This window comes from Mesorhizobium sp. M00.F.Ca.ET.216.01.1.1, assembly GCF_004010325.2.
Taxonomy (GTDB): Bacteria; Pseudomonadota; Alphaproteobacteria; order Rhizobiales; family Rhizobiaceae; genus Mesorhizobium.
On sequence record NZ_SADR02000030.1, the window covers coordinates 1 to 55017 of the forward strand.

Genomic DNA, 55017 nt, shown 5'->3' on the forward strand with positions numbered 1-55017 from the left:
CGCCATCAACCGCTTCATCCGCGAATACAATGCAGAGAACCCGCAACCATTCATCTGGAAAGCCAACCCCGATGACATCATCGCCGCCCGAAACCGCGGGTTCCAAACGTTGGAATCAATCCACTAGAGCATATGCCGGTTGCCAAACGAGACCGGCAGGGCTGACGCTCACGTCTCCTTGCCACGCTCCTTGCTGGCGACGGAGTGGGCGACGAACCAGGCAAGGACGGCCACGACGAGGCCAATGGCCAGCGCGATCAACAACCGCTCGTGGCGGACCAGCGTTTGGCCGACGATGCGTTCTGCGCCCAGTCCGAAGACATAGCCGACCATGCTGAACAATGCGGCCCAGACCAGCGACGAGACGGCGTTGAGGATGACGAAGCGCGTCACCGTTATGGTCGAGAAGCCGGCGGCAATGCCGCCGACGAGGCGCAGGCCATAGATATAGCGGTTCGACAGCACGAAAATGTTGGGATGGGAGGAGACGAGACGGTAGGCGTGGCTGAAGCCTGGCCTGGCCCTTAGCCTGAGAACGGTCGGATGATCGGCAAAGCTTCGGCCGAGGATGAAGAAGAACGTGTCGCCCAGGAAGGCGCCGATGGCCGCTGTGAGGAAGGCCTGCCACGGGACGAAGACATGCTGATGGACAAAGAACCCGCCGAGGATCGCGGCGCTTTCGCCTTCGGCGATACAACCCAGGAAAACTGCGATCAGCCCATACTGCTCGATGAGATGATGGATTGCTTCCGTCATGAGGGCGAGATCTGCGGAGCGAGCCGGTCGTCGATCCGCTTCAGCTGTCCAGCTATCTGCGCAATCTCGTCTCGCATGCCGATGATCTGGCTGTGGCGCAACTCGTCCAGCTTTTCATGCAGCGCCATGATCTCGATCTCGGCCTTGAGATTGACCTCATAGTCATGTGCGGCATCGATACGGTCGCGCGCGGCCTGACGGTTCTGCGACATCATGATCACCGGCGCTTGCAACGCGGCGATCATCGACAGGACAAGGTTGAGGAAGATGAACGGATAAGGGTCGAACGAATTGCGCCCCAGCAGCCACCAATTGGCGCCGATCCAGAGGGTCAGGAAGGCGATGAAGGACAGGATGAATGTCCATGACCCACCGACCCGCGCGATGGCATCGGCGATGCGATCGCCCGCGTTCTGAAGGCCGGCAAGACTGTCGTTGATGTTCTGAGATACCGGCTTGCGATCGACTGCGCTCTGCAGCACCCGCCGCTCAAGCTCGCTCAAATTTTCCGGTCTTAGCCTCAGCCAGCGGTTGGCCAGTTCGGGAACGGTCTTGTTCATGGATGTCTCCATACGAAAAGCAACGGCTTGGCAGTCTCGTTTCCATATAGGAAGATGCCGCTCCGTCAAAAGCGTGGCGTGAGGATGGAAGCAAATGCCTGATTTCGCCAAGATCCGCGCTCGTGCGGCAAAACGCAAAGGCGGTGAAGCGGCACTGGCGTCGCTGCTCGGGCCCATGCCCGACAATGCCGCGGTGGCCAGGATTGCAGATGACCGCATTCTGTCGACGATGGCCGAGCGCATCTTTGCCGCTGGCTTCGTCTGGCGCGTCATCGAGCAGAAATGGCCGGGCTTCGAGGAGGCGTTTCTCGGCTTCGAGCCGAAGCGGCTGTTGTTCCAGCCTGACGATTTCTGGCACGATCTGGCCTCCGACAAGCGCATCGTGCGCAATCCGCAGAAGATCAAATCCGTCCGCGACAATGCGGCTTTCGTCGAGCGGGTGTCGAAGGAGCATGGCAGCTTCGGCAAGTTCCTCGCCGACTGGCCTGCAGACGACCAGGTCGGGCTGATGGCCTATCTCGGCAAGCACGGCAGCCGGCTCGGCGGCAATACCGGCCAGTATTTCCTGAGGTGGCTGGAGTGGGACGCCTTCATCATCTCGGCCGACATGGCGGCAGCGCTACGCGACGCCGGCCTCGACGTCGCCGAAAGCCCGACCTCGAAGAAGGACCTCGACAAGGTCCAGGCCCAGATCAATGCCTGGGCGGCGGAAACCGGTCTGCCGCGCCGGCATATTTCGCGCATTCTGGCGATGTCGATCGGCGAGAACCATTCGCCGGAGGCGCTGCGCGAATATATGGGCGAATAGGACCCGGTCAGACACGATCGACGTCCGTCGATCGGTCAGGTGGTCCAAACGAACGCCATTGCCCGGCGAATTCTGCCGCGCTAAACCCGCAGGCATGATCCAGCAGACTGCTCCCGACATCCTGCGCATCGCCGTCGCCCAGCTCAACCCGACGGTCGGCGATGTTGCCGGCAATCTCGCCAAGGCGCGCGAGGCGAGGGCGGATGCCGCCCGCCAGGGCGCCGATCTCGTGCTGTTCACTGAGCTTTTCCTCGCCGGCTATCCGCCCGAGGATCTGGTGCTGAAGCCGGCGTTCCTGAAGGCCTGCGAGCGGGCGGCGGAGGACCTCGCCAGGGATACCGCCGACGGCGGACCGGGCGTCATCATCGGCACGCCGTTGAAGCGCAAGAGCGGCACGCACAACTCGATCATCTTTGCCGATGGCGGCAAAATCCTTGCCGAGCGCTACAAGCTCGACCTGCCGAATTACGGCGAGTTCGACGAGAAGCGCGTCTTCCAGGCCGGCCCTGAGATTCAGGGGCCGGTCAATTTCCGTGGCGTGCGGCTGGGAATTCCGATCTGCGAAGACATTTGGGGCGATGTCGCCGTCTGCGAGACGCTGGCCGAAAGCGGGGCAGAAATCCTGCTGGTGCCGAACGGGTCGCCCTACTATCGCGGCAAGGTCGATTTTCGCCACCAGGTCGTCATCCGCCAGGTCATCGAATGCGGATTGCCGATGATTTACGCCAACCAGCTTGGGGGCCAGGATGAGCTGGTCTTCGACGGCGCCTCGTTCGCCATCGGTGCCGACAAGACGCTTGCCTTCCAGATGAGCCAGTTCGAGGAGACGGTCAACGTCACCACCTGGAAGAGAAGCCGCGTCGCTGCAGGCGCGCAGAATGGAAATACGCCCGGAGGCTGGGTCTGTTCCGAAGGCCCGATGTCGAAAATCCCGGAAAAGGAGGAGGCCGACTATCGCGCCTGCATGCTCGGGCTGCGCGACTACGTCAACAAGAACGGCTTTAAGAATGTCGTGCTCGGCCTTTCGGGCGGCATCGATTCGGCGATCTGCGCAGCGCTTGCCGTCGATGCGCTTGGCGAGGAGCGGTTGCGCGCCGTGATGATGCCTTACCGCTACACCTCGAAGGCCTCACTCAAGGACGCCGAGGACTGCGCCCGCGCGCTCGGCTGCCGCTACGACATCGTGCCGATCTCCGAGCCGGTGGAAGGATTCCTGCATACGCTGACGCAGCTGTTCGAAGGCACCAAGGAAGGCATCACCGAGGAAAACCTGCAGAGCCGTGCGCGCGGCACCATCCTGATGGCGATCTCCAACAAGTTCGGTTCGATGGTCGTCACCACCGGCAACAAGAGCGAGATGTCGGTCGGCTACGCCACGCTCTATGGCGACATGAACGGCGGCTTCAATCCGATCAAGGACCTCTACAAGATGCAGGTCTACGCGCTGTCGCGCTGGCGCAACACGCATGTGCCGCCGGGCGCGCTGGGTCCGTCGGGCGAGGTGATCCCGAGCAACATCATCGACAAGGCACCGTCGGCGGAGCTGCGCGAGAACCAGACGGACCAGGATTCGCTGCCGCCCTATCCGGTGCTGGACGATATACTGGAGTGCCTGGTCGAGCACGAGATGGGCGTCGACGACATCGTCGCGCGCGGCCACGACCGGGCAACGGTGACGCGCGTCGAGCACCTGCTCTACGTCGCCGAATACAAGCGCCGGCAGGCGGCGCCAGGTGTCAAGATTACCAGGAAGAATTTCGGCCGCGACCGCCGCTATCCCATCACCAACCGGTTTAGGGATCGCAGCTAAACCCCGAACCGAACAGCCAGAAAATGCAACGGTTCAGCCATGCCCGACTGTGAAATCAGTTTCGACATATCACGTATCGATTTCCGGTCGACCTCCGACCTTTTGACGGCGAGCTACTGGGGCAGCGGGCGCAGCGACGAACTCCATCGCCGCGCCTTCGCCCACTCGCTTTGCGTCGGCGCCTATATTGACGGCAACCAGGTCGGTTTTGGCCGGGTGATCACCGACCGCACGGTTTTCGCTTATCTCGCCGATATCATCATTTGGCCGGCGTATCGCGGGCAAGGGATCGGCCTTCGTCTTGTCCGGGCGCTGATCGACCATCCCGATCTCAGAACGGTCATTCACTGGAGTCTGTCGACCAACGACGCCCATGGGCTTTACGAGAAGCTAGGCTTTAGGCGCGACGGTCGCTACATGCGGCTGGAGCGTGTCCCAGCAGCTTGAGCGAGCGCGATGGCGCACAACCAGCCGTTGTTGCAAAATCGTCTCAGTGGTTGGACCAGATGCGTTTTCGGCGCCTGTCTGCCTTGGCGACATCTTGAGGCATCTCTATAAGGACATCTCCGCGATTCTCACGCATCGGCCCGAAAATCGGAAACGATTTTTCGGAAAGCACGACGCGCAGATTCAAAGTGTTAGAGCGTACTTTGTGCGTCCAAATGGACGCACGTCGCTCTAATGGGAGGACCGAATGGCAGGATTTGACATCGTTATGCGAGGCCGCGAAGCCTAGGTCTCAGACAGCACGCCGCGAGGTTTTGCCTTCGCGACAAAAGCTGAACTAAGAACAGGCGTCCGTCGATGCCGGTCGCCGCCCGTTTCGGGCGAGCCGCCAAATGTGCCGAACCTCCGCATTCCTGGGCGCCAACTGGCCCTGACGCGGGTTTTTCCAATTTCGACCTTACTGGGACCGGGCTCGTTTGCGCCCGAATGACATCATGGCTCGTTTTCAAATCGATCTGCGCGCCGACGCTTTTCGCAGCGTTCTCGGCTTCACGCTCGGCCATTGGCGGCGTCAGCCGTGGCGGCTTTCGCTCATCATGGGCACCTTTCTGTTGTCGACCTTGGCCGACGTGCTGACGCCGCTCTATTCCGGACGGCTGGTCGACGCCGTTGCCAGCAGTGCTGCGGCAGACGATGTGGCGTGGAACACGGCGATGGCGGCCTTTTCGATGCTGGTGGCCCTTGCGCTTGCCGGCGTCGTGCTGCGCAATCTCGCTTTCATGGCCATCGTGGAACTGACGCTGAAGATGATGGCGGATATCGCCGCCGACGCCTTCCACCGCGTTCAGCGCTTTTCCACCGACTGGCACGCCAACAGCTTTGCCGGCTCGACCGTGCGCAAGATAACGCGTGGCATGTGGGCGCTCGACCTGCTCAATGACACGATCCTGATCGCGCTGCTACCGTCCGTCGTCATGCTGATCGGTTCGACACTGCTGCTCGGCTGGTTCTGGCCGATGATGGGCGCGGTCGTTGCCGCCGGTTCGATGCTGTTCATCCTGGTGACGGCGACGCTGTCGCTTGGCTATGTCGCGCCCGCGGCAAGGCTCGCCAACGCCTGGGATACGCGCCTTGGCGGCTCGCTGGCCGACGCGGTGAGCTGCAATGCCGTGGTCAAGGGTTTTGGCGCCGAGGCGCGTGAGGAAACACGCTTTGCCGAGGTCGTCGCCAAATGGCGGGCGCGCACGCGGCGCACATGGGTGCGCGGAACCGTCAACGGTACCACGCAAGGGACAATGCTGCTGTTGCTCAGGACGGCTGTGATCGGGCTGGCGCTGATGCTATGGGCCTGGGGGCAGGCGAGCGCCGGCGACGTCGCTTTCGTGCTGACCTCGTTCTTCGTGCTGCAAGGCTATCTGCGCGACATCGGCACGCATATCCGCAATCTGCAGCGGTCGATCAACGACATGGAGGAACTGGTCGACTTCCAGTCCGAACCACTTGGCATCGAGGATCAGTCCGGGGCCAGGCCGATCCGGATCACGGACGGCCGCATCACCTTCGACCATGTCACCTTCCACTACGGCAATCACCGGACGCCGCTGTACCGCGACTTTTCGGTGGACATCGCGCCGGGCGAACGCGTCGGCTTGGTCGGCCATTCGGGCTCGGGCAAGACGACTTTCGTTAAGCTGATCCAGCGCCTTTACGACGTGACCTCCGGAAAAATCCTGATCGACGACCAGGATATTGCCACGGTGGCGCAGGCGTCGCTGCGTGGGCAGATCGCCATCGTCCAGCAGGAGCCGATCCTGTTCCACAGGTCATTGGCCGAAAACATCGCCTATGCCCGGCCGAGCGCCACCCAGGCTGAGATCGAGCACGCCGCGCGGCTGGCAAGCGCACACGACTTTATCGCCAACCTGCCGAAGGGCTATGGCACACTGGTTGGCGAGCGCGGCGTGAAACTGTCGGGTGGCGAGCGCCAGCGGGTGGCGATCGCCCGTGCCTTCCTTGCCGATGCGCGGATCCTCATCCTGGACGAGGCGACGTCGAGCCTCGATTCGGAATCGGAGGTGCTCATCCAGCAGGCGATGGAACGGCTGATGGTCGGCCGCACGACGCTGGTCATTGCGCACCGGCTTTCGACGGTGCGGGCGCTGGACAGGCTTTTGGTGTTCGATCGCGGGCGCATTGTCGAAGAGGGTTCGCACGGTGAGCTGATCCGGCTGGGCGGCGGCATCTACCGCCGTCTGTTCGAGCGCCAGGCGCTCGAACTGACCAAGGGTCTGCTGATCTGACGCAAGAAGCATCCAGACCGAGACCGAGATACGGTCTGGATGCTTCGCCTGTCCCGTCTGGGTGAAGGCGAAGAATGTCGGGATGGTCAGCCGTGGTGCAGCTTCGGGACACCAAAGCACCCCTACCAACGCGCAGCAACGTCTGCACAGCAACATCCGAATAGGGGGCAGCGCCCTGTTGCATGAGCGTCTGGTTCCAACTCAGGCGAATCTGTGCGGGTCGGCGCAGAAATAGGCGATGATCTGGCAAAGGTCCGGCTCGTTGACCATTCGCACGGCCTCTGTGGAGCTGACCCACTTGCGGGTGCGCGCGCGCTTTTCCTTCCACCGCTCGGCGATGCGGTCAACCTGCAGCGGAAACACCAGCACTTCGCAAGGTACTTCCTCGCCGGAAGACAATGCCTTGGCATAAAAGTAGCGCCCGGCTTCAAGATGGGAGATCGTACCGCGCAATCCGGCCTCCTCGCCGGCCTCGCGCGCCGCGGCCTCGCAAAGCGGCTCCTTGGCCTCGGGCCAGCCCTTGGGAAGCACCCAGCGGCCGGTGTCGCGGCTGGTGATCAGCATGATCTCGACGCCATCTCCGGTATCACGCCAAGGCAGTGCGGCAACCTGCAGGCGGCATGGTGCCGTGCCGAAGAGCTGCCGGACCCTTTCGGCCAGATGATTGTGCGTCGTTGGCCTCGTCAACATCGGAGAAGCTAGCCCCAGCCTCCAGAATCGTTTGCCGTCTCACGAATCTTACGGCTGATTATAAGCAATAAAAGTAAAAAACTTCACATGAATCCGTTAAATCGCGCTAAGAGGCGTCGATTTCGCAGGATATTGTGCCCTGCGGCTGCTCTTGCGATAGCAAAGAGCGCCCGCTGGCCGTTTTGGATTGGAAAAGGGCTGCCGCGAATCAGCCGGCGTGGTCGTCGGCGATGGGCTTCTGGTAAGTGAAGCCCATGTCCCAAGGAAAATAGATCCAGGTGTCCTGGCTGACCTCGGTGATGAAGGTATCGACCAGCGGCCTACCTTTCGGCTTGGCGTAGACGGTGGCGAAATGTGCCTTGGGCATCATGGCGCGCACGATGCCAGCCGTCTTGCCGGTGTCGGTGAGGTCGTCGATGATCAGTACGCCGGCGCCGTCGTCGGCGAGCAGCGCGGGTGTGATCTCTTTCAGCACCTGCAACTGCCCTTGGCTGGTGTAGTCGTGATAGGAGGCGACGCAGACCGTCTCGATGACCCGGATGCCGAGTTCACGCGATATGATCGCGGCTGGGACGAGGCCGCCACGGGTGATGCAGACGATCGCCTTCCACTGGCCTTTGTTGGCGCCGGCCAGCCGCCAGGCCAGCGCCCGGGCGTCGCGGTGGAACTGGTCCCAGGAGACCGGGAAGGCTTTTTCGGGAAGTGACATTTTTCGCGCACTCCGCAAGGCGCGCTGGCGGCGCGCAAACACAATGGAATGCGCGCGGAATTAACTGGAAAGGCCGGGCGTTGGCAAGGGCGGCGGCAAGCGATCCTTGTGGACTTACCGCGACAGGAAAGCTGCCACTGACGCCGTGCGCAGCACAGTACGGGTAACCCCGCCGAACAGAAGCTGGCGCAGCCAGGAGTGGCTGTAGGCGCCCAGCACAAGCAGGTCGGCGCCGGTTTCGGCAATCCTGGTCTGGATGATGTCATCGACCGATAGGCCGCCCGACCTCTGCACCGAGACGCTGACCGTAGCGCCGTGCCTGGACAGGGCGGCCGCGATTTCGGCGCCGGACGACTCCGGGGTCTCGTCCAGCGTATCCGGCGGATCGATGACCAGTATGTCCGTCTTCTCGGCCTCGATGATGAAGGGCAGGGCGTCGAAGGCGGCGCGGGCCGCTTCCTTGCTCCCGTTCCAGGCCAGAACCACGCGCTTGAAGCTAGTGACGAGCGGGCCGGAATGCGGCACGACAAGCACCGGCCGGCCGGCATCATAGACCAGTGTGTCGACATCGGCGCTTGGATCGCCCCCCGACTCGCGCTGCGCGGCGATGATCAGGTCGGCAGCGCGAACGCTGGAGATGCCGGTCAACGCGCTGTCACCGGAAAAACTCTCAAGACTGCGCCATTCGAAGGACAGGCCGGAATCCTCGATACGCCTGAGGAAGACCGCCTGCATTTTGTCGGCGCGCTCCCGGTTCATGTCGGCGGACACCTGCAGGAACTCGGTGTCCGGAAAGCCGGTTGCCGAAGTGTAGGGGACCGGAAGCGCCTCGGCATGGATGCCGATAATATGGCTCTCGAACCGGTCGGCGAGCGGGATGGCGCAATCGAGCACGCGCTCCGCGTCGTGTTCGTTTTGCAGTATGGCGACGATGGTCTTGAAGCGCATGACAACCCCTCACTCTGCGAGCGATCGAAAATCGCCTGCGAGGAACGTTGCAGCACCGTGCTTGGTTCCGGGGTCTAGCTCAACTGGTGGCGCCGGCGAAGCCGGCCACCATAGCCTCGACATCCTTGCGCGCGGCGTCCAGCGCTTCCTGGCGGCGGGCGCGGACGACCAGCTCCGTCCAGAATTTGCCGTCGCCATATTTCGGGTAGGAACCGATGATCGTGTCGGGATGGGCTTTTTGGATATCGCCCAGAGGCCCGCCGACCAAGCCTTCGCCGAACGGGCACTGTACCGTGGCGGACAGCATCCTGGTCCCCGCTTTCAGCGTCGGCACGACATTGTCGAGCATAGCCTGGAAGATCGACGGCACGCCGGCCATGACATGGACGTTGCCGATGCGAAAGCCGGGCGCAATGGACACCGGGTTCTCAATATGCTCGGCCCCCCGGGGCATCCGTGCCATGCGCTTGCGCGCCTCCGTATATTCGATGCCGCGCGCGGCGTAGCTCGCTTCCAGCATGACATAGGCCTTGGCGTCGTATTCGCATGGCACGCCGAAGGCTTTGGCGATCGAATCTGCGGTGATGTCGTCATGTGTGGGACCGATGCCGCCAGTGGTGAAGACATAGGTGTAGCGGGCGCGCACGGCATTGACCGCGGCGACGATCTCGTCCTCCTCGTCCGGAAGGATGCGCACTTCCTTCAGGTCGATGCCGATCGCCGTCATGATGTCGGCGAGATGGCCGATATTCCTGTCCTTGGTGCGGCCGGACAGAATTTCGTCGCCGATGACGAGCATGGCGGCGGTGACAATTTCAGGCATGGGAGGCTCCGGCAAACGGGTCGCCTAAGGCAGACGGGGTCGCCTGAGATAGCGCGCCAGCCGGCCGGCCGCAATGCCAACTGAACGGTGGATCTGGCCACTCTCTTGCGGCGCAGCCGGCGGCAGGTGAAGGTGCGCGCCGGTTTGGCCTCCTTGGGTGAAAAATGCTGGTATCGATTCTGCTGTGGCTGCTCGGTGGTTTGGTTCTGCTGGCAGTCGCCGTGGCCGTCTGTCTGATGCTGGCGACGTGGTGGATCGCCGCAAAATCCGAAAGGCTGGTGCCAGCGAGCGGAAAGTTCATCGAGATCGGCGGCAACCGCATCCACTATGTCGAAACCGGCGAGGGGAGGCCGATCGTTTTCCTGCATGGTCTTGGCGCGCAGCTCCATCATTTCCGCCACACGCTGTTCGGTCGCTTTGGCGAGGGCTATCGGTTGATCGCGCTCGACCGCCCGGGCTCGGGTCATTCCGTGCGGGCCAAGGGAGCGATCGGCCGGGTGACCGAGCAGGCCGAGATCGTGCGGCAGTTCATCGACAAGATCGGACTGGCAAAGCCGCTGATTGTCGGCCATTCGCTGGGCGGCGCCATCGCGCTGACGCTGGCGGTGGAGCATTCGAAGGCGATTTCCGGCATCGCCTTGCTGGCGCCGCTGACGCATATGGACGCCAGCGTGCGGGATAAATTCGGCTCGCTCTATATCCAGTCGCCCTTGCTGCGCTGGATCATGGCTCACACCGTGGCGATTCCGGCCAGTCTGAAATACGCGCAGCGCACATTGGCATTCATCTTCGCGCCGCAGGCAACCCCCGCCGACTACATGGTGAAGGGCGGCGGTTGGTGCGGGCTCAGGCCAAGCCATTTCTATGCCACTTCCAGCGATGTCGTTGCGATCGAGCGTGACCTTGGCGGCATCGAACAACGCTATGGCGAGATCGCGATGCCGGCCGGCATTTTGGTCGGTGCGCGAGATCGCGTGCTGGGCATGCATATCCATGGCCTGCCGATGACGGAAAAGATCAGGGATCTCGATTTCGAACCCGTCGACGATCTTGGCCACATGCCGCAATTCATCGAGCCGCAGCGCGGCATCGTCTTCATCAAGCGCATTGCCGACCGTGCGTTTGCGGTGGATCGCTGATCCCGACGTTCGCAATCTTGCGTTGCCAAGTCACTTCGCAGCGACCTCGCGCATCGGTCACGCAAAGGTGCCCAAACGTGGGCAGCTTCACGATTTTTTTATTGAACCTCGATCTGCCTCATTGGTTTTGCCGCCGTCGTACGACGTTCGACAGTACTCACAATCAAATCAAGTGGAGTAGCATCTATGCTTACGAAGATTCTCGCAGCTTCGGTTTTCACGGTCGGCCTCGCCGCTTCGGCGATGGCGCAATCGTCGGGCGGATATACCTCTCACAGCCGCGTCATCGTCCGGTCCCCAGCAACGAACAGATGACGACCGTTGACCCCCACACCACCAGCAGCATTACAAGAGACACCTCAGGTCAGAGCAGCCTGGGCAACCCCGGTGCGATCACACCTTGCTCCCCTACCGCGCCGGGACCCGACGCCAATACCAGGGTGAATGTCAACGATCACTTATTGCGGCAAGTAACCCAGCCGCGGCTCCTCACCCGGCCAGCAGGATGCCCATCCGTCGGGCATCCGCGGCCGGCAGAGAAAGTCAAAATCAGTCGGAAACTTCGGTCTGCGGCCGATCCCGGCCGTCAGCCAGTTCGTCGTGCCATTTGCCGTCGGCGTCCTCGTACTGGATACCGTCGGTCGTGCCTGCGACCTGCTGCTCGGCCGAAGCGATCTCGGCGGCGCGTAACGCCTCCTGGTGGGTGGGGAAGGTCTCCGAGTACGTCGAGCCGACCTTATAGGCCCAGCCACCGTCATGCTCGACGATCTTGTAAGTCAGCTTCGCCATGAAGTCCTCCGGTTGAAAAGCCCCATTCGTTCAATGCAATTTATCGTCGGGCAATTTGTCGTCGGGCAGCTTATCGTCGGGAACCAGAACTTCCGATTCCTTTGCCGCTTCGATCAACGCCTGGCGCGCATCCGCGGTCGAACGATACCCTTCCAGTACTTTGAGGCAAGTGTCGAGAGCATCACGATGCCGCGGGCCACGATTGAGCGGCCAAGCTGTCATCAAGCACTCCGCCGCTTCCCGGGCGCTGCGGATCTGACGATATTTGCCGACATGGCCAAGTTCGACCACGACCGGCCTTTCAAAAGGCTTGCTATCCATCATCGCCGCCAACGCGAGACGGCCGATTTGGTTGCAACGTGCGACTGCCGGTGTCGAGAAACAGTCAGCCCGCTGCCTTCATCCAGTGCTGCATTGTCGTCACCGAGCGGGCAAGCTGCGGTGCCGGGTGGATTTTTTCGCCGAAGATAGCAGCGGCACGCCATGCCCAGCGCGGATCGGCGAGGAAGGCGCGGGCCAGTGCCACCATGTCGGCGCGGCCGTCGGCGACGATCGCCTCGGCCTGTTTCGGATCGTCGATCAGGCCGACGGCCCGCGTCGGAATGCCGGCACCCTTGCGCACGGCTTCCGCCAGATGCACTTGGTAGCCTGGACCCGTCGGCAGCTGCTGCAAGGGCGAATTGCCGCCGCTCGAGCAGCAGAGATAGGCGACGCCCACCGCCTTCAGCACTTTGGCCACTTCGATTGCCTCCTCGACATCGAAGCCGCCATCGACCCACTCCTTCACCGACAGGCGCGCGCCGAGCATCAGGTTCGGGGCCGCCTTCCTCACAGCCTTGGCGATCTCGACGGCAAAACGCATGCGGTTTTCCAGCGAGCCGCCCCAGCGATCGGTGCGCTGGTTGGAAAGCGGCGACAGGAACTGGAAGATCAGATAGCCATGGGCGGCGTGCAGTTCGATGAAATCGAAGCCGGCCCGCTCTGCCCGCTTTGCGGCTTCGGCGAAGCGTTCGATGATCTGCAGGATCTCGTCGTCCTCCAGCGCCCGCGGGACCTGCCAACCGGTATCGTAGGCGATTGCCGAGGCGGACACGATCGGCCAGGGGTCCTGATCGGCCCCGAGCGGCCCGCCGCCTTCCCAAGGCTTCCGGTTGGAGGCCTTGCGGCCGGCATGGGCAAGCTGTGTGCCGAATTTGGTGCCAGGAGCGGCCACGCGCTTGGCCGCATCCAGCGTGCGCCGGGCAGCCGCTTCGTTGTCGTCGGAGTAAAGGCCGAGGCAGCCGTGCGAGATGCGGCCGCGCCGCTCGACGTCGGTCATCTCGACGGTGACCATGCCGGCGCCAGACATCGCCAAGTTCATCCAGTGATGGAGGTGCCAGTCGCTGGCCGAGCCGTCTTCGGCTGAATACTGGCACATCGGCGCCACCGCTATGCGGTTTGGAAAGGTGAGGCCGCCAAGCGTGATCGGCTGGAAAAGCGAAGTGGTCATCAAAAAACTCCGGGAGAGGATGCCGTTATTTAGGCGCCCCATTCGGCCGGCGCCAGACACGAGGCGGTGATGCGAGCTTCTGGACCAATCACTGCCAGGATTGCGCAAATGCAGGTTCGCCGCTACGCCTCGCCACCGACAGCACGGAGTTCAGCATGGAAGACCGCATTCGCATACGCTCGGAGGAGATACTGTCCGACGACTGGGCGGTTCTCAAAAAGACCGTCTTCGACTATCGTCGGCGCGACGGGCAGTGGGAGACGCAAATCCGCCAGACCTACGATCGTGGCGACGGCGCGGTGATCCTGCCTTACGATCCGGAGCGCTCGACGGTGCTGCTGGTGCGGCAGTTCCGCTACCCCGCCTATGTTACCGGTCATCGCGAGCCGCTGATCGAGGCCTGCGCCGGCCTGCTCGATGAGAACGATCCGGAAACCTGCATCCGCAAGGAGGCGGAGGAAGAGCTCGGCTACCGGCTTAAGGACATAGAGCAGCTTTTTGTGCCCTATATGAGCCCGGGCAGCTTGACCGAGCGGCTCTGGTTCTTCGTCGCACGCTACACGCCTTCCGATCGCATCTCGGACGGTGGCGGCGCAGCGGACGAAGGCGAGGACATCGAGGTTCTGGAAATGCCGCTCGACGACGCGCTGGCCGGCATTTCCGACGGCCGCATCATTGACGCCAAGACGATCATCCTGATCCAGCACTTGAAGTTGAATCCCGACCTTGTCGGATGATCGGCGTCGGCCGTCGCTGAGAGCGGGCTTGCATTCCGGGCCGGCTCGATTACCAGTGGCAGCCATGCGGACGTGGCGGAATTGGTAGACGCAAGGGACTTAAAAAATTAAATGAGAAAACGAAGCTAAATCAATTACTTACAGCAACAGTTTCGACAATCATGAGTTGAAGCGACTGAAAGCCGGTTTGCAATTCTGAGTTGATGAATTTGAAGTCTTTGTTTCGATTTGTGTATTTTTCCCCTTCTTGCGGAACCGTCCCGCTAGCGCAATGAACGTCTCGCCAACCGGGACTTGTGGGAGATTTTGTGGGAGAAAGCGACCTTGTCTCGCTTCTTTTGGGTTGTGGTGGTAGCCGCCTTGGTAGTCTAGAGACCAGAGAACGCGCTCAATAACGGAACCCGATAGAGAACCCATGACTGCGAGTAACACGTCGAAGAAGTTCATCGCGTTCATCGACCAGTTCGCCAAGCTTGACCAAGAAATGCAGATACAGCAGATCGCTGTGTTCCTGCTCGTCATGGGCAAGCCGGGGATCACCATGAAGGAGCTGGCACGGGAGACCGGCCTGGCTTCCTCCTCAGTGAGCCGCAACGTCGCAGCCATGAGCAACCTCGTAGTTAAGGGGAAGCTGGGGCACGGTCTCATCGACGCCTATGAGGATCCTGAAGATCGCCGCAGCAAGCTCTGCCGGCCGACCGCAAAGGGTACGAAGGTCTTCAACATCCTCAGTCAAATTTTTAGGTAACGCCCCGCCGAAGCTGATGATAATAACAGCCCCTCCCACAAATACTGAAATGTGGGAGAACGTGTAGGAGATCGTGGGGATTTCCCACGCCGTGTGGGGAACCGTGTGGGGAATTTGTGGGAAATCCCCACATCGTCCAGAAGCAGGCGTGGCGAAACTGGTAAACGCAAAGGACTTAAAATCCTTCGTCTTCAATGACTTACGGGTTCGATCCCCGTCGCCTGCACCACCACCCATGTGGGGACAAATGGACTTAAAATCCCTCGATCTCTGATCGTACGGGTTCGATTCCCGTCGTCCGCACCAGCAGCCGGGTTTGTAAGTTCACTACCCGCCGCGGCGGGACAGTGGTCGCGCAAACCATCAGAACTTGTAGCTGAATCTCACCGAAAATGTATTGAGGTCCAGTTTCTGGTCGCGATCGGGAAAAGCGTCAGGCGCATCGTAATGCTCGGAGCCGAAATCGTAATAGCGATACTGGGCGCCGACGACGATGTTGTTGGTCATCGCGTAGTCAATTCCGGCACCCACCGTCCAGCCGACGTTCGTCCGTGTCTTAGCAAACGTCGTGGGAGCATTTTGGGATGTTTCGATGCCGGCAAAAGCGACGCCGCCGACGCCGTAGACCAGCACGCGATCCATGGCAAAGCCAGCCTTGGCGTCAAGCGAGCCGAACCATTTGATGTCGGTGCCGAAGGAATTTCCCAAACCCAGTTGGTCAGTACCGTCGATCGTGGAATAGTTGAGCTCGGCTTGCGCGCCGATCACGGCCTGGTCGAACTGCCAAAGGCCAGCGACATGGCCGCCGATGACGCCGCCGTCGAGGTCGGGCGAGACAGCAAATGGCGCGCCCTCGGTTGCCGTTATATCGGATTGGCCCCAGCCGTAGCCGCCCTGGAGGCCGGCATAGTAGCCGGTCCAGTCGAAGCCGGGCGCAGTCATTGGCACGTCGGTGATCGAGTCGGCGGCGAAAGCCGGCACGGCCAGAGCGATCAGAAAACCGGCACTTGCGAGCGTCAGGCGATGCATCGAGCCTTCCCGAAGAACGATCCCTCATCGAGCGTAGCGCTATTTCCTGCGAAACGGAACCACGCCCGACATCGGCATTTTGCCGATGGCCCTGAACGAGGACAGCGCTGCAACGTGTTGGCGGCTCACGGCTACCGCTTCGACCAGTGCTGCATCGTCGGGAATATATGTCTGCGCTTCATTGCCAACTGGTCAAAACGTCCTCGGCTTGGCACAGTCGGGGAAACAGGAGTCTGTCATGGCAAAGAAGCCGTCCGCGCATGCGGTGAAACCCAAACCATGGACCGGGATGGCGACGCATCTTGTCGATGTCGCGATGGGGCGCAAGCCTGCCGATCTCGTCATCCGCAACGGACGCTGGGTGAACGTCCATTCAGGCGAGATCATCGCCGGCACCGACATCGCCATCGCCGGTGGCCGCTTCGCCTATTGCGGGCCGAATGCCGGCCATGCCATCGGCCAGGGCACGAAGGTAGTCGATGCCGGCGGGCGCTACCTGGTGCCGGGCCTGTGCGATGCGCACATGCATGTCGAGAGCGGCATGGTGACCGTGACGGAGTTCTGCCGCGCGGTGATCCCGCACGGCACCACCTCGATGTTCATCGACCCGCACGAGATCGCCAATGTTCTGGGTCTTGCTGGCGTTCGCCTGATGCATGATGAGGCTGTCGCCATGCCCGTCAACGTGCATGTGCAGATGCCGTCCTGCGTACCCTCGGCGCCGGGGCTGGAGCATGCCGGCGCCGAACTGACGGTCGCCGATGTTGCTGAAGCCATGACATGGGAAAACATCATCGGACTCGGCGAGGTGATGAATTTTCCCGGCGTCGCCGCCAACGATCCGGTGATGGCGGGCGAGATCGCCGCGACGGTGAAGGCGGGCAAGACCGTCGGCGGGCACTACGCCTCGCGCGATCTCGGCCTGCCGTTCCATGGCTATGTTGCCGGCGGACCCGAGGACGACCACGAGGGCACGCGCGCCGAGGACGCGATCGCCCGCGTCCGCCAGGGCATGAAGGCGATGCTGAGACTGGGCTCGGCCTGGTACGACGTCGCCTCGCAGATCAAGGCGGTGACGGAGAGCGGGCTCGACCCGCGCAACTTCATCCTGTGCACCGACGACAGCCATTCCGGCACGCTCGTCCACGAAGGCCACATGGACCGGGTGGTCCGGCATGCGATCAGCCAAGGGTTGAAGCCGGTGACGGCGATCCAGATGGCAACGCTCAACACCGCCCAGCATTTCAGGCTGGAGCGCGAGATCGGTTCGATCGCGCCTGGACGGCTCGCCGATGTCCTGATCGTCTCCGACCTGGCGGCAATGACCATCGACGAGGTCTATGGCCGCGGCGTCAGGCTGGCCAAGGGCGGCAAGCTCGACATCGACATTCCGGCCTATGACTACCCGAAGACGGCGAAGAACACCGTCAAGCTCGGCAAGAAGCTCAAGGCCGGGGATTTCGACATCGTGGCACCAAAGGGCGCCAACGAGGTGCGGGTGCGGGTCATCGGCGTGATCGAGAACCAGGCGCCGACGCGGGCGCTGGAGGCCGATCTGGCGGTGGAGGACGGGCTGGTCGCCATGGACCGGCGCAACGACGTCTGCCAGATCGCGCTGGTCGAGCGCCACAGGGGCACTGGCGGCGTCACCAATGCCTTCGTCTCGGGCTTCGGCTACATGAGCGACTGCGCCATGGCATCGAGCGTGGCACATGATGCGCATCACATCATCGTCGTCGGCACCAACAAGCAGGACATGGCATTGGCCGTCAACCGGCTGGGCGAGGTCGGCGGCGGCGTGGTGCTGTTTTCCAACGGCAAGGAACTGGCGCTGGTCGAAATGCCGATCGCCGGGCTGATGTCGGACGAGCGTGCGGAAATCGTTGCCGCCAAGGCGGAGAAACTCACCGAGGCGATGCGCAAGATGGGTTGTTCGCTGAACAACGCCTACATGCAGCACTCGTTGCTGGCGCTGGTCGTCATCCCGGAATTGAGGATTTCCGATGTCGGCCTGATCGACGTGACGACTTTCCAGAAGGTCGGCCTGTTCGTCTAGGGTTGTCGATATTCACGCCATGCCGGCCTGCAAGTGGCAGTTTTCTGCGCTTCCGGTGCTCGCGTACCTTGAGTACGCTCCGCTCCGGTTCTCGAAAACCACCACTTTCGGCTCGGCCTGACCTGAATCTCGACGACCCCAAATATTCGTCAGCTGCTCATCCGCCGGTGGCGATGGTCAGCACCTTGAACGGCGTGGTGATGACGATCTCGGCAACGGAGCCGACGGCCTTGCCGATACCTTGGCCGAGGTTGTCGAGCTGCGCCGGGGCTGGCTCATCCGATGCCAGACCGGCCGGGGCGCGCAGCCGGTCGCCGAGCAACTGCACCAGGATCGGATTGTCAGCGAATTTGGCATGGTTGAGGCGGTCGCTACCTTTCGTCTTGGTCAGATCGACCACCGAGACGCCATAGCTGGCGAGGTCGGCAGCGTCGCCATAGTCGCCGACGCGCGGCTTGTCGCCGGAGATCAGGGCCGAGAGCTTGAGGGCGCGATCGTCATCTGAAAGCAGGATGGCGAACGGCTTGTCGGGCTTGCCGTAGCGGATCATCTGCTTCTTGAACACGTCGACGTCGATGTCCGGCGAGGCAAGGATGACGTAGCCGAGCTTGTCGCCGAGATCGCGGTCGCCGGTGATGGCAAGCTGGCGCAGCGCCTCCATCGTCACCCAGGTTCCCATCGAGTGGGCAATGATGTCGATGCTCTTGGCGCGTGTCTTGGCGAGCATGCGCAGCGTCGCCTCGAGGTCGTCGCGCGCAGCGTTGGCGCTTTCCTTGTCGTAGATGTAGCCGGTTGTCTTGCCGCTCGATGCCCATGAGAACAGCACCGGCGTGCCGGGATATTTCGTGTCGTGCGCGATCTGCGTCAGCCGGTAGATGCCGTCGTCGAAACCGTTGTTGAAGCCGTGCACGAAAACCAGGGCACGGTCGCCGCGCATGGCGATATCGGCGCCGACCGCCTTGGCGAATTGCGGCGCATCTTTGTAGAAGGTGACGTCCTTCGCCGTGAAATCCTTGGCTGGATTGCTGTTGGCGGACCCCTTGACCCGCTCGATGGCGCCTACCTGGTGGACCTTCGGCACGGTCACGTCGACACGGGCGTAGCTGGTGGTCGGCGAGCGATCGCCGTCGAACACTTGGCGCGGGTCTTTGATTGCCTTTTGCCGGGTGGTGGCGACGAAGATCTCATGCGTGGCCGCGATGTCGGAGGCAGGCGCTGCGATCGTCGTCTTGCTGAGGAGGTCGTGTGTGTTCTGACCGGCGCAGCCCGTGACACCGAATGCAAACCCGACGACGAGGAGGGTCTTCGAACGTACGATCACGCGGGCTCCCGCAGCGCGTGACCCCGAAATCGGGATCGATTTCCGGAAAGGATCATGCGCAGAGTCAAAGTGCTACAGCGTCCTTTGCGCGTCCAAGAGGACGCGCGGCGCTGTAGGGACGTCAACCTCGTGACGTCGCAGGACATTTTCGATAAAGCCAGAGGCCGGTCGGGTCCAGTTGAAAGTGATCCGATGGTGCGGCAATCGTGAACATGCACCGCGAAAGCCAGCGGAACGCACCTTATTGCCCGAGCAGGGTGATGCGGTCGGTCACGTCGCGGTCACTGGCAAAACCATCATCCTCGCGCAATCGCTGGCCGATCATCTTCACCAGCTCAGGGTTGTCGGCGAATTTGGTGTGGTTGAACCTGTCCGATCCCTTGACGCTGGAGAGGTCGACGACCGTCACGCCATAGGTCGCGAGGTCGGACGCGTCCTTGTAGTCGCCGACGCGTGGCCGCGAGCCGGCGATCAGGCCGGAGAGCCGCAGCGCCCGGTCATCGTCGGACAGCAGCAGGATGAACGGCTTGTCCGGCTTGCCGTAGCGGCGCATCTGGCTCTTGAACACGTCGACATCGATGTCGGGCGAGGCCAGCACCACGTCGCCGAGCCTGCCGCCGAGATCGCGGTCGCCGGTGATGGCGAGCTGGCGCAGCGCCTCCATGGTAACCCAGGTTCCGAGCGAATGGGCGACGATGTCGATGCGCCGGGCGCCGGTCTGCGCCAGCATCCTCAGCGTCACTTCCAATTGGTCGCGGGCGGCGCTGGCGCTTTCCTTGTCGTAGACATAGTCGGTGGTCTTGGCGCCGGAGGCCCAGGAAAACAGCACCGGCGTGCCCGGATAACCGGAATCATGGGCGATCTGGGTGAGGCGATAGACGGCGTCGTCGAAGCCGGTGTTATAGCCATGGACGAAGACCATGACACGGCCGCCGCGCGCGGCGATGTCGGCACTGAGCGCGCTGGAGAATTTCGGCGCGGTGTCGTAGCCGACGACTTCGGAGGCCATGAAATACTTGGCCGGGTCATTCGACTTGCCTCGCGAACGCCGCTCGATCTGGCCGGTCTTGTGGATGCCCGGAACGGTGACGTTGACGCGGGCATAGTTCAGCGTCGCAGAGCGTTCGCCGTCGAACACCTTGTTGGGGTCGTCCGAGCGCTTGCGCGTGGTGGCGATGAAGACGCTGTGGTTGCCGGCGATTTCCGTCACCGGCACGGACATCATGGCGCTACCGAGCAGTTCCTCGGTTTGGCGGCCGCCACAGCCGGCGACCAGCAAGGCAAGGGCAAGGATGCAAATCTTCTTCAACGTCACTTAGAAATTCCACTCCGGCCGAAAGGCCATCCACCTCCGCAGACCCTCCCGGACAGCCGAAGTGCGGCGGAAGTAAGTCGTGTCCAGTCGAATTTGATCAGCGCCGGCCAACAGCCATCGCACTGTTGCGCGAAAGCCAGAACCGGCATGGGGGCATGAGAGAGCCTTGGATGCCATAAGCCACGGTGATCGGGCGCGACGCGCTTGATGACGTCGGGGCGAGGCTCGGCTCTGGCCGGACAGTGGCTTCGCGAGGCCGGACATGCAATAGGCGGGGATCAAACTCGCGTAGCGTGTGCTAGCTTCACGACCATCGCGTCGCGGCAAACCAATCGCGCGCTGCGTAGTCCACAGACGACATGCGATCCGGGGTTATCTTGCCATGAACAGTTTCTCTTCCCGCGTCGCGGCAGCCGCTTCGGCTATCCGCCAGATCTTTCCGGAAACGCCACTGCAGGAAAACGATTATCTGTCGAAGAAGACCGGCGCGCGGGTGCTGTTGAAGCGCGAGGATCTGACCCCGGTGCGCTCCTACAAGATCAGGGGCGCGTTCACCTTTTTCCGCAAGGCGCTCGCCGCCGGCAACGACGCCGAGCTGTTCGTCTGCGCCTCGGCCGGCAACCATGCGCAAGGCTTTGCCTTCGTCTGCCGCCATTTTGGCAAGAAGGGCGTGGTGTTCATGCCGGTGACCACGCCGCAGCAGAAGATCGACAAGACTCGGCTGTTCGGCGGTGAATTCGTCGAGATCAGGCGGGTCGGCGACTTTTTCGACGACTGCTACCGCGCCGCCTTCGAATTCACCGAAAGTGCTGGCGCGCATATGGTGCCGCCTTTCGACCACAAGGATATCATCGAGGGCCAGGCGACCGTGGCCTATGAGATCGCTGAACAGATGCCGGGTGGGCGCATGCCCGATATCATCATGCTGCCTGTTGGCGGCGGTGGTCTGGCCGCTGGCGTCACCCATTATTTTGCCGACCAGCGCCGCGAGACGCGCTTCGTCTTCTGCGAGCCAGCCGGCGCGCCGAGCCTGAGCGAGAGCCTCGCCAGCGGAAAGCGGGTCAGGCTCGCCAAGGTCGACAATTTCGTCGATGGCGCCGCGGTGGCCGAGATCGGCCGCGAGCCGTTGCGGTACCTAAGGGAATTTGCCGCCGAGGCGGTGCGGCTGATTCCGGAAAACCGGCTCTGCGCGACCATGATCGAGATGCTCAATGTCGAAGGGGTGGTGCTGGAGCCGGCGGGTGCTCTGGCGGTCGACGCGCTGAAGGATTTTTCGAAGAAGGAAATCAGGGGCAAGACCGTCGTCGCGGTGGTCTCGGGCGGCAATTTCGATTTCGAGCGGCTGCCGGACGTGAAGGAAAGGGCGCTGCGCTTCGAGGGGCTGAAGAAATACTTCATCATCCGTTTTCCGCAGCGGCCGGGCGCGCTGCGCGATTTCCTCGAACTGCTGGGACCTGACGACGACATTGCCCGTTTCGAATACCTGAAGAAATCGGCGCGCAATTTCGGTTCGGTGCTGATCGGCATCGAAACCAAGGACCGCCGTAATTTCGACTTGCTCAAGGCGAATTTCGAGGCCGAAAGTGTTCAGTACCAGGACATTACCGACAACGAGACGCTGGCCGGGTTCATCATATGAGCGATCAGGGGACAGTCTTCGTGGCACTGTTTTCCGGCATCAATGTCGGCGGCAACCGCGTCGTCAAGATGGCGGAGCTGAGGTCGTTCTTCGAGGGACTCGGCTTTTCCGATGTCGCCACCTATGTGCAGAGCGGCAACACCGTTTTCCGGTCACAAAAGGGCGATGCCGCCACGCTCACGAAAATGATCGAGGCGGCCTTCGAGAAGCGCTGGGGGTTCTATTCGCGCATCATGGTGCGCGATCTCGGCTGGTTCGAGCGGCTGGTGACGGAAAATCCCTATCCGGAAATCGCTGGAGAGCCGACGAAGCTGCACGCCTATGCATTGGAGCGCGAGCCGACCAGTGAGGAGATCGCGCGGCTGGCCGAAAAATGCACCGGTCCCGAACGGTTCGAGGTCAAGGGCGACGTGCTTTACCTGCACGCACCGGAGGGGATCGGCAAGTCGGTGTTTGCGAATCTTATCCCGCGCACACTGAAAGTCCCCGGGACGGCGCGCAACTGGCGCACGGTGCTGACGCTGCTGGAGATGGCCGGTCAGGCCGGGGGCAGATAGCCGCTTAGTTTACGCCGCCGGAGCGCGTTTCCAATCGAATGCCAGCTCTTCGCGGAAGGCGAAGCGTTTGATGTGGTCGGCGACGACCGTTTCCAGGCGCTCGAGCGAGCCGGTTTCGTCGGCAGTCACCGCGATGTGGAGGGCTGACGCATCGGCGTCCAGAACCGTGCGGCCCAGCGAGAGATCGATCGCGCCATGGGTCGGGTCGAACTCGACCGGAAATTTGTGCGCCCAGTGCTTGCAAAGCTGCTGCAGGTAACGGCTGGCATGCTCGGTCACGACATCGACGTGGCTGGTCGGCATGAATGGTCCTCCTGGGGCAAGCGGGCTCAGCCGAACAGATAGGCACCGTCTTGCGGAACGGCAAAGCCGCCGGACGTGTCCGCACGGCAATATCCGATGGCGTGATCGGCTACCAGCTTCCGGTGTTCGGCATCGAGGCCCAGGGCTCGGCCTTGGCCTTGGCCGGGCCTTTCTGCAAAAGCTCGATCGAGATGCCGTCCGGCGACCTGACGAAGGCCATGTTGCCATCGCGCGGCGGCCGGTTGATGGTGACGCCGTTATCCATCAGCCGCTGGCAGGTGGCGTAGATGTCGTCGACTTCGTAAGCAAGATGGCCGAAATTGCGGCCGCCCTTGTAATCTTCCGGATCCCAATTGTAGGTCAGCTCGATCAGCGGCGCCTTGTTGGTGGTGCCGCTTTGCTCGTCCTCGGGCGCGGCGAGGAAGATCAGCGTGTAGCGGCCCTGTTCGCTTTCATGGCGGCGCACTTCCTTGAGGCCAAGCTTGTTGCAGTAGAAATCGAGCGAAGCATCGATGTCGGCGATGCGGACCATGGTGTGGAGATAGCGCATGTGATTTCCTCGAGATGTTGCGTTGCGGCGGAACATAGGGGCCACCCGGCCAAAGGGCAATCGCCGGCACTCGGTCGCCAGTTGGCTCGCGCCGGCAAACAAGAAAATCGGTATTCCTGCATTGAACCGTGAAAAAAGGCACGTCAGGTCTTGCACACACCGGAAGCCGCAGTGTTAATCTGATGTCAAGAATCAGTAGCGGTGTTCTTGAAAAAGGGGGCATTCTTATGGGGGAAAAGGCCTCTTTCATGGGGCGGGACGAAAGCCTTGACGACGCCTTGAAACGAGATGGTGGCGGCGATCCCGCCGATCTCGTCGAAATTGCCGGCGCCATCAAATGGTTCGATGTGGCCAAGGGCTACGGTTTCATTCTTCCGGACGACGGCTCCTCGGGCGACATTCTCCTCCATGTGACATGTCTTCGAAAAGATGGCTTCCAGACCGCATTGGAAGGTGCGCGCGTCGTCTGCCTCGTCAAACAGGGTGAGCGCGGACTGCAGGCGTTCCGTGTGCTCTCCATGGATACCTCCACAGCGATCCATCCGGCAGAGATGCAGGAACAGCGAACCCACGTTTCGGTGACGCCGGAAAGCGGCCTCGAACGGGCGCTGGTAAAATGGTTCAACCGCACCAAGGGGTTCGGCTTCCTGACCCGGGGCGAGGGCACCGAGGATATTTTCGTCCACATGGAGACGCTGCGCCGCTACGGCATCACCGAGCTCAGGCCCGGTCAGGTGGTGCTGGTTCGCTTCGGTCGCGGCGACAAAGGCCTTATGGCTGCCGAAATTCACCCCGATATGGGCACCTTGCCGGTTTCGCATTAGGGCGACCGGCCGAGGACTTCCAATGGTTCACAGGAGCTGGCTGACAGCGGGGGCGATCTGCGCCGCGATGGCCTTCGTCGTCGCCACGGGCGCCTATTTCTATTCGCAGGGACCGAGTTCGGCGGACAGCCGGGCTATGATCCTGCCGGTCGATCCGACGCCGCTGGTCGCTGTGACGAAATCCGGCGAGCGCCCGTTTTCCATCGAAGTCGCAGATACTTCCGCCGAGCGCGAGGCCGGATTGATGTTTCGCGAGGAGATGGCCGACGATCACGGCATGCTGTTCGTGTTCGACGCCGAGCAGGAGGTAAACTTCTGGATGAAGAATACGCCGATGCCGCTCGACCTCATCTTCGCCGGCCAGGACGGCAGAATCCGCGCGATCAAGCAAGGTGAGCCGCAATCCGAGGCGATAATCTCGCCCGGCGAGCCGGTGCGTTTCGTGCTCGAGCTGAAGGCGGGTACCGCCGCCAAGGATGGCATCAGGGATGGCGACCTGTTGCGCCATCCGGCAATCGGCACTGCGCCGAACTGAACGCGCAGGATCCGTCGCAGATGCAGTTTTTCTCCCATGACGGGTTCGACATTGCCTTCCTCGATCGCCAGCCGCCGTCGGGCAACGGCGACCCGGTGCTGATGATCCACGGCTTTGCTTCCAGCCACTACGTCAACTGGGTGTCGCCCGGCTGGTTCAAGACGCTGAACGATGCCGGTTACCGCGCCATCGCCTTCGACAATCGTGGCCATGGCTCTTCGTCGAAAAGCTACGAGGAGGCCGACTATACGCCGGTCAAGATGGCGTCGGACGGGGCAGCCTTGCTCGATCACCTTGGCATCGAACGCGCCCATGTCATGGGCTATTCGATGGGCGCGCGCATTTCAGCGTTCCTGGCGCTTTCCGACCCGGACAAGGTGGCGACGCTGGTGTTCGGCGGCCTCGGCATCGGCATGGTCGACGGCGTTGGCGACTGGGACCCGATCGCCGATGCACTTCTGGCCGACGATCCGGCTGCCACCAGCCATCCGCGCGGCCGCTCCTTCCGCGCCTTCGCCGACCAGACCCGCAGCGACCGACGGGCGCTGGCCGCCTGCATTGCCACTTCGCGCGAGTTGCTGAGCGAGGACGACGTGGCTCGTATCGCCCAGCCGACGCTGATTGCGGTCGGCACCAAGGACGACATCGGCAGCTCGCCGGACGAACTGGCCGCGCTGATGCCGAACGCCAGGGCCTTTCACATCGAGGGCCGCGACCATATGCTGGCCGTCGGGGACAAGACCTTCAAACAGCGCGTGCTGGAGTTTTACGCCGAAAATCCGCTGTGAGTGCCTCCATGCGCTGCGCATGGAGGTTTTTTCGCGTCAGAGCTTGTTGGACTACGTCTGCCCGAGCGCTTCGATCGATCGCGCGATGTTTTGCCTGGCCTGCGGTTCGAACCGCTGCCGAAATTCTTCGGTGTGAAAAATATGCCTCCGGGCGAGGAAATCCTTCAGGACCGCGCTGCGCCCGGCACGCCACATCGGCTCCTCCACCCAGCCATATTCGCGGCGGATCGCCTGTTCGTAGGCGTCGAACGCATCCGGTGCGGCGCCGAGGATCGACAGGTCGATATCGAGGAAAAGAGCTGTGTCACGCATGAAATGTTCGTCGCCTAGGTGCGGCAGTTCATGCGTTGCGGTGGCGACGATCATCGCCGCGATGCGGCCGAGGCGCTCCGCATCGGTGCGACCATCGAGTTTTTCCTCGGCAAGTGCTGCACTCCGCACCTCATTGTCCTTTGCCCGGCTGTCATAGATGGCATCGTGGAACCAGATCGCGGCTTCGACAGCTTCAGGGTCGTGCAACGAGGCACGATAATCGCCGGCCAGCGCCAGCATTACCTCGATATGGGCGAGGTTGTGATAGTGGCGGTCTTTGGCCTGATAGAGCGCTGAAAGTTCGCGTTTCAGCGGCTCGTCGATCAAGGGTTGGTTTTCCATGGCAACTTGAATTTCCGTGAACCAAATCCATTTGACAAAGCACTAAGGAAAATTGAGTTCAACCGTGCTACGATCTGGCTTATATGTGCGGCCAGACAATAGGCAACCCGGCAGGCCGGAGACTATCGATGAACAGCGTTACGATTGCCCGCCCCACCATGGTGAAGCCGATCGACCCGATCTGGCGGTCGATCCGCGACGAAGCGATGGAGGCGGTCAACCGCGATCCATTGCTGGCGGCGTTCCTCTATTCAACGATTCTCAACCAGGAAAGCCTGGAGGAGGCGGTCATCCACCGACTGGCCGAGCGTCTCGCCCATCAGGATATCGGTTCCGACCTCATCCGCCAGACCTTCAAGGCGATGGCGGCCGACGACAAGGCCTGGTCGTCGACGGTTCGTGTCGACATCCAGGCCTATTACGACCGCGATCCGGCCTGCGACCGCTTCATCATGCCGGTGCTCTACTTCAAGGGTTTTCATGCCATCCAGACGCACCGGCTGGCGCACTGGCTGTGGAACCAGGGCCGCCAGGACTTCGCGCTGTATCTGCAGAGCCGGTCGTCCTCGGTGTTCCAGACCGACATCAACCCCGCCGCGCGCATCGGTAAGGGTATCTTCCTCGATCACGCTACCGGCCTCGTGGTCGGCCAGACCGCGGTGATCGAGGACGACGTGTCGATCCTGCACGGCGTGACGCTGGGCGGCACCGGCAAGGCCGGCGGCGATCGTCACCCCAAGATCCGCTATGGCGTGCTGATCGGTGCTGGAGCCAAGATCCTCGGCAACATCGAGGTCGGCCATTGCTCGAAGATCGCGGCGGGCTCGGTGGTGCTGTCGCCGGTGCCGCACAACAAGACGGTTGCCGGCGTGCCGGCCCGTGTCGTCGGCGAGACAGGCTGCGACCAGCCGTCGCGGCAGATGGACCAGCTGTTGCCGTCGCAGACCATGGATCACGTCGTCAGCTTCGACATCTGATTTTCCATGGTGGCACGCCGTCCGGCATGATCCCCGACGTGCTCATCGGGGAGGCCGGTTCCGGTGCAATCCTGGTTGGCTTGCCTTTACATCGCCATTGTCGACGTGCCAGAAGCGCGTTCAAATGAGCAAGCCGACGATCGGAGAAGACTTTTGAAGCCGGACGAAATCAGAAAGCTGGACGCCTATTTCAAGCGCGTCTTCCAGAATCCCAAACTTGAAGTGAAGGCGCGGCCGCGCAAGGACGATTCGGCCGAGGTCTATGTCGGCGACGAGTTCCTCGGCATCGTCTTCAAGGACGAGGACGACGGCGACTATAATTTCTCGATGGCGATCCTCGACATCGATCTGGCCTGAGCCCCGGAATTTTCCGCCGGCGCGAGTTGAGGTCTGCCGCGCCGTCATCCCAGGGCGGAGCGAACGCGAAGCGGAGCGCAGACCCTGGGGTCCATGCCGTCACGTCAGCCGAAGAATGCGGCGGTCCTGAACTACCCTCCGCTGCTTTGCGGCTAGACGGGAAAATAACACTCGCGCGGGCATCCCCAGCACTGCATGTTCTGCATCGCTACGGCGCTCTAAGGTCACGGAATGGATCCTTGGGTCCGCGCGGTTCGCTTCGCTCCCGCTCCGCCCGAGGATGACGAAACGAGATCTTAGTGTCCCGTCTTCAGGATGCGCGCAGCCTCGGTGGCGATCGCCGCATCGAGCGCCTGCCAGTCACCCAGAAATTCCCGGGGGAAGCGGTAGGTGAGGCTGAGGCTATCGCCGACATGGACGTCGCGCTCGCACGGTGCCAGCGAGTCGTCGGCGCTCGGCCCGCTCAGGCAGCGGGCGACGAACGGGTCCTGGCCAGGGCGATTGGCGACCGCGAGCACTTCGTTGAGATAGCCTGATTTTTCGCTGAAACCATAGAGCGTCGTGCCGCCCGAGCCGGGCACGCCGGGCTGGACGATCAGCGCGCTGTAAATCGGCGCGAAGCGACCGCTCATGTCGCGCGACATCATCTGCTGCTCGAACGACAGGAAGATGATGTCCTTGCTTGCTCGGGTATGGTTGAAGTCGTCGCGGGCGGCCTCGCTGTAGCCGTCCATCGCGGGATAGCGCAGATAGAGGTCGAGGCGTGAGGCGATGCCGTCACGCCGCGCCTGCTCGAAGCGGATGACGTTGGCCGGCACAGCGATGACGTTGTTGCCGAGCACCACCTCGTGGATCGTCGTGTCGTCCGTGTACCCAGCCATGGCGATCGAGCGGCCGAACCATTTGCCGCCAAGGCTGATCGCAACCGAAAGCAGCGCCAACACCGCGAACGCATAGAACACCTGCTTCATCAGCACGGAATCGACGACGTTGAACTCCGGGCCGTTGGCGGTGGCTGCCTGCTTCATCGCAATCCCCAATATCGGCCGCCTGTCACCCTGGGGTGTGCTCGAGCGGCACACATGGCGCGGCATTGCTGTTGCAGCGCCTGTATCGAACGGGACTGTGCGATTTCATGGTAAACGGCAGGTAAAGATGAGCCCGGTGGAACTCGTTCTCTTCGCTTTTGCGGTCGGCCTCACCGCTTGCGGCCTGGCCGGATCGGCGATGGAACTGATATCGGGCCGGCGGCTTGCGTTCGTCGAACCCTATGTGTCGCCGGCGCATGTCCTGCGCTCGCTGGCCGCGACCGCATGCGCCGGGCCGTTCATGCTCGCCAACGATGCCCTGGCGGCCCGCCGGCAGGGCCGCATTTCGATTCTGATGCTGATGTTCTGCGGCTGCACCGTGATTGCCTGGGCGCTGGCGCTGGGTGTTGCACTGATCACCATTGCGTCTTGGGCGAACAGTCTCCTAGTCTCGATCGAATTCTCGGCTTGAGACAAATCGGAGATGAGAAAATGCCGGTCTATGCGATCGATGGGAAGGCGCCCAGTTTCGAGGACGCCGACAGCAACTGGATCGCACCCGATGCCACGCTGATCGGCGATGTGCGGGTCGGTCGCGATGCCGGCTTCTGGTTCGGTGTCGTCATCAGGGGCGACAACGAGCCGATCATCATCGGCGCCGACAGCAATGTGCAGGAACATACGGTGATGCACACCGATCCCGGCTTTCCCCTGACGATTGGGCAAGGCTGCACGATCGGCCACCGCGCCTTGCTGCATGGCTGCACGATCGGCGACAACAGCCTGATCGGCATGGGCGCTCTCGTGCTGAACGGCGCAAAGATCGGCAAGAACTCGCTGGTCGGCGCCGGCGCCCTAGTCACCGAGGGCAAGGAATTCCCCGACAATTCGCTGATCGTCGGCTCACCCGCGCGCGTGGTCAGGGTGCTGGACGAGGCAGCGGTCGCAAGGCTGCGCGGCTCGGCCGCGCACTACGTCGGCAACGCCAAGCGGTTCAAGGCGGGGCTGAAAGAAATCTGAAACCAACCTGGCCAAGTCTTCGGCTGTGGTTTTGCAGCATGGCTAAGCTCACCGTCCATTCGAGCCGCGCCTGGTCATCGCATCACGCAGCAACGAAGCGCCGGCTTCAAAGCCGGAATTGTCTGCTTCCTCGAGGGCTGTCGTATAGTCATCGATGCGGGTTTCGAGCGACGGGTCGGCTCCGGCCGCCAAAAGCAGGCGGATCGCATCGAGGTCGTGGATAGCCACCGCATAGTGGAGCGGCGTCCAGTCGTTCACACCTCGCATATTGGGATCCGCGCCGCCGTCGATCAAGAGCCGGACAATTTCCAGCCTGTCGGCCCGGTCGGCGGACAACGCCGCAATGACCGCCGGAAACCCGCCATTGTGGTGATAGTTCGGGTCCGAGCCGACATCCAGCAAGGTCGAGATGAAGGCGAGGGAGCTCCAGTAAATCGCATACTCCAGCGGATGCCCAAGGCCTAGTTCGAACGGCATCTGCTCGTCGAACCACCGGGGTGAGCCGCCCAAGGCCCTACCGAGGCCCTCGAAGTCACCCACCTTGAATGCATCGTCGATGGCCTTGAACAGACGATGGCGCTCGCATCGGTCTTCCGGGATTTCCAACATCGCAGTGATCCGAAGATGGATGGATCGTCCATATTGCGCCCATCCGCCTCTGTCAGGAAGTCCGACGTCGCGGGTGGAGCGAAGAGCGGCCTCGCGGCAAGGGCGGGAGGCGGACCGATCGTTGTCCGCCGAGCGCCATCGGCGCAATGGAAATCGTCTATCCGCCGATCCGAGGGTTTAGCGGCAGATGTTTTCCTGAAATGGTGGAGCCGGCCCGGGACGGGGCCGGCTCCTAAAACCCGGTCGTTGGGGACGGGGAGGGTGGGGACTCGACCGGGCTTTCTCGTCGCGTCCCTAGCGGACACTGGCGACCGCGTCGGCTCGGCCGTCGTTGATCGTCACCCAAGCGCCGGAATTCTGGTCCGATTGGCGCTTCAGGTAGGTGTATTCGGTGTCGGTCCACGACAGCACCCTAGGCTCCAGATTGTCGAGGATGAACTCACCAAGGCTGGTGCGCACGGTGAGCACCGCATGGCCATCGCCGTTCGGCTGGCGCGCCACGGTCATCAGCAGGTCGCCGGCGGGAATGCCGGCGCCCATCAGTTCGCCACGCTTCTCCAGTGCATAGTCCTCGCAGTCGCCGAAGCCGTTGTCGGGATAGGACCAGACCTCTTCCTTACCCGACATTTCCATGTCGGTGCGCGGCGTGATCCTGGTGTTGACCGAATTGTTGATGTTGACGATCGTCGCCCACAGCTTGCGGGTCAGCTCGATCGGCGCCTGTTTCGGCGTCCTCTCGTTGCATTCCTGCGGAAGCTTCTGGCAGAACTCGTAATGGCCGACCGGCTGGGTGGTGCGGCCGCCGGTGTGCATGAAGGCAGGCCCCGCATATGCGGTCCCCCAAGCGGAAAGCTGCATCGCCATTGCCATGAGCAACAGCTTGCCCCTCTTCTTCATTGTTCAGTCTCCCCGTTTGAGGAGACCTTGTCATAGGTGGATTTATTTGACGCAAAAACGCGAAGTAGATATTGAGTAAAACGCCAGTAGAATTAACATAAAATTTGAATTATTTGAGTATAAAATTATTCAGACACTCCCCTGAGGCTGAGCTTTCACGGCACCGGCGCTACGGTGCCGCACTGATAGGCTGTGTGGCAGGAGACAACAAAAACCGGCCGCTACGGCCGATTCGATGGGGGAGTCGCTGGTTGTCAGGTGCGCGGTGTATTGAATTCGGAATCGAGTGTTTCCGGCCGCTGGATGACAGCGAATTCGATGGCGACGCCATCCTCGAAATGGCGCACCACCTGGCCGCGCATGGTTCCCAGCGTGACCTGGATGCCGATCGCCGGCTTGACGTCGATCTCGATCGCCGCGCCCGACAGTGACAGGTCGATGATGCGGCACTGGTACTGGCGCCCGTCGGTGAGCTGAAGCACGCTCATCGGATTGCGTGGCGCCACACGTTCATGACGCCGGTCTTCCGGCAGGTCCAGCTCGTGCTTGTTGGCAAGCCAGGTCAGCTGCGCGGCCAGCTTGTCCTTCTTGCGGTCGGATGCGATGACGGTCATCGCGAAGCCATCCTGCGAGGTGCGCGTCACCACGCCCTCGATGCGGCCGATGTGATCGATGTAGGCGATGACTTTTTCACCCGGCATGCCGACGCGCTCGGTGCGAAGCGCAACATTGCCCGGCGACATGTCGATCACTTGGCAGGGATGCTCGGTGCGGTCTTCCAGCATGAAGCGCCCGTAGATCTTTACCCGGACGCGCTGAAAGTTACGCCTTTCAGCTCGGGACGGCGCGTAGTCGACCGCCGCTGACCTCATGACTGCCTACACCCCGTTGGCATTCCTGCGCATCGATGCGAGGAACTTCACGGGAAAACTACAGCAAGGCAGGTTAATAAAGGGGAAAGCCGGCCGCCGATGCCTTAAGATTTGAGCTTGGATTTGGCGCTATTCCTCGCGCCCGCCGTCGAACACCACCAGATGGCGGATGCGGCGCGCCCGGCCGAGTGCCGAGATCGTTTCGGGCGGATCGTATTCGATTGGCACAAGCGAGGGAACGCTGATCGCCGGCCGGTTTTTCAGGAACATCGGTTCTTTCTCCGGATCGACGACGCGGATCGAATCGATCAACGCGTCGGTGATCGGATCGGCACCCAGCCAGAAAGGCTTTTCCGCTGCGCTGATCACGCCGAGGCAACGCGGATTTTCGACGCCGCCGTCGAGCGGCAGCGCAAGCAACTCGAACTTGTTGGAGCGGCCGTTGCGGCTGAAACCCTCATAGGTAATGAGCACCACGGACTTCTGGTCGAAAACACCATGGATCAGCCGTGAGACAAGCCGCTGATCCTTCTCGCGCCACAAAGAGGGGAAGGAAAAACCCTTGAGTTCGCGGCCGTAGCCGGCGCAAAGCCTGGTGCCGGCTAGCCGGAACACCGCTTCGCCGCGCGTATCCCTTTCCAGGATGAAGGTGTCGGCCAAAAGCGACTTGATATCGGCGGGCTCCACTTCCGAACGCTTCGGGGCAGGCCGCCCATCACGCAACCGGTTCCAATAATGGAACAGCGTGATTGATCCGTTCTGGTTCATGCTCTGCTGCTCCGCGCAATCTGTCTTCTGATGTCTCATCGGCGAACAGAAAGGGCGCCCTCCGATGACCTACATGCGTTGCGTTGCAGGATGCGTGCCAGCGTCGTTAACACTTGTTCACGGGTCGGGACCGTTAAGGTTAACAATTGGTTTACGTTGCGTAGCGACGGTGCCTGTGGCACATCAAAACCACTCCAGAAGTGGTCGTTTCGCAACGATCGGCAGCACTTCAGTCAAGAGTTTCAGGGGAGCATGGGGACTCGACCAGCCGTTCAAGGGCAACCTTGGACGGCTTCTTTTTGATTCGCACCCGCGCCGATTCGCCGTTTGTGATTCGGCTGGCCATGGCCTAGATGCTCGCGAAGTCGAATCCCAGATCGAGTGCAAGCCTAATGAGCGAACCAGAAATCCCATCGGAAATCGAGCAGGGCGAGGAGAGACCTGTCGAGCGCGAGCCGGTATTCAACCTGCCGCCCGTGGTGCTGGCGATTATCGGCATCTGCGTCGTCGTTCATCTGGTCCGGGTCTACTGGCTCACCGATGAGCAGGATTTTGCCCTGCTTGTGCGGACTGCCTTCATCCCGATCCGCTATTCCGGTCGCTTCGACCTCGATTTCTACGCCTTTTCGAGCCCGTTCACCTATACATTCCTGCACGGCGGCTTGGCGCATCTGGCCATCAACATGGTGTGGCTCGCGGCGTTCGGCTCGCCGCTGGCAAACCGGTTCGGCATGTTTCGGTTCTCGCTGTTCTTCGCGGCAACCGGGTTGGCGGCGGTGGCGCTGTTTTGGGCCGTGCATCCGCTCGGCCAGGAGCCGCTTGTCGGCGCCTCGGGCGCGATTTCCGGGATGATGGGAGCAGCGGCGCGGCTTGGCTTCCGCATAGACCGCTCGTCCGGGAAGGCAGCCTTCGCAGGCTCGCCGCTGCCGATGGCGGCTGTGTTCCGCTCCCGCGGCGTCGTGACCTTTCTGGCCGTGTGGATGGTGATCAATCTCGTTACCGGCCTGTTCGGCTTTGCCCTTGGCTTTGACGGCGAGATCGCCTGGGAGGCCCATATTGGCGGCTTTGTCGCCGGCTTCTTCGGCCTGCGTGCTTTCGACCGGCAACCGCAGGCAGATCAAGGTCGGTAGAGCGCTGGCCGGCGCACTTGAAAAGCAACCAATCACGGCGCACGATGTTCCTTACAGCGCCGGCGCCCTTGGACGCGCAAAGACGCTGAAAGCCGGTCAGGGCAGGAACCGGCAGCAAAACTGAGGAGGACGCCATGACTGTTAAGGCAATTCTCGAGCAAAAGGGCCATGACGTGTTCACGTGCGGGCCGAACGAAAAGCTGAGCGTGGCCATTCGCATGCTGACCGACCACAGGGTCGGTGCGTTGGTCATCACAAATGGCGATCACAAGATCGTCGGCATCCTTTCCGAACGCGACATCGTGCGGGTCATCGCCAGGGAAGGAGCGGCGGCGCTCGACATCCCGGTGCGTTCGGCGATGACACCAAAGGTGAAGATCTGCAACGAGAACCATACCGTCAATGAGGTCATGGAGATCATGACCAGGGGCCGTTTCCGCCACTTACCGGTGGAAAAGGACGGCCTGCTCGACGGCATCGTGTCCATCGGCGACGTGGTCAAGCGGCGCATCGAGGATGTCGAGCGCGAGGCCGAGGAGATCAGGGCCTATATCGCGACGGCCTAATGCCGGCGAGACGATGCCGCCGACCGGAATGCAGGCCGGCGGACTTGCCCCTACCTGTTGTCGAGTTCGGCGCGAACGAGTTCGAGGCCGCGCCGGGTAATGCGATAGGGTCCGCCACCCGACGACGAAACCGCCTTTTTTCGTTTCAGTTTTCGAAACAGGTCGAGATCGACGCCCGGATAGTGCCAGCCGTCTCGGGTCAGGCATTTGACGGAGGCGATCCGCCTTTTCTGGTTCTTTTCGATTTCGATGCGCCCGCCCTGGCGAGCAGGTGCAGGATGCGCTGTTCGGTGCGCGAAATATCCATCTGAGAGTTCCCGGGAAAACAGAAAATGCCGCCGCCGCGAAGCTTCGCGGCACGGGGTTTCAGGTCTTCTGCCCTGCCTCGCTATGAGGTCAGGGCCTTACCGGGACTGAGCGTAAGTGGACATCCACTCTCCATTGGGATGGAAGGCCTATAGCCGATGCTGCGCGATAGCGCCAGCTTTCGGCTTTGCGCTTGTCTCTCGAAGCGGTTTGCACTAGCCAATGGCTAAATTGTTAGCCTCACTAAACTTAAGCCAAGTTCAAAATAGGCCCCCATGACCATCATCGACACCCGCACGCCCGTTGCCAAACGCCTGATCCCTGGCGCCACGGGCGACTGGGAGATCATCATCGGCCTCGAGGTCCACGCGCAGGTGACCTCGGAGGCAAAGCTGTTCTCCGGCGCATCGACCAATTTCGGCGCCGCACCCAACGCCAATGTCAGCCTGGTCGACGCGGCGATGCCGGGCATGTTGCCGGTCATCAACGAGGAATGCGTCAAGCAGGCGATCCGCACCGGCCTCGGGCTCAAGGCCGAGATCAACCACAAGTCGGTCTTCGACCGGAAAAACTATTTCTATCCCGACCTGCCGCAGGGCTATCAGATCTCACAGTTCAAGCAGCCGATCGTCGGCGAGGGCAAGGTGATCGTCTCGGTCGGTCCGGACAGGCAGGGCGAATTCGAGGATATCGAGGTCGGCATCGAGCGCCTGCATCTGGAGCAGGATGCGGGCAAGTCGATGCACGACCAGCACCCGACCATGTCCTATGTCGATCTCAACCGCTGCGGCGTGGCGCTGATGGAGATCGTCTCCAAGCCTGACATGCGCTCCGCCGATGAAGCCAAGGCCTATGTGACCAAGCTGCGCACGATCGTGCGCTACCTCGGCACCTGTGACGGCAATATGGACGAAGGTTCGCTGCGCGCCGACGTCAACGTCTCGGTGCGCAGGCCCGGCGGCGAATTCGGTACGCGTTGCGAGATCAAGAACGTCAACTCGATCCGCTTCATGGGCCAGGCGATCGAATATGAGGCGCGCCGGCAGATCGCCATCCTGGAGGACGGCGGCAAGATCGACCAGGAAACGCGGCTGTTCGACCCCAATAAGGGCGAAACGCGCTCGATGCGCTCCAAGGAAGAGGCGCATGACTACCGCTATTTCCCGGATCCCGACCTTCTGCCGCTGGAATTCGACCAGGCCTATGTCGATGCATTGGCAAAAGACCTGCCGGAGCTTCCCGACGACAAGAAGGCGCGACTGATCTCGACGCTGGGTCTGTCGACCTACGACGCCTCGATCCTGGTGTCGGAAAAGGCGATCGCCGACTATTTCGAGAAGGTCGCTGCCGGGCGTGATGGCAAGCTTGCCGCCAACTGGGTCATCAATGATCTCCTGGGTGCCCTCAACAGGGCCGGAAAAACCATTGAAAACGCTCCGGTTTCGCCCAGTCAGCTCGGAGCGGTTATCGACCTGATCAAAGAAGGCACCATCTCCGGCAAAATCGCCAAGGATCTGTTCGAGATCGTCTGGAACGAGGGCGGCGATCCGCGCCAGCTGGTCGAAAGCCGCGGCATGAAGCAGGTCACCGACAGCGGCGCTATAGAGAAGGCAGTGGACGAGGTCATCGCCGCCAACCCGGACAAGGTCGAGCAGGCGCGTGCCAAGCCAACCATGGCCGGCTGGTTCGTCGGCCAGGTGATGAAAGCGACCGGCGGCAAGGCCAATCCGCAGGCGGTCAACGATCTCGTCAAGGCCAAGCTCGGCATCGAGTAGGGCATGTTCATCCGAACCGCCGGTGAACGCGACCTTGCTGCGATCCGAGCGCTGTTGGTTGAGACGTGGCATGCCACCTATGACGCCATCTACGGGGTCGAGCGTGTCACCGCGATTACCGATGATTGGCATTCGATCGCCTCGCTCAAGGCGCGGCTGACGCGACCGAACTCCGAATTCCTCGTAGCCGACGACGGCAAGCGCATCGGCGGTATGGCTTTCGCGGCCGCCACAACGGATGCGAAGATCATCATGTTGAACCAGCTTTACGTGCACCCGGCCTGCCAGAGGCAAGGGATCGGTCAGGCGCTGCTGGAAGAGGTCGAGGCCAGCTTTCCGGAGGCGCAGACGTTGCGTGTCGAGGTGGAGGAAGCAAACACGCCAGCTGTCGCCTTCTACCGCTCGAGAGGGTTTCTGCCCGCCAGCAATACCGCCGATTGCGGCGGCAGTTCAGGGCTGCCGGCGCTGATCCTGGAGAAACCGCTCGGATAGGTCGTCCGCCGCGCGGCTATGATCAGCGGTTGTCGGCTGCAGGCGGCGCGCTTGTCGAAGCCGTCAATGCTGCCCCTTCAGGACGACAAGATAGCCGCGCTCCACCGGCAGGCGGAACGCGACCTGCTCCGAAGCGCCTGGGTCCCCCGAGGTCTTGTCGATGACGTAGCCGCCGGGATGGGATTGTAGCCATTCCTGGGGATTGTCGACCTGTTCGAATGGTTTTTCGAGTCTGGCAAGGAAGCCGACCTCGCCCTGGTAGTCGAAGGCGACCGCCCAGTCCGCGTCCTTGCGTTCGTCGATGAAGTTCGCCAGTGGCATGAGATCATAGCGCTTGAAAGCGGTCGCTGATGCGATGGCGTGGCCGATGCCGAAAATCGCCAGCATGACAAAGGCTGTATTTCTGAACCTGGCAAGCTTGATCTCGGCCATGAAATACCCGAACAGGATGGTCGCAAATGGCAGCGCCGGCATCACGTAGTGAGGCTGCTTGCCGTATATAGCGCTGAAAACCAGCAGCACGGCGACGAGCGAGAACGACAGCAGGCGCAAGGCACGCAGGTCGGGCGATTTCGTGTCGATCAAGCTGCGTATCCGGGTGCGCAGCTTCAGTCGCCACACCTCGGGGATGAAAACCCACGGCATGAACATGACCGGCAGCAGCAGCAGATAGAAATAGAACGGTCGGCCGTGCGAATTGTGCAGATTGCCGGTGACCCGACCCGCCGACTGGCTCCAGACCAGGTCGTAGACGAAATTGCCCTTCGTCAGAATGGTCGCCGGTGCCAGCCAGACCGCCACCGGAATCAGCGCGGCGAGAATCGCCAGGCCTGCTCCCGAGAAGAATTTTAAAGGCGCCAGCTCAACGCGTCGGTCGCGCCAGAACGGATACAGCAGCACGGGTGCGCCGATATGGATGAGAACGACCGGGCCTTTCGTCAGAACGCCAAGTCCGATGAACAGTCCGGCCAATACTGCCTGCCAGCGGTTGCCGCTTTTGGCAAAGGCGAGCAATGACAGCAGCGCGGCCAGCACGAAGGCCGTCAGCAGCATGTCGAACAGGATCAGCGTCGAATAGATGACGAAGACGGTGCTTCCAGCGACGAGCCAGGGGATGCGCCTTACGATGTCGTCGCGTTCGGGAAAGAGGGTTCTTGCCAAAAGCGTCGTCAGCCAGATGACGAGCGACGACGCGGCGAAGATGACGAGCATCGCGGCTACCCGGCTTGCGCCGAAAATGCTCCAGACTAGATCGATGAGCCAGAACAGTAGCGGCGGCTTCTGCAGATAGGGCGCAAAGTTCATCGTCGGAACAAAGACATGCCCGCTCAGGTACATTTCCCAGGTGACACTGAGATACCGCGTTTCATCGACAGGCAGCAGCGGCCGGAAAGCGACCGCGATGCAAAGCAAGGCAAGCAGGAACAGGTAAGGGAGCAGCCGCTCGGTATGTATTGGTATCAAAACTTGGAATCCGCGCCGGAAATCATTCTCTTTCCAGCTGGGCATGACGCCCCGTTCCTGGATCGCACAGAACCGCACCACGATTTTGGCCGAATTGCAACGACGCCGGCTTAGTAGCCTGGATTCTGAAGAGTGCGTCCATAAAGGCCTGAAAAATATGCGGGTTGCCTGAACTAGGCAGAGGGTATCTCTACATTGTCGATCAGCCTGGTCTTGCCGAGCCAGGCTGCGGCGAGCAGGCGGCCGTTGCGATCGCGCCGCCATGGGCCGAGCGTCAGGCTCTCGCGCGCCGCGACATAATCGACGCTCTGGAACCCCCCCTCGACGAGTGCGCGACCGGCTTCGACTGTCGAGCTCGCTTCTTCGGTGCCGGCTGCAAGTGCCGTCGCCGTCCTGCGCAAGATCGCGTTGAGCTGGCGTGCGATCTCGAGCTCGGTTTCGCTGAGATAGGCGTTGCGCGACGACATGGCGAGACCGTGCGTGTCGCGCACGGTCGGCGCGCCGATGATTTCCACTGGAAGATCGAGGTCGCGGCAAAGCCGCCTGACCACACAAAGCTGCTGATAGTCCTTTTCGCCGAAGATCGCACAGTCGGGCAACGCCTGCAGAAACAGCTTTGCCACGACCGTAGCGACGCCGTCGAAGAAGGTCGGCCTGAAATCCGATTCGAGACCGGAGGAGGGGCCGCCAACCGAAATTCTTGTGGCAAAGCCGACCGGGTACATCTCCGCCACACCAGGCGTGAAGGCGAGATGCGCGCCGGTCGCAGCCAGCTTATCGAGATCGCGGGCAAGCTGGCGCGGATATTTGTCGAGGTCTTCGCTCGGTGCGAACTGGGTCGGATTGACGAAGATCGAGACGACGCAGCGATCGGCCCTGTCGAGTGCCATCCTGACCAGCGAGATATGGCCGTCATGCAGCGCCCCCATGGTCGGCACCATGGCAACGCTGAGACCCCCGCGACGCCAGTCGCGGATTTGCACGCGAAGGGCGGCTACGCTGTCGACGACAATCGGCCGGCTCATGCCTTGCGCCTGCCTGATGTGACCGGGCCTGATGTGGCCGGGCCCGATATGGCCGGGAAAACGTGATCCGGGCCGGGGAATCTCCGGCTTCGCACTTCGGCTGCGTAACTCGTGGCCGCGTTCGAAATCACGCTGCGCAGGTCGGCATACGCCTTGACGAATTTCGGCACATGCTCGACGGTCAGGCCAAGCATGTCGTCGACGACCAGGATCTGGCCGTCGCAATCGCCGCTGGCGCCGATGCCGATGGTTGGAATTGAGATGCGCCGGGTGAGATCGGCGGCGACGGTCTCGACGGTGCCTTCGATGACCAGCGAAAATGCGCCGGCCTTTTCGACCGCGTCCGCGTCGCGAAGGAGTGCCGCCACATTCTCCTGGGTCCGGCCCTTGATCCTGTAGCCGCCGTCCTTTTCCACCGATTGCGGCTGCAGCCCGATATGGCCCATCACCGGAATCCCGGCAGCAACGATCGCGGAGATCTGCCTGATCATGTCGACGCCGCCCTCCAGCTTGACTGCCTGGCAGCCGGTCTCATCGACAATCCGTCGTGCCGAGGCAACGGCCTGCGCCGTGGAGCTCTCGTAGCTGCCGGCCGGCATGTCGACCACCACACAGGCCTTGGCCGAACCGCGCATCACAGCTTGCCCGTGGGCGATCATCATCTCCAGCGAGGCGCCGAGCGTGTTCTTGTGGCCGTAAAGGACCATGGCGAGGCTGTCACCGACCAGAAGCAGGTCGACGTGATCGTCGAGCAGGCGTGCGACAGGGTAGGTATAGGCGGTGAGGCAGACGATCGGCACGCCGCCCTTGCGAAGGCGGATCGATTCGGCACTGATCCGAACGTCGGTCAGGGACATGTTCGGGGACATTCTTCATCTCCCGCAGCGGTGGCCAAGCCGGGCACCTAGTATGGGCGAGCTTTAGAAAGACGAGAGAGGCTTGGCAAGCGGGCGCCTGCGGAAGACGATAAGCTCGGTTCGGTTTCTCGAGATGCCATTTGTGCCGCAGTTGCGGCAAGACCCTTGCCTTCGCGATGGCCTGACGCCATAAGCAGGAAACAGGCGCCGCCGACGCCGCGAGGACTTGGATGAAAACTTTCCTTCTGCAGTTTTTCACCTGGTGGAACAGCCAGACCCTGGGGACACGCTTCCACACCTGGCGTCACGGCAAGAAGGTCGGGCAGGACGAATTCGGCAACGTCTACTACGAGGGCGGCATCGATTCGGAAGGCCGCACCCGTCGCTGGGTCATCTACAGCAACTATTCGGAAGCCTCGGCTATCCCACCCGGCTGGCATGGCTGGATCCATCACCGCGTCGATACGCCGCCGCCGAGCGACGACTACAAGCCACGCGAGTGGCAGAAGCCGCACCAGCCGAACCTCACCGGCAGCGCCGCTGCCTACCGCCCGAAGGGTTCGGTGCTGACCAATCAGCACCGTCCGCAGGTGACAGGCGATTACGACGCCTGGACGCCGGGTTCCTGACAGGTCAAAGCCGCGGATCGGTCCTTTGTCGCCACAATTGGCATTTAGCTGCTTGCTGATCAGAAAACGGCGACTAGCCTTGGCGGATCGATAGAATCACCCGGGCGCAACCACCGGTATCCTTGCATGAGCATTTTCAGCCGAATTTCGACGGGCGGACTGGCTGCAACAGCCGCTGTTGTCTTATGCACGACGACATTTGCTGCTGCGCAGACACCGGCACCGGCACCGGCAGCGCCGGCGGCAGCCGAGCGCATCACCAATCCCGTCGCCGAATTCGCCGGCATCGACAAGATCACCGGCCGCATTATCACCTTCGATGTCTATATCGACGAGACGGTGCAGTTCGGCGCTTTGCAGGTGACGCCGCGTATCTGCTATTCGCGGCCACAAAGCGAAGAGCCGAAGACCGATTCCTTCGTCGAGGTCGACGAGATCACGCTGGATCGCAAGATACGTCGCATCTTCACCGGCTGGATGTTTGCCGAAAGCCCCGGCCTCAATGCCGTCGAGCACGCCGTCTATGACATATGGCTGAAGGCCTGCAAGCAGAAGTCGGACGTGCCGGCTCCCGCCCCACCCAAGACCAATTAGAGCGCTGCGTCCGTTCGGACAGCGAGGACGCTGCTGGCGTCTTGATCCGCGCTTCTTTAAATTTTACGCGACCAGCGCTGACGGCGATCACGGAAAAAAGATCGCGTCACCCTTTAACGCGTCGGCCAGCATCTTCTCGTATTTGCCGCGCGGCACGTCGATGGCACCAAAGCGCTTGAGGTGCTCGGTGGTGAACTGCGTATCAAGCAGCGCGAAACCGCGTGCCTTCAACCGTTCGACGAGATGGAAAAGGCAGATCTTTGAGGCATCGGTCTCCTTGGCGAACATGCTCTCACCGAAAAACACCCGCCCGAGCGACACGCCGTAGAGACCGCCGACCAGCCGCTCCTCGCGCCACGCCTCGACCGAATGGCAGTGGCCGAGCCGATGGAGTTGCACATAGGCTTCGCGTATCGGCGCATTGATCCAGGTCGACCGGCGCTCCTCACGCCTTTCGGCGCAACCGTCGATCGTCGCCTCGAAATCGAAATCGAAACGGATATCGAACAAGCATTTCCGCATCGTCTTTTTCAGGCTTTTCGGTGTGTGAAACCCGTTGAGCGGAATGATGCCACGCGCCTCAGGCCGCACCCAGAACACTTCCGGGTCAGCGGCACTTTCGGCCATCGGGAAGACTCCCGAAGCATAGGCCTTGAGCAAAAGGTCGGTCGGGATGCGATAGCCGGGCGCGTAGGGACGGGTCATCGCGACATCACATCTAAATATATATCCGTATCTATATGCTCACCACCTAATCCTCTTTGGCCAGGTATTTTTCCAGCCAGTGGATGTCATAGTCGCCATTGGCGATATCGGCATTGCCGACGAGATCGCGAAACAGCGGCAGCGTCGTCTTAATGCCGTCAACGACGAACTCGTCGAGCGCGCGCCGCAGCCGCATCATGCATTCGACGCGGTTGCGTCCGTGCACGATCAGCTTGCCGATCAAGCTGTCGTAATATGGTGGGATCTTATAGCCTGAATAAACGCCGGAATCGACACGGATGCCGAGGCCGCCCGGCGTGTGGAAATGGGTGATCGTGCCGGGCGAGGGAGTGAAAGTGCGCGGATCCTCGGCATTGATGCGGCATTCGATGGCATGGCCCAGGAAGCGGATGTCCTCCTGGCGCACCGAAAGCCCGGCGCCCGAGGCGACGCGGATCTGTTCGTGCACGAGGTCGATGCCGGTGATCGCCTCCGTTACCGGATGCTCGACCTGCAGCCGCGTGTTCATCTCAATGAAGTAGAATTCGCCGTTCTCGTAGAGGAATTCGATGGTGCCGGCGCCGGAATAGCCAAGATCGGCAATGGCTCTGGCGCAGACGCCGCCGATATATGCGCGCTCCTCGGCATTGAGGGCGGGCGATGGCGCCTCTTCCCAGACCTTCTGGTGGCGGCGCTGCAGCGAGCAGTCGCGTTCGCCGAAATGCACGCCGTGGCCGGCACCGTCGCCGAACACCTGCACCTCGATGTGGCGCGGCTTTTGAAGGTATTTCTCGATGTATACGGCGTCGTCGCCGAAGGCAGCACCGGCTTCCGAGCGCGCCGTTTGCAGCGCGACTTCAAGGTCTACTTCGCTGCGCGCCACCTTCATGCCGCGTCCGCCGCCGCCGGCCGACGCCTTGATGATCACCGGATAGCCGATCTCGGCGGCGATGCGCTTGGCTTCCTTTTCCTCGGTGACTGCGCCGTCGGAGCCAGGCACAACAGGAATGCCCAGGCGCTTTGCCGTGCGCTTGGCCTCGATCTTGTCGCCCATGATGCGGATATGGTCGCCGGACGGGCCGATGAAGGTGATATTGTGCGCGGCAAGGATATCGGCGAACTTGGCGTTCTCCGACAGGAAGCCGTAGCCGGGATGCACCGCATCGGCGCCGGTGATCTCGCAAGCCGCGACGATCTGATGGATGTTGAGGTAGCTGTCGCGCGACGGCGGCGGCCCGATGCAGACGCTCTCGTCGGCCAGCCGCACATGCATGGCATCGGCGTCGGCGGTCGAATGCACCACCACTGTCTGGATGCCGAGCTCCTTGCAGGCGCGCAGCACCCGGAGAGCGATTTCGCCGCGATTGGCGATGAGGATTTTCTGGAACATCTTTCGGCTGTTCCCGGCTCTACTCGATGACGACGAGAGGCATGCCGTATTCGACCGGCTGGGCATCTTCGAACAGGATCGCCGTCACCGTGCCGGCACGCGGCGAGGGGATCTGGTTCATCGTCTTCATCGCCTCGATGATCAGCAGCGTCTGGCCTTCCTTGACCTTCTGCCCGATCTCGATGAACGGCTTGGCGTCGGGCGACGGCGCCAGATAGGCGGTGCCGACCATGGGCGAAGCCACTGCATTCTTGGACACGTCGAACTCCGCCGGCACGGAAGCCGCCGCGGGCTGAGGTGCTGCCGGCGCATAGGCGGGCTGCGGCGCGGCAACCGCATGGACGGCCGGCGCCTGTCGCGAGACGCGCACCTTCAAGTCACCCAGCTCGACCTCGATCTCGGTGAGATTGGTGTCGTTCAGTATGCCCGCCAGATCGCGGATCAGTTGCTGGTCAACACCGTTCTTCTTTATCGACATTTTCGAGCCTTCTGTTTGTTGGCCGGTCATAGGCGTGCTGCCAGCGCCTGCAGCGCAAGCGTGTAGCCAAGCGGCCCGAACCCGCAGATCATGCCGACAGCGACCGGCGCGACCATGGAGACGTGGCGGAATGGTTCCCGCGCGTGAATGTTGGAAAGATGGACTTCGGCCACCGGCAGCGGCGCGATGGCGCGGATGGCGTCGTGGATGGCGATCGAGGTGTGGCTGTAGGCACCCGGATTGATGACGATGCCAACGGCCTTGTCGGCGGCTTCGTGGATCCAGTCGACGAGATCGCCCTCATGGTTTGATTGACGGAAATCAATCTGCAGCCCAAGTGCCGCACCAGCCTGCTTGCAGTCGTCGGCGATCGCGGCGAGCGTCTTGCCGCCATAGATGCCTGGCTCGCGCTTGCCGAGCGCGTTGAGGTTGGGACCGTTCAGGACGAAAACCGTTTTCAAAAAAGCCGACCTTTCCCGGCGCCGGCCTCAAGCCGGCGCGCCGGACCCTCTATAATGGGCATAGACGCCTGCGGAAAGAGCGCAAGTGCGTTCTTTCGCTGTCCACAACAGGCGGAAAATTGCCTGCTGCAAGATCAGAGCGCGGCCTTCGCCGCCTCGATCTTTTCCGCCAGCACTTCCCGGCCGAGCGCCCCGAACACCACCTCGTTGCCGACCACATAGGAGGGCGTTCCGGTGATGGCCAGCTTGTTGGCAAGCTCATAGGTCTTGGAGAAGGTCTGGGTGATGCTCGGATCCTTCATCTTCTCGCGCAGCGTCGCCTCGTCGGCGCCGAGCGACAGTGCCACCTTGATCGCCGCGGCCTCTGTGGCGCGTCCCTGGCCGCCGAGCAGGGCGTTGTGGAACTCACCGTATTTTTCCGGCTTCATCAGGTGGAAAGCCATCGAAACGACGCTGGCCTTCTGTGAATCAGGGCCGAGGATCGGGAATTCCTTGAGCACGAAGCGCAGGTTCGGATCGGCCTTCGTCAGCGCCCGCATGTCGTCGATGGCGCGTTTGCAGAAGCCGCAATTGTAGTCGTAGAACTCGACGATGGTGACCTTGCCGTTCGGATTGCCGACGACGCCGTCGAAGGAGGAGTTGAATATCTCGTCCTTGGCATTCTTGATGACGCCGAGACTGGCGATCCGCTGCTCTTCCTTCTGCTTGGCCTCAAGCGCGCTTTGCGCCTCGAGCAGTACTTCAGGGTTCTTCAGGAGATAGTCGCGGATGATGCCTTCGACCTCGGCCCGGTCGATCTTGGTGCCGTCCGATGACGCTGTCTGGACGATTTGCACCGTATCGGCCTTCGCCGTTTGCGGATTTCCAGTGACGAAGCCGAAAGCCAGCATGGCAAGCGCTGCCGCCACTCCCGTAGTGCCGAGCAATATTGCCTTGTTCATGATCCTCGATCCTCTTGCCTGTTCCGGTCCGCTGTGTCGCCGCGCGCGGCCGAAAGGTTCACTTGTTTTTGCCGGAAGGCGCGTAGTTTATGATATCCTGCGCACGAAGCCACCCCGGCTCGCCGCGCTTCATCTTCATCTGCGCACGCATAGCGAAGATCTTCGCGTTCTTGTAGTCGCCGGAATAGAAATGGCCTTCGGCAGTGGCGAGGTCGGCCGCCGGTATGTCGCCCAGCTCGCCATAGGCCTGGGCCAGGTAGCGATATCCTTCGGCGTTTTCGCGGTCGCGCCCGAGACCGTTGCTGATCTGCACTGCTGCCTTCTTCAGGGAATCGGGCGTGCCGATGGCCATCAGCGCCTGTCCATAGGAGACCGGCAGCAGTCCGGATCGTGCCGGATCGAGGCTGACTGCCTTGGCATAGGCATCCGCGGCATCCTTGGGCTTGTTCGCCTTCATCAGGATGTCGCCGCGCAATTCCTGGAAATAGGGGTTTTTCGGTTGCTCCTTGATCAGCGCGTTTGTCTTGGCGAGCGCGTTGGCCAGGTTGCCGAAAAGATACGTCGCCTGCGCATCGCCATATCGCGAGGCGAGGCTGCCCGGGTTCTTGCGCATCAGCCGCGACGCGGCGGCCTGGCCTTGCATGTAGACGGCGATCTTGATGCGCATCATATCGTGCCGCTGCTGCAGCGCCGGCGGGTCGACCTTGTCGACATAGGGGCTCTGTTTCACGAGCGCTTCGAGATTGGCGATGCGCTCCTGCGGCATTGGATGGCTGATCCGGTAGGGATCGACCTGCGCGCCGGACAGCGACAATGCGCCCTGGAAGCGGCCGAACGTCTTCAGCATACCCATGCCGGACTGGCCGGTGGCGTTGAGATAGCTGATCGCCGAGCGGTCGGCGGTCATCTCCTCGGTGCGTTGATAGGCGAGGATGCTGCGCTGCGCCATCTCGCCGCCGCCAGCCGCAACACCCATGCCAGCGCCGGCAAGGCCACGGCTCTTGGTGGTCGCGCCGGCGACCATCGCGCCGGCGCCGAGCAGCGTAGCGATGATCGCCATCGTCTTGGCGCGCTCGAGCTGCTCGCGCAATTTCTGCTGATGGCCGCCAGCGATGTGACCGGCTTCGTGAGCGATGACGCCGATGATCTCGTTCGGCGTTTCGGCCGTCATCAGCGCGCCGGTGTTGATGAACAGACGACGGCCGGCGACGAAGGCGTTGAAGCTCGGATCGTTGACCAGCACGATATTGACGCCATCTTTCGCCAGTCCCGCCGCCTTGAAGATTGGCCGGGCATAATCGCGCACCAGGGCTTCGATCTCGGCATCGCGCACCACCGGCACGTTTTGCGCGAACGCGCTCACCGAGCCGGCGACTGCGACCGCGGTTGCAAGCAAAAGCGTCGCGAATCCGCGCGCAGTCCGGGCTATCGTCGATCTGGGTCGGCTCAACATGACAGGTCCACTGGTAGACGAGCGGGCGAAGGATGAAAAGTCGGCACCGAAAACTTCCTGAGCTTGTGATCCCCATATCAATCGGGCATTTGTGCGGCGCGCCGTCAAAGCCGGCTGCTTGCGGCGGTAGACAATGCAGATGCCAAAAAGCGCATAGTGGTTTGAGACATGCATAAAGACAGAGGCTTAAAGCGGTAAGAGTGAGGTCAAATGGTTGTTTCGCTTTCGCGCCGCGGCGCGGTCGAGCCGTTCCACGCCATGGACATTCTGGCCGAGGCCAACCGGCTGAAGGCGACGGGCGTGCCGGTCGTTTCAATGGCTGTCGGGCAGCCGTCCGACCCGGCGCCGGCAGGAGTTAGAGAAGCCGCGGCCAATGCGCTGAAGATAGGCCGCATCGGCTATACCGACGCACTGGGCCTGACAGAGCTGCGCAAGGCGATCGCGGAGCACTATGCCGAGCATTACGGCATCGATGTCCCGCCTGGCCGGATTGCCGTGACCACCGGATCGTCAGCGGCCTTCAACCTGGCCTTCTTGGCGATGTTCGATCCGGGTGACCGCGTCGCCATCGCTGCACCCGGCTATCCGGCCTATCGCAACATCATGGCAGCGCTCGGCATCGAGATCGTCGAGATCGAGCTCGATGGCGAGGCCTATCTCCATGCCGAACATCTGAAAACCGCGCACCGCGAAAAACCATTGAAGGGCGTGCTGTTCGCCAGCCCGGCCAATCCAACCGGGGCGGTGATCCCCGCCGACGAGTTGTCGGCGCTGGTTGCGACGGCGGACGCGCTCGGCATCGCGGTGATCTCGGACGAGATCTATCACCGGCTCGCCTACGCCGCCCCGGACACGACGACGCTCGCCTACGGCACGGGCGTGACGGTGATCAATTCCTTCTCGAAATACTATTGCATGACCGGTTGGCGCATCGGCTGGATGGTGCTGCCGGAAGAACTGGTGCGGCCGGTCGAGCGCATTGCCCAGAGCCTCTACATTTCGCCGCCGGAACTGTCGCAGATTGCGGCGATCGAGGCGTTCAAGGCGACGCAAGAACTGGAAGCGGTGAAGGCGCGCTACGCCTGGAACCGCGAGCTTTTGATGAAGCGCCTGCCGGAACTCGGCTTTGCATTGGCGGCGCCCATGGACGGCGCGTTCTACGCCTTCTGTGATGTCACAAGGCACACCAACGACAGCATGGCCTTCGCGCGCCGGATGCTTGCCGAGGCGCATGTGGCGGCGACGCCCGGCCGCGACTTCGATCCCCTGGCCGGGCACCGGACCATGCGCTTTTCCTATGCCGGCAGCCATGACGACATGGTCGAGGCGATGGCGCGCATCGAACGCTGGCTGAAATAGCGAGGGACGCAATGCCGGAACTTGAGCAGGCCTTGGCCGAAGTCGCCGCCGAAATGGCGGAGCGTACGGATCGCGGTGAAGTCGCCAGCTACATTCCGCAACTCGGCAAGGTCGATCCGAAGAAGTTCGGCATTGCAGCGGTGACCAATGACGGCCGCGTGCTGATGGCGGGTGATGCCGATCAGCCGTTTTCCATCCAGAGCATTTCAAAGGTGTTCACGCTGACGCTGGCACTTGGCAATGTCGGCGACGCGCTGTGGCAACGTGTCGGCCGCGAGCCTTCCGGCAATCCGTTCAACTCGATCGTCCAGCTCGAGCATGAGAACGGCATTCCGCGCAACCCATTCATCAATGCCGGCGCCATCGTCATCTCCGACATCCTGCTCGCCGGCCACCAGCCACGCGAGGCGATCGGCGAGATCCTGCGCTTCATCCAGTTTCTGGCCGACGACGAGACTGTTATCATCGACCGCGAGGTCGCGGCTTCCGAACGCGCCACCGGCTTTCGCAATTTCGCGCTTGCCAACTATATGAAATCCTTCGGTAACCTCCACCATGCGCCGGAACTGGCGCTGGGCGTCTATTTCCACCATTGCGCCATCGCCATGAGTTGCCGGCAACTCGCCCTGGCCGGCCGCTTCCTTGCCAATGGCGGCAAGAACCCGGCCACCGGACATTCGGTGGTGTCGGCAGAGCGCGCCCGCCGCATCGGCGCAATGATGCTGACCTGCGGCCATTATGACGGGTCCGGCGATTTTGCCTTCCGCGTCGGCATTCCCGGCAAGAGCGGCGTCGGCGGCGGCATATTGGGGATCGTGCCGGGCGTGGCGTCTCTTGCCGTGTGGTCACCCGGCCTCAATGCCAACGGCAATTCCAGGCTGGGCTCGATCGCGCTGGAGAAACTGGCGAAGATGATGAATTGGTCGATCTTTGCGCCTTGATGCATGTCGCACAAAATTGCGCCGCGGCTTTTGGGATAACGACTTCAGGTGCGACGCGCTTTTGGGATTTACTGCTATTCCGACATGAAAAACCCCGCGCCGCCTACCGGGCAACGCGGGATTTTTGATCAGAAAATCATTCCAAAAAACTGAAAAGCTTAGAAAAAGCCCTTCCGCTGCCACCAGCCGGCACGCTTCGGCTTGTCCTCGGTCTTTGCCTCGTCGGCAACGTTCGAGGAAACCACGGGCACAACCGGGGCATCCACTGCAGCCGGTTTGCGCCGCGCTGGGCGGGCAGTCGCAGGCGCTTCCTTCGTAGGCGCGGCTTCCGCTGTTTCGGCCGGCGCCGCTGCCTCGATAGCGGCTTCCGGAGCTGCCTCGGTTACCGTCTCGGCGACGGCTTCCGCGGCAGCCTTCTTCGGCTTGGCGGCGCGACGCGGCTTTTTCGGCTTCTCGGCGACTGGCGTGTCGTCGTTTGCAGGAGCGAGGGCCACAGGCTCTTCAACCGGTGTTGCCGCTGTCGACTCGATGGAGGCAGGCTCGCCTTCTGAAGTGCCGCCTTCGGACACACCAGCTGACTCGCCGGCACTCGCGCTGATCTCGCCTTCGCCGCGATTGCGCTTGCCGCCGCGCTTGCCGCGCCGGCGCTTCTTGCCCTGACCGTCTTCCGGCGCTTCCGCGGTTGCGGCAGTGCCGATCGCAGCTTCGTCGGCCCCTTCGGCGCTTTCATCGCTTGCGGCCACGGCGACGCCGTCCGCCGGCGCCGTATCGGAAGCAGGGGCGCCATGCTCGCGGTCACCATGCTCGCGATCGCGATCCTTGCCGCCGCGCCGTCTGCGGCGCTTGCGGCGCTTGCGGTCGCGACCGTCGCCGTCCTCGCCGGATCGTGGCTGATGCTGCGGCTGTTGGGCCTGGCGCGGCTGTTCCGCCTGCACCGGAGTTTCGCTCTCCTCCTCTATGGCGATTTCGTCTTCGGGCTCTTCCGGCTCGGCATAGGCCGGCAGTGTCCGTACTTCGACAAAGCCCTCCGGCTTCTCGGCCAGCGCGCCGCGGAAGATCGCATAGTGCTGGGACCCAACCGAATCGTCGGCCTCCAGAGTGATGGTCACGCCGAAGCGGTGTTCAAGCTCCACCAGCGTACTGCGCTTGTGGTTAAGCACGTAGAGCGCGGTCGCCGCCGGTGTCCGCACTGTTATGTGGCTGCGCGAATCCTTGAGCAGGAATTCCTCGATCGCCCGCACCACCATGAGTGCGACAGATGAATCGGACCGCACATGGCCGGTGCCGCCGCAATGCGGGCAAGGCTTCATCGTCGATTCCAGCACGCTGGCGCGGATGCGCTGGCGCGACATCTCCATCAGGCCGAAATGCGAAATGCGGCCGACCTGGATGCGGGCTCTGTCGTTCTTGAGGTGATCCTTCAGCCGCTTCTCGACGGAGCGGTTGTTGCGGTTCTCCTCCATGTCGATGAAGTCGATGACGATCAGGCCGGCGAGGTCGCGCAGCCGGAGCTGCCGGGCGACTTCCTCGGCGGCCTCGAGATTGGTGTGGAGCGCGGTGTCCTCGATCGAGTGCTCCTTGGTCGAGCGGCCCGAATTGACGTCGATGGCGACCAGCGCTTCGGTCTGGTTGATGATGATGTAGCCGCCGCTCTTCAGCGTCACTTGCGGCTGCAGCATGCGGTCGAGCTGGGCCTCGATGCCGTTGCGCACGAAGATCGGCGTGGTGTCACGGAACGGCTGCACGACCTTGGCGTGGCTCGGCATCAGCATGCGCATGAAGTCCTTGGCCTCGCGGTAGCCGTCCTCGCCGGAGACCAGGATCTCGTCGATATCCTTGTTATAAAGGTCGCGCACCGAGCGCTTGATCAGGCTGCCTTCCTCGTAGACCAGGGCAGGTGCCGTAGACTGCAGCGTGAGATTGCGGACGTTTTCCCACAGCCGCATCAGATATTCGTAGTCGCGCTTGATCTCTGCCTTGGTGCGGCTTTCGCCGGCCGTGCGCAGGATGACGCCCATGCCTTGCGGCACTTCGAGATCGGCGACGACCTCTTTCAGCCGCTTGCGGTCCTGGGCGTTGGTGATCTTGCGCGAAATGCCGCCGCCACGCGCCGTGTTCGGCATCAGCACCGAATAGCGGCCGGCAAGCGACAGATAGGTGGTGAGTGCCGCACCCTTGTTGCCGCGCTCTTCCTTGACGACCTGCACCAGAAGGATCTGGCGGCGCTTGATCACTTCCTGGATCTTGTATTGGCGGCGCACCGGCTTGCGACGGTTGCGTACCTCTTCCAGAGCATCCTCGGCGCCGACCGATTCGACCTCGTGGTCGTCCGGGTGCGAGGGCTGCACCTCTTCCAGCATGCCGCGGTCATCGTCGGTGGATGTGGCTTCGCCATTCGGCTCCGCCTGACGCACCGCTTCGGAAATCACATCCGCTTCGATGCTGGCGGCAATCGACGTTGGGCCGCCTTCGGAAGGACTGGTCTCACCATGATCGGCGGCTTCGTCGTGGTGCCCGGCCGTATCGGACGATGTGTCGGCATTTTCGGAAGCCGGGCTTTCGGCGGTGACAGCGTCGCCATTTTCATCGAAATCAGCCGCGCCCGCCTCGGAATCGGCTGCGCCCGCCTCGGAATCGGCTGCGCCCGCGTCGCGCTTGTGTTCGCCGCGGTCACGGTTCTTGCCGCCGCGACGGCGACCGCGCCGTGCGCGATCGCGGCTCTGGTGGTCGTCACCTTCGCTGTCTTCGTCTTCTTCGTCCTGGGCTTCCTGTGCTTCCGCACGCAGCAGCGCCTGACGATCGGCGACAGGGATCTGGTAATAGTCGGGATGTATTTCACTGAAGGCGAGGAAACCGTGACGGTTGCCGCCATATTCGACAAAGGCTGCCTGAAGGGAGGGCTCTACGCGCGTTACGCGGGCTAGGTAGATGTTTCCTTTGAGCTGCTTCTTGTCCTGGGATTCAAAGTCGAATTCTTCAATACGGTTACCGCGAACGACGACAACACGTGTTTCCTCCGGGTGGGAGGCGTCTATCAGCATCTTGTTGGGCATTATTTCGTTTCCTCCCGGCAGCCGCCAGCTGCAGCTTGCGAGGCAATGCCCGCCGCTGTGAGTCTGGATCAATGTGGGTGCCGGACAATTGAACGTCCGCCGGTCGCCGCTTGAGCGCCATGGCGGTGCCGCCCGCAGCCAAAATGGCGCGGTTTGATGCGGACCTTTCCATGATTGCGCTTGTAGCCATCGTCACCAGCAGAACCTTTTGAACCAAAGCCCGGGAAAAACCGGACCAGCTTGTTTGCTCATACAGAGCCGGCGCGGGACAAACCCGGCCGTTTTCCTCACGCAGGCGTTTCCCCCGCCACGGGCGCACACCTGCGAAATTCGTCGCGATCACCTGAAGCCTTTTCGCTTGAAGCGAAAGGAGCCGCCTTTCATCTGACCTGTAGCAGGAAGCTGCGGAGGAAGCGGTTCCAGGATTGCAGTGATCCACCATCGCTTTTATGATTTGACGGCATGGAAGGCAACCCCGATTTCGGATGCCGGCAAAAAGCGGTTCCGTAGGGGAAGCACAGGTCCTGACCCTTGCATGAAAAGGCTTGGTTAACCTTCTCTGTATACCAATCGTTAATCGAGTTCGCGGCCTAACCGGCACTTCGACGAAACGAATGGCGCCGGGCGCCAAACCGGGAGCGACTGGAAAGAGATGGGACTGGCAGTCACCGCAAACAAGGGTCGTTGCGCCGGGGGCCATTTCCTGCACGTTGCCTTTGCCCTTTTCCTGCTGGCGGTTTGCCTGGTTTTTTCGCCAGCATCGCGCGCCGACGTGCCGCTCAGCGCGACCAGCTATAAAATGGCGGGCGACGCCACCAGGATGCGTGTCGTCATGACTTTCGACCGCGAGCCCGACGTCAAATGGTTCCTGCTGCGCGGACCCAATCGTCTGGTCATCGATCTGCCAAGCACGAGATTCGCCATCAACGCCAAGGATGTTAAGCCGCGCGGCCTGGTCAGGGACGTGCGCTACGGCGATCTCGGCGAAGGATCGCGGCTGATCCTCACCGGCAAGGGGCCGTTTGCGATCGACAAGCTCGATGTGCTCAGGAATGACGACGGCAACGGCTACCGTATCGCCATCGATATGTCGGCGGCGTCAGAACGAGAATTCGACGCAGCGCTCGCCAATCAGGCGCTGACAACCGGTTCGACGGTCTCGACCGACAAGGGCGGCAGGGTCGGCACCGGGCCGATCTCCAATCCGGGCCACCGCTTCACGGTCGTCATCGATCCCGGCCATGGCGGCGTCGATGGCGGCGCCGAGGGCCTGAACGGTACCGTCGAGAAGAACGTCACGCTCGCCTTTGCTGCCGAATTGCGGGACAAGCTCGCAGCGGTCGGCAACTATGATGTGTTCATGACGCGCGAGACGGACGAGTTCCTGCGGCTGGACGAGCGCGTGCGTATTGCCCGCCAGCACGAAGCCGACCTGCTCATCTCGATCCACGCCGATACGATCAGCCTCAAGGGCATCCGCGGCGCAACCGTCTACACCGTGTCCGACAAGGCGTCGGACCCCGAGGCACAGGCGCTTGCCGACCGCGAAAATCTCTCCGACCAGTTCGCGGGAATGGAGATCAAGGACGACAGCAAGGAAGTGACCGACATCCTGATCGACCTGATCCGCCGCGAAACCCATAATTTCTCGATGAGCTTTGCCCACACGCTGGTCGGCCAGCTTTCGACCAGCGTCGGCCTTATCAACAATCCGCAGCGTTCGGCCGGCTTCAAGGTGCTGAAGGCACCGGATGTGCCGTCCGTGCTGGTCGAACTCGGTTATCTGTCGAACGCCAAGGACGAAGCGCAGCTGCTCAGCGCCGATTGGCGCGGCAAGGCGGCCCAGAGCATAACCAATGCTGTCGCGCTGTTTGCTTCGGCCAGGGCGGGAAGCGGCACCGGAGGCTGATATAGTCGTCGCCGCCCACAACCAGAAGCAGCGTTGCACGACGACAACACCCGGAGCTATTATTCCCGGCATTGCGAGCCGAATCCCCAGGCTGCCGTATTTTGTCCACATGGTGGCGACATGGGTTTTCCATTGCGGATTGGGACCGTTCCGAATGCTTGCGCGAAAGGCGGCTTCGTTTAGGAAACTCCCGAACCACGGACTGGAGCGGGCATGATTCGTCTCATCGGTTATTTCTTCGGTATCGGCACGACGCTGGCCCTTCTGGTCGCGGCGGGCGTGGCGATCTATATCGGCCATTTGGCGAAGGATCTGCCCGACTACGAGGTTCTGGCCAAGTACGAGCCGCCGGTAACGACCCGCATCCACGCGTCCGACGGGGCGCTGATGGCCGAATATGCGCGCGAGCGGCGACTGTATCTGCCGATCCAGGCGGTCCCGGATCGCGTCAAGGCGGCCTTCCTGTCGGCCGAGGACAAGAATTTCTACAATCACCCCGGCATCGATGTGACCGGCCTCGGTCGTGCGATCATGGTCAATCTGCAGAATTTCGGTTCCGGCAAGCGCCAGGTCGGTGCTTCGACGATCACCCAGCAGGTGGCGAAGAACTTCCTGTTGTCCTCCGACCAGACCTACG

General features: G+C 62.0%; 57 protein-coding genes, 1 tRNA gene and 2 pseudogenes (1 of these 60 only partly in view). 29 read left to right on the plus strand and 31 right to left on the minus strand.

Going from position 1 to position 55017, the window contains the following annotated elements; translation table 11 throughout:
- Window positions 1–127, plus strand: a pseudogene (locus EN859_RS29340) (IS630 family transposase); the annotation flags it as partial.
- A 41-nt stretch (window positions 128–168) separates the two neighbouring features.
- Here the strand turns inward: EN859_RS29340 and EN859_RS29345 are convergent.
- Window positions 169–756, minus strand: coding sequence for a DedA family protein (locus tag EN859_RS29345; RefSeq protein ID WP_127856137.1), 588 nt, complete (start codon window positions 754–756; stop codon window positions 169–171).
- Window positions 753–1316, minus strand: coding sequence for a DUF1003 domain-containing protein (locus EN859_RS29350; protein ID WP_127856138.1), 564 nt, complete (start codon window positions 1314–1316; stop codon window positions 753–755). Before EN859_RS29350 ends, EN859_RS29345 begins: the two co-directional genes overlap by 4 nt.
- Before the next feature lie 94 nt (window positions 1317–1410).
- On the opposite strand from EN859_RS29350, the gene EN859_RS29355 reads away from it, so the two are divergent.
- The 4 genes from EN859_RS29355 to EN859_RS29370 all read left to right on the plus strand — a co-directional run bounded on the left by EN859_RS29355 (window position 1411) and on the right by EN859_RS29370 (window position 6681).
- The gene (locus EN859_RS29355; protein WP_127856139.1) at window positions 1411–2124 is read left to right on the plus strand and encodes a DNA-3-methyladenine glycosylase I; all 714 of its coding nucleotides are present in this window, start codon (window positions 1411–1413) and stop codon (window positions 2122–2124) included.
- 94 nt (window positions 2125–2218) lie between these two features.
- Entirely contained in the window at window positions 2219–3934 is a 1716-nt protein-coding gene (locus tag EN859_RS29360) for an NAD+ synthase (RefSeq protein ID WP_127856140.1), read from the plus strand.
- A gap of 39 nt (window positions 3935–3973) precedes the next feature.
- A complete protein-coding gene (locus EN859_RS29365) occupies window positions 3974–4381 on the plus strand; it encodes a GNAT family N-acetyltransferase (RefSeq protein ID WP_127856141.1) in 408 nt (135 codons plus the stop codon).
- Between the two features lie 494 nt (window positions 4382–4875).
- The gene (locus EN859_RS29370; protein ID WP_127856142.1) at window positions 4876–6681 is read left to right on the plus strand and encodes an ABC transporter ATP-binding protein; all 1806 of its coding nucleotides are present in this window, start codon (window positions 4876–4878) and stop codon (window positions 6679–6681) included.
- 201 nt (window positions 6682–6882) lie between these two features.
- Here EN859_RS29370 and EN859_RS29375 read toward each other — a convergent pair whose 3' ends face one another.
- The 4 genes from EN859_RS29375 to EN859_RS29390 form a co-directional block, all read right to left on the minus strand.
- Window positions 6883–7371, minus strand: coding sequence for an NUDIX hydrolase (locus EN859_RS29375; RefSeq protein ID WP_127856143.1), 489 nt, complete (start codon window positions 7369–7371; stop codon window positions 6883–6885).
- Between the two features lie 208 nt (window positions 7372–7579).
- Window positions 7580–8080 carry a xanthine phosphoribosyltransferase gene (gene gpt / locus EN859_RS29380; protein WP_023667540.1) on the minus strand — a complete coding sequence of 167 codons (501 nt, stop codon included), beginning with the start codon at window positions 8078–8080 and terminating at the stop codon, window positions 7580–7582.
- A 114-nt stretch (window positions 8081–8194) separates the two neighbouring features.
- Complete coding sequence (locus EN859_RS29385) at window positions 8195–9028, minus strand: universal stress protein (protein WP_127856144.1); 834 nt, start codon at window positions 9026–9028, stop codon at window positions 8195–8197.
- 79 nt (window positions 9029–9107) lie between these two features.
- The gene (locus EN859_RS29390; RefSeq protein WP_127856145.1) at window positions 9108–9851 is read right to left on the minus strand and encodes a competence/damage-inducible protein A; all 744 of its coding nucleotides are present in this window, start codon (window positions 9849–9851) and stop codon (window positions 9108–9110) included.
- A 164-nt stretch (window positions 9852–10015) separates the two neighbouring features.
- Between EN859_RS29390 and EN859_RS29395 the strand changes: the two genes are divergently transcribed.
- Window positions 10016–10990, plus strand: coding sequence for an alpha/beta hydrolase (locus tag EN859_RS29395; protein ID WP_127856146.1), 975 nt, complete (start codon window positions 10016–10018; stop codon window positions 10988–10990).
- A 549-nt stretch (window positions 10991–11539) separates the two neighbouring features.
- On the opposite strand, the gene EN859_RS29405 is transcribed toward EN859_RS29395, so the two are convergent.
- From EN859_RS29405 to EN859_RS29415, 3 genes are all read right to left on the minus strand, one after another.
- A complete protein-coding gene (locus EN859_RS29405) occupies window positions 11540–11779 on the minus strand; it encodes a DUF2188 domain-containing protein (protein ID WP_127856147.1) in 240 nt (79 codons plus the stop codon).
- A gap of 30 nt (window positions 11780–11809) precedes the next feature.
- Window positions 11810–12103 (minus strand): DUF982 domain-containing protein, encoded by a 294-nt coding sequence (locus EN859_RS29410; protein WP_127856208.1) that lies wholly within the window; start codon window positions 12101–12103, stop codon window positions 11810–11812.
- Window positions 12104–12164: 61 nt separating this feature from the next.
- Entirely contained in the window at window positions 12165–13268 is a 1104-nt protein-coding gene (locus tag EN859_RS29415) for an NADH:flavin oxidoreductase/NADH oxidase (RefSeq protein WP_127856148.1), read from the minus strand.
- 155 nt (window positions 13269–13423) lie between these two features.
- Here EN859_RS29415 and EN859_RS29420 point away from each other — a divergent pair, with 155 nt between their 5' ends.
- From EN859_RS29420 to EN859_RS29430, 3 genes are all read left to right on the plus strand, one after another.
- Window positions 13424–14005 carry an NUDIX domain-containing protein gene (locus tag EN859_RS29420; protein ID WP_127856149.1) on the plus strand — a complete coding sequence of 194 codons (582 nt, stop codon included), beginning with the start codon at window positions 13424–13426 and terminating at the stop codon, window positions 14003–14005.
- Between the two features lie 415 nt (window positions 14006–14420).
- Window positions 14421–14753, plus strand: a complete 333-nt coding sequence (locus EN859_RS29425; protein WP_127856150.1) for a helix-turn-helix domain-containing protein — start codon at window positions 14421–14423, stop codon at window positions 14751–14753.
- A 142-nt stretch (window positions 14754–14895) separates the two neighbouring features.
- Window positions 14896–14982: transfer RNA gene (locus EN859_RS29430), tRNA-Leu, on the plus strand.
- A 134-nt stretch (window positions 14983–15116) separates the two neighbouring features.
- Here EN859_RS29430 and EN859_RS29435 read toward each other — a convergent pair.
- Window positions 15117–15782, minus strand: coding sequence for an outer membrane protein (locus tag EN859_RS29435; protein ID WP_127856151.1), 666 nt, complete (start codon window positions 15780–15782; stop codon window positions 15117–15119).
- A gap of 238 nt (window positions 15783–16020) precedes the next feature.
- On the opposite strand from EN859_RS29435, the gene ade reads away from it, so the two are divergent.
- Window positions 16021–17838 (plus strand): adenine deaminase, encoded by a 1818-nt coding sequence (gene ade / locus EN859_RS29440; protein WP_127856152.1) that lies wholly within the window; start codon window positions 16021–16023, stop codon window positions 17836–17838.
- 157 nt (window positions 17839–17995) lie between these two features.
- On the opposite strand, the gene EN859_RS29445 is transcribed toward ade, so the two are convergent.
- A complete protein-coding gene (locus EN859_RS29445) occupies window positions 17996–19159 on the minus strand; it encodes an alpha/beta hydrolase (RefSeq protein ID WP_127856153.1) in 1164 nt (387 codons plus the stop codon).
- A gap of 241 nt (window positions 19160–19400) precedes the next feature.
- The gene (locus tag EN859_RS29455; protein ID WP_127856155.1) at window positions 19401–20474 is read right to left on the minus strand and encodes an alpha/beta hydrolase; all 1074 of its coding nucleotides are present in this window, start codon (window positions 20472–20474) and stop codon (window positions 19401–19403) included.
- A 382-nt stretch (window positions 20475–20856) separates the two neighbouring features.
- Here EN859_RS29455 and ilvA point away from each other — a divergent pair, with 382 nt between their 5' ends.
- Both ilvA and EN859_RS29465 read left to right on the plus strand, forming a co-directional pair.
- Window positions 20857–22113 carry a threonine ammonia-lyase IlvA gene (gene ilvA / locus EN859_RS29460; RefSeq protein WP_127856156.1) on the plus strand — a complete coding sequence of 419 codons (1257 nt, stop codon included), beginning with the start codon at window positions 20857–20859 and terminating at the stop codon, window positions 22111–22113.
- Window positions 22110–22670 carry a DUF1697 domain-containing protein gene (locus EN859_RS29465; RefSeq protein WP_127856157.1) on the plus strand — a complete coding sequence of 187 codons (561 nt, stop codon included), beginning with the start codon at window positions 22110–22112 and terminating at the stop codon, window positions 22668–22670. The genes ilvA and EN859_RS29465 overlap by 4 nt, the downstream gene beginning before the upstream one ends.
- Window positions 22671–22679: 9 nt before the next feature.
- Here EN859_RS29465 and EN859_RS29470 read toward each other — a convergent pair whose 3' ends face one another.
- Both EN859_RS29470 and gloA read right to left on the minus strand, forming a co-directional pair.
- The gene (locus EN859_RS29470) at window positions 22680–22973 is read right to left on the minus strand and encodes a DUF2218 domain-containing protein (RefSeq protein ID WP_127856158.1); all 294 of its coding nucleotides are present in this window, start codon (window positions 22971–22973) and stop codon (window positions 22680–22682) included.
- 109 nt (window positions 22974–23082) lie between these two features.
- Window positions 23083–23523, minus strand: coding sequence for a lactoylglutathione lyase (gene gloA, locus EN859_RS29475; protein WP_127856159.1), 441 nt, complete (start codon window positions 23521–23523; stop codon window positions 23083–23085).
- A gap of 248 nt (window positions 23524–23771) precedes the next feature.
- Between gloA and EN859_RS29480 the strand changes: the two genes are divergently transcribed.
- From EN859_RS29480 to EN859_RS29490, 3 genes are read left to right on the plus strand one after another with little or no spacing between them, the layout of a single operon-like run.
- The gene (locus EN859_RS29480) at window positions 23772–24347 is read left to right on the plus strand and encodes a cold-shock protein (protein WP_189502322.1); all 576 of its coding nucleotides are present in this window, start codon (window positions 23772–23774) and stop codon (window positions 24345–24347) included.
- A gap of 22 nt (window positions 24348–24369) precedes the next feature.
- Entirely contained in the window at window positions 24370–24882 is a 513-nt protein-coding gene (locus EN859_RS29485) for a DUF192 domain-containing protein (protein ID WP_127856160.1), read from the plus strand.
- A gap of 20 nt (window positions 24883–24902) precedes the next feature.
- Window positions 24903–25670 carry an alpha/beta hydrolase gene (locus EN859_RS29490; RefSeq protein WP_189502316.1) on the plus strand — a complete coding sequence of 256 codons (768 nt, stop codon included), beginning with the start codon at window positions 24903–24905 and terminating at the stop codon, window positions 25668–25670.
- Window positions 25671–25721: 51 nt separating this feature from the next.
- Here EN859_RS29490 and EN859_RS29495 read toward each other — a convergent pair whose 3' ends face one another.
- A complete protein-coding gene (locus tag EN859_RS29495; RefSeq protein ID WP_127856162.1) occupies window positions 25722–26324 on the minus strand; it encodes a hypothetical protein in 603 nt (200 codons plus the stop codon).
- Window positions 26325–26452: 128 nt separating this feature from the next.
- On the opposite strand from EN859_RS29495, the gene cysE reads away from it, so the two are divergent.
- Window positions 26453–27301 carry a serine O-acetyltransferase gene (gene cysE / locus EN859_RS29500; protein ID WP_127856163.1) on the plus strand — a complete coding sequence of 283 codons (849 nt, stop codon included), beginning with the start codon at window positions 26453–26455 and terminating at the stop codon, window positions 27299–27301.
- 153 nt (window positions 27302–27454) lie between these two features.
- Window positions 27455–27658 (plus strand): DUF3126 family protein, encoded by a 204-nt coding sequence (locus EN859_RS29505; RefSeq protein WP_013531334.1) that lies wholly within the window; start codon window positions 27455–27457, stop codon window positions 27656–27658.
- A 296-nt stretch (window positions 27659–27954) separates the two neighbouring features.
- Here the strand turns inward: EN859_RS29505 and EN859_RS29510 are convergent, their stop codons facing one another.
- Complete coding sequence (locus EN859_RS29510; protein ID WP_127856164.1) at window positions 27955–28686, minus strand: hypothetical protein; 732 nt, start codon at window positions 28684–28686, stop codon at window positions 27955–27957.
- Window positions 28687–28813: 127 nt separating this feature from the next.
- Between EN859_RS29510 and EN859_RS29515 the strand changes: the two genes are divergently transcribed.
- Both EN859_RS29515 and EN859_RS29520 read left to right on the plus strand, forming a co-directional pair.
- On the plus strand, window positions 28814–29158 hold the full coding sequence (locus EN859_RS29515) for a hypothetical protein (RefSeq protein ID WP_127856165.1): 345 nt from the start codon (window positions 28814–28816) through the stop codon (window positions 29156–29158).
- Window positions 29159–29178: 20 nt separating this feature from the next.
- A complete protein-coding gene (locus EN859_RS29520) occupies window positions 29179–29706 on the plus strand; it encodes a gamma carbonic anhydrase family protein (RefSeq protein ID WP_127856166.1) in 528 nt (175 codons plus the stop codon).
- Window positions 29707–29754: 48 nt separating this feature from the next.
- Here EN859_RS29520 and EN859_RS29525 read toward each other — a convergent pair whose 3' ends face one another.
- From EN859_RS29525 to EN859_RS29540, 4 genes are all read right to left on the minus strand, one after another.
- Window positions 29755–30315: an ankyrin repeat domain-containing protein gene (locus EN859_RS29525; RefSeq protein WP_127856167.1), complete on the minus strand. Its 561-nt coding sequence runs from the start codon at window positions 30313–30315 to the stop codon at window positions 29755–29757.
- 294 nt (window positions 30316–30609) lie between these two features.
- Window positions 30610–31212, minus strand: a complete 603-nt coding sequence (locus EN859_RS29530) for a transglutaminase-like cysteine peptidase (RefSeq protein WP_127856168.1) — start codon at window positions 31210–31212, stop codon at window positions 30610–30612.
- Window positions 31213–31466: 254 nt separating this feature from the next.
- Window positions 31467–32084, minus strand: coding sequence for a PilZ domain-containing protein (locus EN859_RS29535; RefSeq protein WP_127856169.1), 618 nt, complete (start codon window positions 32082–32084; stop codon window positions 31467–31469).
- 129 nt (window positions 32085–32213) lie between these two features.
- A complete protein-coding gene (locus EN859_RS29540; RefSeq protein ID WP_127856170.1) occupies window positions 32214–32852 on the minus strand; it encodes a PAS domain-containing protein in 639 nt (212 codons plus the stop codon).
- A 392-nt stretch (window positions 32853–33244) separates the two neighbouring features.
- Here EN859_RS29540 and EN859_RS29545 point away from each other — a divergent pair, with 392 nt between their 5' ends.
- Together EN859_RS29545 and EN859_RS29550 are read left to right on the plus strand one after the other, a co-directional pair.
- A complete protein-coding gene (locus EN859_RS29545) occupies window positions 33245–33982 on the plus strand; it encodes a rhomboid family intramembrane serine protease (protein ID WP_127856171.1) in 738 nt (245 codons plus the stop codon).
- Between the two features lie 134 nt (window positions 33983–34116).
- Window positions 34117–34548, plus strand: a complete 432-nt coding sequence (locus EN859_RS29550; RefSeq protein WP_127856172.1) for a CBS domain-containing protein — start codon at window positions 34117–34119, stop codon at window positions 34546–34548.
- Between the two features lie 50 nt (window positions 34549–34598).
- On the opposite strand, the pseudogene EN859_RS29555 reads toward EN859_RS29550, so the two are convergent.
- Window positions 34599–34855: pseudogene (locus EN859_RS29555) on the minus strand (YjhX family toxin).
- Window positions 34856–35129: 274 nt separating this feature from the next.
- Here EN859_RS29555 and gatB point away from each other — a divergent pair.
- Together gatB and EN859_RS29570 are read left to right on the plus strand one after the other, a co-directional pair.
- Window positions 35130–36629, plus strand: a complete 1500-nt coding sequence (gatB, locus tag EN859_RS29565; protein ID WP_127856173.1) for an Asp-tRNA(Asn)/Glu-tRNA(Gln) amidotransferase subunit GatB — start codon at window positions 35130–35132, stop codon at window positions 36627–36629.
- Window positions 36630–36632: 3 nt separating this feature from the next.
- Window positions 36633–37121 carry a GNAT family N-acetyltransferase gene (locus EN859_RS29570; RefSeq protein ID WP_127856174.1) on the plus strand — a complete coding sequence of 163 codons (489 nt, stop codon included), beginning with the start codon at window positions 36633–36635 and terminating at the stop codon, window positions 37119–37121.
- A 63-nt stretch (window positions 37122–37184) separates the two neighbouring features.
- Here the strand turns inward: EN859_RS29570 and EN859_RS29575 are convergent, their stop codons facing one another.
- The 3 genes from EN859_RS29575 to panB all read right to left on the minus strand — a co-directional run bounded on the left by EN859_RS29575 (window position 37185) and on the right by panB (window position 40479).
- Complete coding sequence (locus EN859_RS29575) at window positions 37185–38585, minus strand: glycosyltransferase family 39 protein (protein WP_189502318.1); 1401 nt, start codon at window positions 38583–38585, stop codon at window positions 37185–37187.
- A gap of 173 nt (window positions 38586–38758) precedes the next feature.
- Complete coding sequence (gene panC, locus EN859_RS29580; RefSeq protein ID WP_127856176.1) at window positions 38759–39610, minus strand: pantoate--beta-alanine ligase; 852 nt, start codon at window positions 39608–39610, stop codon at window positions 38759–38761.
- A complete protein-coding gene (gene panB / locus EN859_RS29585; protein ID WP_127856177.1) occupies window positions 39607–40479 on the minus strand; it encodes a 3-methyl-2-oxobutanoate hydroxymethyltransferase in 873 nt (290 codons plus the stop codon). Before panB ends, panC begins: the two co-directional genes overlap by 4 nt.
- Window positions 40480–40697: 218 nt before the next feature.
- Here panB and EN859_RS29590 point away from each other — a divergent pair, with 218 nt between their 5' ends.
- Both EN859_RS29590 and EN859_RS29595 read left to right on the plus strand, forming a co-directional pair.
- Window positions 40698–41096 carry an NADH:ubiquinone oxidoreductase subunit NDUFA12 gene (locus EN859_RS29590; protein ID WP_127856178.1) on the plus strand — a complete coding sequence of 133 codons (399 nt, stop codon included), beginning with the start codon at window positions 40698–40700 and terminating at the stop codon, window positions 41094–41096.
- Window positions 41097–41222: 126 nt separating this feature from the next.
- The gene (locus EN859_RS29595) at window positions 41223–41690 is read left to right on the plus strand and encodes a DUF2155 domain-containing protein (protein WP_127856179.1); all 468 of its coding nucleotides are present in this window, start codon (window positions 41223–41225) and stop codon (window positions 41688–41690) included.
- A gap of 87 nt (window positions 41691–41777) precedes the next feature.
- On the opposite strand, the gene aat is transcribed toward EN859_RS29595, so the two are convergent.
- The 6 genes from aat to EN859_RS29625 all read right to left on the minus strand — a co-directional run bounded on the left by aat (window position 41778) and on the right by EN859_RS29625 (window position 47118).
- Window positions 41778–42395, minus strand: coding sequence for a leucyl/phenylalanyl-tRNA--protein transferase (gene aat, locus EN859_RS29600; RefSeq protein WP_127856180.1), 618 nt, complete (start codon window positions 42393–42395; stop codon window positions 41778–41780).
- Between the two features lie 46 nt (window positions 42396–42441).
- Complete coding sequence (gene accC / locus EN859_RS29605) at window positions 42442–43785, minus strand: acetyl-CoA carboxylase biotin carboxylase subunit (RefSeq protein WP_127856181.1); 1344 nt, start codon at window positions 43783–43785, stop codon at window positions 42442–42444.
- 19 nt (window positions 43786–43804) lie between these two features.
- Complete coding sequence (gene accB / locus EN859_RS29610) at window positions 43805–44263, minus strand: acetyl-CoA carboxylase biotin carboxyl carrier protein (RefSeq protein WP_127856182.1); 459 nt, start codon at window positions 44261–44263, stop codon at window positions 43805–43807.
- A 26-nt stretch (window positions 44264–44289) separates the two neighbouring features.
- Entirely contained in the window at window positions 44290–44724 is a 435-nt protein-coding gene (gene aroQ / locus EN859_RS29615) for a type II 3-dehydroquinate dehydratase (RefSeq protein ID WP_127856183.1), read from the minus strand.
- Window positions 44725–44858: 134 nt separating this feature from the next.
- Window positions 44859–45665, minus strand: coding sequence for a DsbA family protein (locus EN859_RS29620; protein ID WP_127856184.1), 807 nt, complete (start codon window positions 45663–45665; stop codon window positions 44859–44861).
- A gap of 58 nt (window positions 45666–45723) precedes the next feature.
- A complete protein-coding gene (locus EN859_RS29625) occupies window positions 45724–47118 on the minus strand; it encodes a M48 family metalloprotease (RefSeq protein WP_127856185.1) in 1395 nt (464 codons plus the stop codon).
- A 210-nt stretch (window positions 47119–47328) separates the two neighbouring features.
- On the opposite strand from EN859_RS29625, the gene EN859_RS29630 reads away from it, so the two are divergent.
- Window positions 47329–48477 (plus strand): aminotransferase class I/II-fold pyridoxal phosphate-dependent enzyme, encoded by a 1149-nt coding sequence (locus tag EN859_RS29630; protein ID WP_127856186.1) that lies wholly within the window; start codon window positions 47329–47331, stop codon window positions 48475–48477.
- A gap of 11 nt (window positions 48478–48488) precedes the next feature.
- A complete protein-coding gene (locus tag EN859_RS29635) occupies window positions 48489–49418 on the plus strand; it encodes a glutaminase (RefSeq protein WP_127856187.1) in 930 nt (309 codons plus the stop codon).
- 158 nt (window positions 49419–49576) lie between these two features.
- Here EN859_RS29635 and EN859_RS29640 read toward each other — a convergent pair whose 3' ends face one another.
- Window positions 49577–52471, minus strand: coding sequence for a ribonuclease E/G (locus EN859_RS29640; RefSeq protein ID WP_127856188.1), 2895 nt, complete (start codon window positions 52469–52471; stop codon window positions 49577–49579).
- Between the two features lie 652 nt (window positions 52472–53123).
- Between EN859_RS29640 and EN859_RS29645 the strand changes: the two genes are divergently transcribed.
- Window positions 53124–54380: an N-acetylmuramoyl-L-alanine amidase gene (locus tag EN859_RS29645; protein ID WP_127856189.1), complete on the plus strand. Its 1257-nt coding sequence runs from the start codon at window positions 53124–53126 to the stop codon at window positions 54378–54380.
- 213 nt (window positions 54381–54593) lie between these two features.
- A protein-coding gene (locus EN859_RS29650; protein ID WP_127856190.1) for a penicillin-binding protein 1A crosses the window boundary here: on the plus strand, window positions 54594–55017 show its beginning. The gene runs 2033 nt beyond the window's last position; the window shows 424 of its 2457 coding nt (coding positions 1–424); its start codon is at window positions 54594–54596; the stop codon falls past the right edge of the window.

Excerpts from the sequence above, each read along its gene's own strand:
- EN859_RS29425 (WP_127856150.1), top strand. The coding sequence starts at position 14,421 with ATGACTGCGAGTAACACGTCGAAGAAGTTCATCGCGTTCATCGACCAG.
- gloA (WP_127856159.1), bottom strand. The coding sequence starts at position 23,523 with ATGCGCTATCTCCACACCATGGTCCGCATCGCCGACATCGATGCTTCG.
- EN859_RS29480 (WP_189502322.1), top strand. The coding sequence starts at position 23,772 with ATGGGGCGGGACGAAAGCCTTGACGACGCCTTGAAACGAGATGGTGGC.
- panC (WP_127856176.1), bottom strand. The coding sequence starts at position 39,610 with ATGAGCCGGCCGATTGTCGTCGACAGCGTAGCCGCCCTTCGCGTGCAA.
- EN859_RS29370 (WP_127856142.1), top strand. The coding sequence starts at position 4,876 with ATGGCTCGTTTTCAAATCGATCTGCGCGCCGACGCTTTTCGCAGCGTT.
- EN859_RS29350 (WP_127856138.1), bottom strand. The coding sequence starts at position 1,316 with ATGAACAAGACCGTTCCCGAACTGGCCAACCGCTGGCTGAGGCTAAGA.
- EN859_RS29420 (WP_127856149.1), top strand. The coding sequence starts at position 13,424 with ATGGAAGACCGCATTCGCATACGCTCGGAGGAGATACTGTCCGACGAC.
- EN859_RS29355 (WP_127856139.1), top strand. The coding sequence starts at position 1,411 with ATGCCTGATTTCGCCAAGATCCGCGCTCGTGCGGCAAAACGCAAAGGC.
- EN859_RS29645 (WP_127856189.1), top strand. The coding sequence starts at position 53,124 with ATGGGACTGGCAGTCACCGCAAACAAGGGTCGTTGCGCCGGGGGCCAT.
- EN859_RS29345 (WP_127856137.1), bottom strand. The coding sequence starts at position 756 with ATGACGGAAGCAATCCATCATCTCATCGAGCAGTATGGGCTGATCGCA.
- ilvA (WP_127856156.1), top strand. The coding sequence starts at position 20,857 with ATGAACAGTTTCTCTTCCCGCGTCGCGGCAGCCGCTTCGGCTATCCGC.
- EN859_RS29485 (WP_127856160.1), top strand. The coding sequence starts at position 24,370 with ATGGTTCACAGGAGCTGGCTGACAGCGGGGGCGATCTGCGCCGCGATG.
- EN859_RS29470 (WP_127856158.1), bottom strand. The coding sequence starts at position 22,973 with ATGCCGACCAGCCACGTCGATGTCGTGACCGAGCATGCCAGCCGTTAC.
- EN859_RS29395 (WP_127856146.1), top strand. The coding sequence starts at position 10,016 with ATGCTGGTATCGATTCTGCTGTGGCTGCTCGGTGGTTTGGTTCTGCTG.
- EN859_RS29525 (WP_127856167.1), bottom strand. The coding sequence starts at position 30,315 with ATGTTGGAAATCCCGGAAGACCGATGCGAGCGCCATCGTCTGTTCAAG.
- gatB (WP_127856173.1), top strand. The coding sequence starts at position 35,130 with ATGACCATCATCGACACCCGCACGCCCGTTGCCAAACGCCTGATCCCT.
- panB (WP_127856177.1), bottom strand. The coding sequence starts at position 40,479 with ATGTCCCCGAACATGTCCCTGACCGACGTTCGGATCAGTGCCGAATCG.
- EN859_RS29595 (WP_127856179.1), top strand. The coding sequence starts at position 41,223 with ATGAGCATTTTCAGCCGAATTTCGACGGGCGGACTGGCTGCAACAGCC.
- EN859_RS29635 (WP_127856187.1), top strand. The coding sequence starts at position 48,489 with ATGCCGGAACTTGAGCAGGCCTTGGCCGAAGTCGCCGCCGAAATGGCG.
- EN859_RS29360 (WP_127856140.1), top strand. The coding sequence starts at position 2,219 with ATGATCCAGCAGACTGCTCCCGACATCCTGCGCATCGCCGTCGCCCAG.
- gpt (WP_023667540.1), bottom strand. The coding sequence starts at position 8,080 with ATGTCACTTCCCGAAAAAGCCTTCCCGGTCTCCTGGGACCAGTTCCAC.
- EN859_RS29530 (WP_127856168.1), bottom strand. The coding sequence starts at position 31,212 with ATGAAGAAGAGGGGCAAGCTGTTGCTCATGGCAATGGCGATGCAGCTT.
- EN859_RS29620 (WP_127856184.1), bottom strand. The coding sequence starts at position 45,665 with ATGAACAAGGCAATATTGCTCGGCACTACGGGAGTGGCGGCAGCGCTT.
- EN859_RS29590 (WP_127856178.1), top strand. The coding sequence starts at position 40,698 with ATGAAAACTTTCCTTCTGCAGTTTTTCACCTGGTGGAACAGCCAGACC.
- EN859_RS29405 (WP_127856147.1), bottom strand. The coding sequence starts at position 11,779 with ATGGCGAAGCTGACTTACAAGATCGTCGAGCATGACGGTGGCTGGGCC.
- EN859_RS29465 (WP_127856157.1), top strand. The coding sequence starts at position 22,110 with ATGAGCGATCAGGGGACAGTCTTCGTGGCACTGTTTTCCGGCATCAAT.
- EN859_RS29415 (WP_127856148.1), bottom strand. The coding sequence starts at position 13,268 with ATGACCACTTCGCTTTTCCAGCCGATCACGCTTGGCGGCCTCACCTTT.
- EN859_RS29625 (WP_127856185.1), bottom strand. The coding sequence starts at position 47,118 with ATGTTGAGCCGACCCAGATCGACGATAGCCCGGACTGCGCGCGGATTC.
- EN859_RS29365 (WP_127856141.1), top strand. The coding sequence starts at position 3,974 with ATGCCCGACTGTGAAATCAGTTTCGACATATCACGTATCGATTTCCGG.
- EN859_RS29550 (WP_127856172.1), top strand. The coding sequence starts at position 34,117 with ATGACTGTTAAGGCAATTCTCGAGCAAAAGGGCCATGACGTGTTCACG.
- EN859_RS29410 (WP_127856208.1), bottom strand. The coding sequence starts at position 12,103 with ATGATGGATAGCAAGCCTTTTGAAAGGCCGGTCGTGGTCGAACTTGGC.
- EN859_RS29385 (WP_127856144.1), bottom strand. The coding sequence starts at position 9,028 with ATGCGCTTCAAGACCATCGTCGCCATACTGCAAAACGAACACGACGCG.
- accC (WP_127856181.1), bottom strand. The coding sequence starts at position 43,785 with ATGTTCCAGAAAATCCTCATCGCCAATCGCGGCGAAATCGCTCTCCGG.
- EN859_RS29640 (WP_127856188.1), bottom strand. The coding sequence starts at position 52,471 with ATGCCCAACAAGATGCTGATAGACGCCTCCCACCCGGAGGAAACACGT.
- EN859_RS29390 (WP_127856145.1), bottom strand. The coding sequence starts at position 9,851 with ATGCCTGAAATTGTCACCGCCGCCATGCTCGTCATCGGCGACGAAATT.
- EN859_RS29510 (WP_127856164.1), bottom strand. The coding sequence starts at position 28,686 with ATGAAGCAGGCAGCCACCGCCAACGGCCCGGAGTTCAACGTCGTCGAT.
- ade (WP_127856152.1), top strand. The coding sequence starts at position 16,021 with ATGGCAAAGAAGCCGTCCGCGCATGCGGTGAAACCCAAACCATGGACC.
- EN859_RS29375 (WP_127856143.1), bottom strand. The coding sequence starts at position 7,371 with ATGTTGACGAGGCCAACGACGCACAATCATCTGGCCGAAAGGGTCCGG.
- EN859_RS29515 (WP_127856165.1), top strand. The coding sequence starts at position 28,814 with ATGAGCCCGGTGGAACTCGTTCTCTTCGCTTTTGCGGTCGGCCTCACC.
- EN859_RS29535 (WP_127856169.1), bottom strand. The coding sequence starts at position 32,084 with ATGAGGTCAGCGGCGGTCGACTACGCGCCGTCCCGAGCTGAAAGGCGT.
- EN859_RS29630 (WP_127856186.1), top strand. The coding sequence starts at position 47,329 with ATGGTTGTTTCGCTTTCGCGCCGCGGCGCGGTCGAGCCGTTCCACGCC.
- EN859_RS29495 (WP_127856162.1), bottom strand. The coding sequence starts at position 26,324 with ATGGAAAACCAACCCTTGATCGACGAGCCGCTGAAACGCGAACTTTCA.
- aat (WP_127856180.1), bottom strand. The coding sequence starts at position 42,395 with ATGACCCGTCCCTACGCGCCCGGCTATCGCATCCCGACCGACCTTTTG.
- EN859_RS29520 (WP_127856166.1), top strand. The coding sequence starts at position 29,179 with ATGCCGGTCTATGCGATCGATGGGAAGGCGCCCAGTTTCGAGGACGCC.
- EN859_RS29545 (WP_127856171.1), top strand. The coding sequence starts at position 33,245 with ATGAGCGAACCAGAAATCCCATCGGAAATCGAGCAGGGCGAGGAGAGA.
- EN859_RS29540 (WP_127856170.1), bottom strand. The coding sequence starts at position 32,852 with ATGAACCAGAACGGATCAATCACGCTGTTCCATTATTGGAACCGGTTG.
- cysE (WP_127856163.1), top strand. The coding sequence starts at position 26,453 with ATGAACAGCGTTACGATTGCCCGCCCCACCATGGTGAAGCCGATCGAC.
- EN859_RS29570 (WP_127856174.1), top strand. The coding sequence starts at position 36,633 with ATGTTCATCCGAACCGCCGGTGAACGCGACCTTGCTGCGATCCGAGCG.
- EN859_RS29435 (WP_127856151.1), bottom strand. The coding sequence starts at position 15,782 with ATGCATCGCCTGACGCTCGCAAGTGCCGGTTTTCTGATCGCTCTGGCC.
- EN859_RS29490 (WP_189502316.1), top strand. The coding sequence starts at position 24,903 with ATGCAGTTTTTCTCCCATGACGGGTTCGACATTGCCTTCCTCGATCGC.
- accB (WP_127856182.1), bottom strand. The coding sequence starts at position 44,263 with ATGTCGATAAAGAAGAACGGTGTTGACCAGCAACTGATCCGCGATCTG.